Genomic DNA, 54,914 nt, shown 5'->3' with positions numbered 1-54,914 from the left:
TTGATGTGCTCCGGCCAGGTGGGGTTGTGCCAGCCAGGCAGGCGTTCCATTTGGGCCAGGCGCATCGGGCCGCCTGCGGCATGGTCGAGGACGGCCGCCTTCCAGCCTCGTCCGTCGAGCGGGTCGAGATAGTCGGGTGCCGTTCCGCCCGCTTCGCGCAGCGCGGCAAGGTCGCTGCAAATGACCGGCGTGCCTACGGAGAGCGCCTCTGCCACCGGCATGCCGTAGCCTTCCGCGAAGGTAGGCATCAGCAGTGCCCGGCTTCCGCGCAGCAGAGCGGAAAGATGCGCGTCGGGACAGCCGCCAAGTTCGGTGACATGACCGACGAGGGCGGGGCACCTTTCGAGCATGTCGACGATCTGTTCGTTTTCCCAGCCCCGGCGACCGACCACGATCAGACGGGGAACGCGTTCGGGAGGCATGGTCTCAGCGAGATGGCGCCACAGATGAAGTAGCAGGAGGTGGTTCTTGCGCGGTTCTATCGTGCCCAAACAGACGAAGTATGGGCGGCCGTCCTTCGCGGCATGCGGTATAGCGGGAGGCAGCTGTTCGGTCCCCAGCAAGGCGACATGGATTGCAGTACCGGGCTTCAGCCAGGGTTTGAGTGAGCGGCCGGTCGCGGCGGAGTTGACGATGGCTGCCCCGCCCGTCGCCGCGATCGCCGAGGCTATGGTTTCGATCCGCTGCCGATGCAGTTCCGCTCCCGAAGGGCGGGCATACTCGGGAAATTCGATGGGGATGAGATCGTGTACGAGGCAGAGGAACTTCGCACGCTCGCGCGCGAGGATGCTGTGAACCTTGGCCGCTTTGGTGAGGTGATGCGGAGATGCCTGAACGTAGACCGCGCGTTGGCTCGATCCTACGCCCTGGCGCGTGGGCATGAGCGCCGCCAGCTGCGGTAGCACAGAGGCAAGCGGTCGCAGGCGCGGTGCATTGGCCTCGCTCGCCCAGCGTCGGTCAAGTTCGTCTAGATAGGCCAGCGCCGTTCGGCGCGGCAAGCGGCCGTAGCGGCCGGTGGGATGGACGGCTGCAAAAGCAAGAGCGTTTCCGTAACGGGCCAACAGTCCGCGAGCATAGGCCATTTCCACGCGATCGACACCCGAAGGGGTGGAATAGCGCAGCCGCGAGATCAGGCGCGAAATGTCAAGAATAACCGTCATCTGATCATTTTCATCAGCTTGCCCTGCCAGCGGCGCAGGGGCCCTATCCATTTCAGCCGATTGTGTGCGGTCGCCGATGCCATGCGTGAGACCAGCACTTCGGGCGGACATGGAAGTCCGGTCACCGGATCGAGGTAGCGCGGATAGAGAATCAGTACTCCCGCAACCAGCGCATCGAGCGAAAGCCTGGCCGTCCTGCGCGGGGTTGCAGGACCAAGATCGCGCGTCAGCCCCCAGCCCGCATAGAATGGCGTTCCGTGGCAGGTCACCTCGCGGCCGCGCATCAGGGCTTCGAAGCCGGTGAGCGAGGTCAGCACATGCACCGCGTCGACCGCATGGAGCAGAGGTGCCATGCCGCCACCCCGCACGATGTGGTCGGCGTGGGCGAGGATGTCTGTATCGGGTACCTTGCCCTTGCGATGGCCGGCATCGACATCGGGATGGGGGCGAAACCAGATTTGCGCATCGGGTTCGAGGTCGCGCGCGCGGCGAAGGAGTTCGAGGTTCGAAGTCAGGCCGCCGCCACCTGCGCGTACCGACATGTCGTCTTCCACCTGCCCCGGGACAAGGACAAGGCGTTTGCCTGGTATCCGTTCGGGCACGGATTGTCCCTGGTCGGCGGAATATTTGCTAATGCCTGCCCTGACGATGATTTCGCGCAGACTTCGTGCGCGGCCAAGCAACCGGGCGGACATCTGCGCATCGTTCAGGACTGCCTCCAGATCGCTCGGAGCGCCCGGGTCGAAGTGAATGCCCGAGGCGTCCACGACTATTGAGGAGGGCGGCACAAGATCGACGCCGAGGCCAGCCGACCGAACGAACCCATCTTCGACGCGAACCAGCGCGGTGCCTTGCTGCCCTGCCGCAGCAATGAGAGCGGGCGAGACGCGCGAAGGCCAGACTGCGATTGCACCGCCCTCCTTGCGGGCCACGCGCAGCGCCTGTGCCGGTGATGGCACCATCGCCAGGTGGCGTGTCGGATGCCAGAGGAAACGGCCGATTTCTTTCCGTTTCCACCAGGCCATCCCGCATGTCGAGACAATTGGACGGTTTAGATCCAGAGTGTGACGCCATAGCGCCAGCAGATCCACCACTGCCTCGATCGTCGAAGAGCCCCCTGTGAAAGGGTCGCGCCAATCTTGGTTCGCAAGCAATTCGGCAACGCGCCCGTCGAGGGTGGCGGCATCGTCCCCGGGGGCGCCGAACCCGCCCGTCGAGAGCACGTCCACCTTGATCCCGGCAATGCGCGCGAGCGCGATCCATTCGTCATCGCCATGGGCCAGCAAGCGCGAAGCACCCGGTAGAACCGACCATGGATCGACATCGATGCACCATGTCCTGCCACGAAGCGCATGTGTCCAGCGCGGGGTCCCGACGGGCGGAATCCAGATCGTATCGGGCCGCTCGGTACCCTCGACTTCAGAAGGTTCTCCCGGCCGTATCACGGTTGCGGCCAAGCGTTTCACACCTGCATCATCGGCCCAGAAGTCTCCGCCCACGCGGGCTTGACGTATGGCCGCGAACAGCGTGTCCCGGTCATGGAGCACGGGCTTCGACGTACGGGAAGGGGCAGGCTGGGTTATGGCTGCGTCGTGCCAGGGAAATGGCGGCGCCCGCAGGAGGGACAATGGTGGGGCTGAGGGCGGGGTCATGGACGCCTGCCCCATTCGGTGAGTGTCATCGTCATTCCCTCGTCCCGATGGATGACCCCATAGCCTCCGGTGGGAAGTTTCATGCTCGAACCGGCACTCAGCCCCGCGGCGACGAGCGCGAAGCGTGCCGCGCCGTTGCTGGTGACCAGCAAGGCCGGACCCCGGGTGGACAGGAAATGATCCCGCCATGCCGCGATCCTCGCCTTGCCGTCGACCCGCCAGCCCGGCGGGGGAACTGCGTGTTCATCCCAGGCTGCAAGCGCTTCGGTCCCGATACGTGCGAGCACCACGTCCTCGGTGGCGTTTTCATCGGGGCCATGGTCGATCTCGCGCAGCCACTCGGCGACTTGCGCTTCAGGCGCCTGTGGCATGTGGTCAAGGATTTCCGCAGCGGTCTGGCACGTGCGGGTCAGGGGCGAGACGAGAACCTGTTCGAAAGCAAGTCCTTGCGCCGCGAAATGAGCACCCAGCGCCCGTGCCTGCGCCAGCCCTGCGGCAGTAAGCGGCAAGTCGGTGCGCGCGCCGACGCGGCGGGATGGCTCGCCGTTTTCGAAGGTATTGCCGTGGCGGACGATGACGAACATGACGGTTACGCTAATGAGCCGCGAACGGATCGCCCAGTCGTGCGATCGTTTCTTCCGCCAGTTTGAGGTCCTGGGGGGTGTCGATTCCCGACATGGCGTGGCTGGGCGGCTCGACCTCGACCGTGGCGATGGTGTGACCCGCCTCGAGGAAGCGCAGTTGTTCAAGCCCTTCGATGGTCTCGTAATCCCCTTGAGCGGTCGCGGCGAACCATTCCAGCGCGGCCATCCGATAGCCGTACAGACCCAGGTGTTGCCACACCGGCGAAAATGAGCCCGCTTCGCGCAATCTCGTCTCATCACGGATCGCGGGTAGGATGGTCTTTGAAAACCACAAGGCCCGTCCGTCTGTCGCGCGCACGCAAGTGGTGCCGCTGAACGGAGCAGTCCGCTTGTGCGCGCGCAGCCGATCAAGCCTTGCCCAGTCTAGACGATACACCGGCGTGGCCACGTCGGCCCGGCCTTCGCGCAGAGTGTGGACCAGCCCCGCGACGACGGCAGGCGGCACGAACGGAGCATCGCCCTGGAGGTTGATGACGAGTTCGGGTTTTGCCGCCCGTGTCTGCGCCGCAAGGCAAGCGCGCGAAGAGCCGGAATCGCAGGAATCCGGCGTCATCACCGCCTCGGTGCCGATCGCGGTGGCATGGTCGGCTATGCGCTCATCGTCCGTGGCGACCACCACCTCGCAATCTCCCACCAGCGCGGCAGTTGTGCGGGCCACGGAAACGACGCGTTCAAGCAAGGTGCGCCCGGCGATCGCCAGCAGCGGCTTGCCCGGAAGGCGAGTGGACCCGAAGCGTGCGGGAACCACGATGAGAGCAGGCATAGATGTCATCCGAAGACTAGGACATAAGCTCATAAATGGCAGCATCGAGACGCCCGATATGTTCGCCATTCGGGCGTCCGGAGGATTTGACCAGCATGGCCCAGCGCCGCGTCAGCAGGACTTGAAGTATCGACATATTCCTTCGCCCTGCTTCCTTGCGCTGCGCCATTTTGCCTCGAACCTCGATGATGCCGTTTATGAGTTTACGCCTTAGTGCCCCTGTCAGACGGCTTCGACAAGCAGCGCCAAAGCGTGCTCGACAGCGGAGGCTTGCGCGATCCGGGCCGGGGGAGGGGCTGCGCTATTCAGGGCTTTCGAGGCGTAAGGACATCGTCCGAGCCCGGCGGATCGGCGGGAAGTCCTTCAGGCCACGCCGGTGCGTACGATGTCGTGGATATGGACGATCCCGACGAGCTTTCCCTGATCCTCGACGAAGAGCACTGAAATGGCATTCCCGTTGAGGATGCGCAAAGCCTCGGAAGACAGCGTGTCGGGCTGTACGCTTAGGGGATTGATCGACATGTGCAGGCCAATGTTGTCCGATAAGTCGTGCACGGCGATGCAACGCCGCAGGTCGCCATCGGTAAACGCTCCCACGAGGCGGTCGTCTTCATCCACAACGGCGGTGCAGCCGTAGCGTTTTCGGCTCATTTCGAGCGTTGCGCTGGTGAGCGAGGCATCGCGGCCGACCCGGGGGATGGCTTCGCCCACACCCATTATCTCCCCCACGGTGCTCAACTGCGCGCCCAGCTTTCCGCCTGGATGGAAGACGCGGAAGTCGGACGAGGTGAAGCCCCGCGCTTCGATCAACGCGACCGCCAGCGCATCGCCCAGTACCAGTTGCAGCGTCGTCGAGGAGGTGGGCGCCAACGCGTTGGGGCAGGCTTCGCGCACCGGAGGCATTGTCAGGCAGATGTCTGCTGCGCGGCCGGCCGTGCTGTCGGCATGCGAAGTTGCGACGATCAGAGTTACGCCGTAGAAGTTGCAGTAGTGGAGGATATCGCCCAGTTCGGCGGTTTCCCCCGACCAGGTAATGGCAAGGACCACGTCCTTCTTGGTGATGACGCCAAGGTCGCCATGGCTTGCCTCGCCGGGATGGAGATAGAGCGCCGAGGTGCCGGTAGATCTCATGGTCGCGGCGATCTTGCGCGCGATGTGGCCGCTCTTGCCCATGCCGGTGACGATCACGCGCCCGCGCGTGGATGCCAGGGCCTTGATCGCGCGATCGACTGCGGCGCCCAGGTCCGGAGACTGCAGCGACGCCTTCAGCGCCCCAAGTGCCTCGAGCTCTATGTCCAGCGTCTTGAGTGCAGATGCGGCATACTGCGTTTGGAGGAGTGCGCTCTTCATACCGCCCTTAAATTGTTCATCTTTTTAACAACCTGCCGGCACCGAGATGCGCCGCCAGGACATGAATGCGTGGCCATCGCTATTCCACTACGGAAGGGATTGCCAGCCCGTTCCTTACCGGCCAAGCAAAAGTCTTGACCCTATGGCGCTGCTGTGGAGTCACAGGAAGTTGGAAGACCACCCTGTTTCTAAATTTTAACCCACAACTCGCAGGACGAGGCTGCACCCATGATCCTTTGCGGACGTTCGATTCACCAAAAGACTCCCTTATTCGCCATTGCCGGGCCATGCGTCATTGAAAGCGAGGAAATGACGCTTTTTGTCGCCGAGACGCTCGCCGGGGTGGCTGAACGGCTGGGCATTCTGCTCATTTTCAAGAGTTCGTTTGACAAAGCCAACCGCAGTTCCGACCAGTCATTCCGCGGGTTGGGCATGGATGAAGGATTGCGCATCCTCGAGAAAGTGCGTGCTGAAACCGGCTTGCCGGTCATTACCGATGTTCACGAATCCGCGCAGGTCTCCGCAGTGGCGCAAGTGGTCGACGTGCTGCAGACCCCGGCGTTTCTGGCCCGGCAAACCGATTTCATCGCTGCGGTAGCCGCTTCGGGCAAGCCCGTGAACATCAAGAAGGCGCAGTTCATGGCACCTGCCGACATGAAACAGGTTGTCGCGAAAGCGCGCAATGCAGCTACGGCGGCAGGGCATGATCCTGATGCCTTCCTGCTGTGCGAGCGCGGCACCTCTTTCGGTTACAACACCCTAGTGTCCGACATGCGAGGGCTGGCGATCATGGCCGATACCGGTTGCCCGGTGGTGTTCGACGCGACGCATTCGGTTCAACAGCCAGGTGGTCTGGGCGAACGATCGGGTGGCCAGCGCGAGTACGTGCCGCTGCTGGCGCGCGCCGCCGTCGCAGCCGGTGTCGCAGGCGTGTTCACGGAAACTCATCCGGACCCGGATGCGGCCTTGTCCGACGGCCCGAATGCTCTTCCCCTCGATCAGTTCGAAGAAGTATGGACCCGGCTGCTGGCGATCGATGCGGTCGTGAAAGGATAAGCATCTTTCGGGTTGCATCCCCGCGCGGGTTGGCGCAACCCCGCGCGGGATGGCCGTAAACGACCGAAATATGACGATCGGCAAAGCGCTGATGAGCCCCATCTGGGCTTTGCAATTGCTGACGGGGGCCAAGAGCTTTCTTGATAACCCGATTATCGGATCGCGCCGTCTCAACGCGCGTGGACTGCATCTGGTACGAGTGAAACTGGCGGCGGGTCTGTGTGCATGGCGCAGGCGCCGCCTGGCATCCGGGGTTCGGCCCGAGTGGCGCGAGGCGTTCGATCGCGACGGATTCGTGGTCATTCCCGACATTGTGCCACCAGCCGAATTCCCTGCTTTGCGGGACGCCCTGCTAACGTTTAAGGGACCCGCGCGAGAGATGCGTCAGGGTGACGCCGTAACGCGCAGGCTGGCGATCGACCCGGCGATGCTCTCGGCGATCCCGGCGCTGCGAGCGCTGCTGACCCGCAAGGAGGTGGTGGCATTGTTTCATTACGTGGCGAGCTACCGCACGACTCCGTTGCACTACATTCAAACCATCGTCAGCCACTCGGCGGGCAATGAGCCCGACCCCCAGGAAACCTTGCATGCCGATAGCTTCCATTCGTCGCTCAAGGCCTGGCTGTTTCTAAACCCGGTGTCTGCAGAAGAAGGCCCGTTCACGTATGTACGCGGCTCGCACCGGTTCACGCCGGCGCGTCTCGCCTGGGAGCAGCGCCGCTCGCAGACGGACCCGCACGCGATCGACCGGCTGTCGGCGCGAGGGTCGCCTCGCATCTCGGAGGCGGAGCGCGTTGCGATGAACCTGCCTGAGCCCGAAGGGCTGACAGTGGCCGGCAATACACTGGTCCTCGCCGACACCGTGGGCTTTCATGCCCGCGGTCGCTCGGTGCGGCGAGGTGAGCGGGTGGAAATCTGGTCCTATGCGCGGCGTAATCCGTTCTTGCCGTGGCTGGGCGGTGATCTGTTTAGCCTGCCCGGTCTGGCCGAACGCCGCGTGAAGTGGGTATGGCGCGCGCGCGACAGGCTGGAGAAACACATCGGCCAGCCTTGGCGCGCGGTGGGTACGCGCACTGCGATGGATGATTGAGGGACGGGAATCGTGAGCAAGCGTTGAAGTGCTGGTTTTTCCCCTAGCGGCCGGATGTACAAGCCAGTGGGCAAATCGCGAGGGCGGTCGGGTTCAAATCCCGGTGGAGATTCGAACCCGCTTCCTCTCAGGCTTGTTTTATGTTTTCCGCCCGGTTCAAGCTGGCTGGATGCCCATGCAAAGGTATTTCACCTCCATGTAGTCATCGAGGCCGTAGTGCGATCCGTCGCGGCCGAGGCCCGACTGTTTGACGCCGCTGAAGGGGGCGACCTCGGTGGAAATCAGTCCGGTGTTGATGGCGGCCATGCCCCCTTCCAGCGCTTCGGCCACGCGCGAAACTCGCGAGAGGTAAAAATAGCAGGCAAGGTCGAACTCGGTGTCGTTGGTCATGCGGATGGCGTCGGCCTCGCTGGTGAAGCGGATAACGCCTGCGAGCGGCTCGAAGGATTGCTCGCGCGCGAGCTTCATGTCGGGCTTCACGCCAGCCACCACGGTCGGGTTGCAGAAGCGGATTGCGCTGGCCGGCTGCGACTATCTTCGTGCCGCCGTCGACCGGCTCCTTCGGGAAATCTTCATCGACTTCCTTTCTTCCGACTTCTGCTGGCTCTGGCCTTGGCACGCAGAACGCGATTACCGCGAGTCCGATGATTCATCGCGATCGTCCAGGAATGCCCTTGGGAGTATTGCGGATGACAGCCGTGCCGCGACCGGGGATGATGCTGCGGGTTTCCATGTCGAGGAGGGGATTCGTCGATGCTGCGTCGTTCGTCTGGCCTGGCCGCGTTGCTGTTCGCTACACAGGCGATGGGCCAGTCGATGCCGGTTCCGAAAGAGATTTATGGCAGGTATGCACCGGGTGGCGATTGTTCCCGGCAGCCGCGAGTGGTTGCGAGCGTGGCGGGTGTCTTCCTCGAAACCGTGGCAGGTAAGGCAGGGCCGCTGCCGGTCGATGTCTGTTTCAGCTGCGCGGGTGGTGCGCGCTACGAGGGCATCCAGGTCTGGGTCATGGTCAAGTACGGCAAGGACAAGTGGGGCGGGGACAACTTCCCCGTCACCATGATGTTCAACGACGGCGAACGGCGTGGTGCGCTGCAGGTCGCGCATGACAATACGCTGCGCACCCCGATCGGCATACCGATGATACAGGTGGTTCAGGCGCGCATGTTCAGCTTGTGCAGGAAGCCCAAGGCTTGATCCCTCGACAAGCTCAGGATGAGCGGGGGTAGCATAAGCCGCCGCTCAGGCTGAGCCTGTCGAAGCCCTTGGGTCAGGCCGGCTTGATGCCCATGCAGAGGTACTTGACCTCCATGTAGTCATCGAGTCCGTAGTGCGAGCCTTCGCGGCCGAGGCCCGACTGCTTGACGCCGCCGAACGGAGCAACTTCGGTGGAGATCAGGCCGGTGTTGATGCCGACCATGCCCGCTTCCAGCGCCTCGGCCACACGCCATACGCGGCTCAGGTCGCTGGCGTAGAAGTAGCTGGCGAGGCCGAACTCGGTATCGTTGGCCATGCGGATGGCGTCGGCCTCGTCGGTGAAGCGGATCACGCCGGCGAGCGGCCCGAAGGTCTCCTCGCGGGCCAGCTTCATGTCGGGCTTCACGCCCGCCACCACGGTGGGGTTGAAGAAGCTGCCGCCGAGCGGATTGCGCTGGCCGCCTGCGAGCACCTTCGCGCCGCCATCGACCGCGTCCTTCAGGTGTTCCTCGACCTTCTCTACCGCCTTCTCGTCGATCAGAGGGCCAACTTCGGTGCCGGCATCAAGGCCGTAGCCGACCTTCATGCCGCTGACACGCGCAGCCAGTTTCTCGACGAACTCGTCGTAGACACCGTCCTGCACGTAAAAGCGATTGGTGCACACGCAGGTCTGGCCGCCGTTGCGGAATTTGGAGATCATCGCGCCTTCGATCGCGGCATCCACATCGGCATCGTCGAAGACCAGGAACGGGGCGTTGCCGCCCAGTTCCATCGAGCACTTCTTGATCGTCTCGGCGCATTCGCGCAGCAGGTCGCGGCCGATCTCGGTCGAGCCCGTGAAAGTCAGCTTGGCGACCTTGGGGCTGGCGGTCAGGGTCGAGCCGATCTGCCCTGCACTGCCGGTGACGACGTTGACGACGCCCTTGGGGATGCCCGCCATCTCGCACAACTGCGCGATCGCCAGCGCCGAATAGGGCGTGGCTGAAGCGGGCTTGATAACGATGGTGCAGCCCGCCGCAAGCGCCGGGCCTAGCTTGCGGGTGATCATCGCATTGGGGAAGTTCCACGGCGTGATCGCGGCGACGACGCCGACGCCCTGCTTGATCACAACGATGCGGCGGTCGGCGGCATGGCCGGGGATGACGTCGCCGTAAGCGCGCTTGCCCTCTTCGGCGAACCACTCGATGAAGCTGGCGCCATAGGCGATCTCGCCCTTGCCCTCGGCCAGCGGCTTGCCCTGTTCGCGGCTGAGCAGTTCGCCGAGGTCGTCCTGGTGCTGGAGCATCAGTTCGAACAGCTTGCGCATCAGCTTCGCGCGCTCACCGGCGGTCTTGGCGCGCCATGCAGGGAGGGCGGCCTCGGCGGCGTCGATCGCGCGGGCGGTTTCGTCGGCGCCCATCTTCGGAACGGTGCCCAGCACCTTGCCGGTGCCGGGGTCGGTGACCTCGAAGGAAGCACCCGAATCCGCTTCGACCCACGCGCCGTCGATGTAGCACTGCTGCTTCAGGAAATCGGTGTAGGCCATTTCGTGCGGGTTCCTCAGTTGTTGCCGGTGGAGCGTCTCGAACGGACACTCGCGGGTTCCGGCATGGTCTAGGGACGAGCCCTAGCGGTTACAAGTCGTCCGCGCCTCCTGCGACAAGCGCGAGGGTGGCGCGATTGACGCCTCTCCGCGTGTCGGCTAGTCTATGATGTGAACAATAATTCGCCAATGCGAATAAGTTCAGGAGAGCGGGCTTGGAATACGCAGGGTATATCGGCGGCAGCTTCGTGCGCGGCGAAGGCGAGCGGTTCGAGGTGCAGAACCCGTCCGACGAATCGGTGGTGGCCGAAGTGGTCGGCGTTTCGGCAGCGCAGGCCGACGCGGCGATCGGCGCCGCGCGGCAGGCCTTCGATTCCGGCGCATGGTCGGGCCTGTCGATGAAGGAGCGCGCAAAAATCATGGCGCGCTTCGGGGAGGCGATGCGCAAACGGGCGGATTTCCTAAAGAAATGCGCAATCGAGGAAGCAGGATGCCCGGTCTCGGCGACGGTCATGGGCGCGCAGGTCCACGTGCCGCTGCGCATGACCGACGAGATCATCGACCTGTTCCTGCGCCTTCCGCAGCAGGAGGAAAACCCTCTGCCGATCCACGAGCGGGTCAATCCGCACTTCGTCGTGCAGAGCCTCAAGCGCTGGTCGCCGCTCGGCGTGGTCTCGGCGATTTCGGCCTACAACGTGCCGTTCTATACCGCGTTTTGGAAAGTCGTTCCCGCGCTCATGGCGGGTAACACGGTGGTCCTGCGGCCCAATCCGCTGACTCCCATCTCATCCATGATTTTCGCCGAAGCGGCCGAAGAAGCGGGCCTTCCGCCCGGGGTCATGAACGTGATCGTCGAGCCGGGCCTCGCGGGAGGCCTTGCGATGACCACCGATCCGCGCGTCGATATGGTCTCGTTCACCGGCTCGTGTTCTGTGGGGGCCAAGGTGGCGGAGCAGGCAGCGCCGACGCTCAAGCGGCTGGTGCTGGAGCTGGGAGGCAAGTCGGCGCAAATCTACCTGCCCGACGCGGTTGCGCGTGCACCCTCTGCCGCGCTCTCGGTCTGCACTTCGCACGCGGGACAGGGCTGTGTGCTGGGGACGCGGGTTTTCGTGCCGCAGGAGACCAAGGCCGAAGTCCTCGACGCCATGGCCAAATTGCTTGCGGACGTGAAGATCGGGCCGGCGAGCGATCCGGCAACCCAGCTCGGCCCGGTCATCAGCGCCGCCCAGCGCGACCGCTGCACGCACTTCACCCAGGCTGCGGTGGAAGCGGGCGGCCGCGTGGTGTGCGGCGGCAAGCGGCCGGAGGGTATCGCCAAGGGCTTCTACTGGGAGCCCACGGTGCTCGACCTGCCGGACAATTCCAACCCCGCCGCGCAGGAGGAGATCTTCGGACCGGTGGTCGGCGTGATCGGCTACCGTGATCTCGATCACGCGGTGGAGATGGCCAACGACAGCCGCTTCGGCCTCTCCGGCTGGGTCCACGGGACGGACAAGGTCAAGGCGCTGGAGGTCGGGCTGAAAATCCGTAGCGGGGCGGTCAACGTCAACGGCGCGGTGATGTCGAGCTACGCCAGCGGCGGCGGCATCAAAATGAGCGGCCTCGGCCGCGAACGCGGGGTCGAGGGCCTGCGCGAATTCCAGATGATGACCACCTTGAACATCGGTGGCTGAGGGAACGGGAGCAAGGACGATGGAAGGACTGGTCCAAGGTAAGGTCGCCCTCATCACAGGCGCGGGCTCGGGTCTCGGCCGCGCGGCAGTGCTGCTGTTCTGCGAGCATGGCGCGAAGGTCGTCGCCGCCGACATCGACGGCGACAACGCCGAGGAAACCGCGGCGCTTGCGAAAGCGGCGGGCGGCGAGGCGCTGGCGGTCACCTGCAATGTCGCCGATCCGGCCAGCGTCGATGCCGCCGTGGCGCAGGCCGTGGAGCGCTTCGGGCGGCTCGACATCATCTACAACAACGCCGGCATCACCATCAGCCCGGTCCCCGGCAAGGGCCTGCGCTCACTCGTCGAATGCGAACCCGAGGAAATGAAGCGGGTCGAGGACGTCAACATCAACGGCGTGGTCTACGGCTGTCAGGCGGCGATTCGGCAGTTCGAGAAGCAGGCCGGGGAAGGACTAGGGAGCGGCGGCGCGATCGTCTCCACCGCATCGGTCGCGGGGCTGATGGGCTACGGCGGCGTGCTCTACGGCGCGACCAAGGGCGCGGTCGTGCAGCTCACGCGCGCTCTCGCCATCGAGGTCGCGGACAAGGGTATTCGCGTCAACGCCGTCTGCCCCGCCGGGATGCTCACGCACTACGCCGGGATGGATCCCGACAGCGACAACCGTGAGCGCATCCTGCAAGGCATGGGCAAGGCGCACCCGCTGGGCAAGGCGATCGACCCGCGCGATACAGCCAGCGCCGCGCTGTTTCTCGCCTCCGATCTTGCGGGCAATATCACCGGCGTCAACCTTCCGGTCGATGGCGGGCTCTCCGCCGGTCGCAAGACGGGAGGCTGAGATGGCCGCGACGATGAAGCAGGTTGTCCTTGCCGCTTATGCGCAGGGCAATCCGAAGCCCGGCGACTTTCGCATCGAGGAAGTGCCCGTGCCGGAGGCCGGCGAGTGCGAGATCCTGCTGAAGACGCTCTACATCGCCGTCGATCCCCTGCTGCGCTTCTCGGTGGACGAGACGGTGCTGACCGGCGCGGGGCGCATGGAACTGGGCCAGCCCATGGTTGGGCCGGTGGTCAGCGAGGTCATCGCCTCCAGCCATCCCGATTACGCGGTGGGCGACGTGGTCGAAGGGCGTTCAGGCTGGCAGGAATATGCCGTGCTCGCGCCGGACCTCAGCGACTATCGCGGCCCGCCGCGCAAATTGGACAGGTCGCTGGCGCCGGTCTCTACCGCGCTTGGCGTGCTCGGCGGGCCGGGGCAGACCGCGTACGAGGGCATCGTCAAGGTCGGCCGGGTCAAGGCGGGCGAGACGGTGGTGATCTCGGCGGCGGCGGGCGCGGTGGGCTCGATCGCCGGGCAGATCGTCAAGGTGCTCGGCGGGCGGGCGGTCGGTATTGCGGGCGGTGCGGCCAAGTGCGCGGCGCTGCTCGATCTCGGCTTCGATGCGGCGGCCGATTACAAGGCGCCGGATTTTGCCGACCAGCTCAGGGCCGCGATGCCCGATGGGGCGGAGGTCTATCTCGACAATGTCGGCGGCGAGGTGACGATGACCGTCCTGCCGCTCCTCAAGCGCGGTGCACGCATGGCGATGTGCGGGTTCATCGCCTATTACGGGGTGGGCATGGAAGGTCCGGGGCCGGATCGCCTGCCCGGTTTCTATCGGCTGATCATGAACAAGGGACTCGAGATCCGGGGCTTTGCCGGAATGCTGGCCGGGCAGCAGGGGCTGGAGGATATCGCCCGGTGGATGAAGGAAGGCCGCATCCGTTTCGCCGAGTCCGTCGTCGAAGGCATCGAGGCGGCGCCTGCGGCCTTTTCCAGCGTGTTTTCGGGCCATGACCACGTCGGCAAGCTGCTGGTGCGGGTTGCCGCGCAGGGTTGATCGATGGGACCGGAGGGTGCAGCGTCATTTGTCATGGTCACGAGCACGCTTCCGCCGCCGCCGCGCAGCACCGCCAATCCCGCCCCGCAGCGCACGGCGGGCTCGGTCCGCCGCACGACCAGCATCGACGTTTCCTGGCCCGACGGCCTCGACGGCCAGCGCCGCTTCGTGGGCGCCGCGCGCGACTTGTGGACGCCGCTGGCGGGCGAGGACGGCCTGACCCTTGCCGAGGCGCGCTACGAGGCGCGCATGAGCGAGGACAAGACGATCACCGCAATCGCGGCGCAGCCGGACTGCGAGGCGATCGCCCATCTCGTCGGCGCGCGCGCGGGCGGTCACCTGCGCGGCCTGCTGCGCGAGGTCATGCCGGACATGGTCGCCGCCGCCCACCCGCTTTACATCGTGCTCGACGACTTGTCCGGCACGGCATTGGTCAGTTCCTTCGCGTGGTCGCAGTGGCATCCCGACTGGGCTGACCGGTTGCGTGAAAAGCTCGGCGAGGCGCAGCACGCGCAGATGATGGCCCAGCGCGTCAACGTGTGCTGGGGGCTGCAGGAGGGGAACAGCGGCGTGTCCGGCGATGTCGATCCGGAAAAGGTCGCGAGCGCGGACGCGGGCGATCTGCGCAACCCTGCCGACCCGCTGGGGTGGCACGATCTTGCCGAAGATGATGGCCCGGGCTTTCGCCGCGCGCGCCGGATCGATGTGACGCGGGACGCGGAAGCAGGGGTGATCCTCATCGATTCCGCTTTCCAGGACAGCGCAAAGCGCCGCGACGGCGGCCGCGTGGCGATCCACGAATACCGCCTTACCGCCCGCGTCGATGCGCAGACGCTGGAAGTGCTCTCACTCGAGCCCGAGGCGCGGATACTGCCGTTCTCCGAATGCCCGGGGGCGACCGCGAATACGCAGCGGCTGGTCGGCTGCAACCTTGCCGAGATTCGCGAGGACGTGCTGGCGCAGCTGCGCGGGCCGGAAGGCTGCACGCACCTCAACGACGCGCTGCGGGCGCTGGCCGACGTACCGGCGTTGGCAGCGCGGATCGAGGGTTCGGTGTCAGGCTGACGGATTACCGCGTACGCGTTGCGGTTCGCTCGGCCTCGGCCTCGGATTGTGGTTCGGCGATCACGCCCTCGATCGCTTCGCGCATCGCGGTGTAGAAGGCGCTGATACGGGCGAAGCGGTCGGCAACGGGGGCGCTAATGTCGCGCTCACGCTGCCCGGCGAACAGGCGCACCTGCCGATCGAGCAACTGCGCCTTTTCGAAGAATGGGCCACTGAACTCGGACGGCACTGAGTAGTAGATGCGGCGACTCCCCGGCTCTCCCTGCCTGCGGGCGTTGCCGCAATGCTCGAGCGTGCGGGCGGCCACGCTGGCGTTGCTTTTGCTCATGCCGAGGTCGGCTGCGATCTCGTCGAGAGTCGCCGGTTCCTCGCGCAGGAGCAGGTAGGCGTAGATGCGCCCGACCGGCCGGGGCCAGCCCCAGGGGGCCATCAACATCGCCATGGCGTCAAGAAAGGCTTCGTCCTGCTGTGATGGCTTGAAGTTCGACATATTCTGGATTTACTGAATTTGAGTGTCGGGTGCCAGCGCAAATGCAAGCGCCGGATTCGATGAGCGTGCGTGCGGCGTGCAGGCGATGGCCGTCCGTTACCCGAGGGAGACGATGACATGGAGCAGCAGGCGTTCACCACGCGATACGGCCCCTGGGCGCTGATCGCCGGAGCATCCGAAGGGACCGGCGCGGCCTTTGCGCGCCAGCTTGCGCAGATGGGGGTGAACCTCATCCTCGTCGCCCGCCGCGAGGGGCCGTTGGAGGCGCTGGCCGCAGAACTGCGCAGCAAGGTGGAATGCGTGACTGCATCGATCGATCTGGCTGCAATGGATGCGACCGAACAGTTGCAGGATGCCGCCGCCGGGCGCGAGGTCGGGTTGCTGATCCTCAACGCCGGCGCCGATCCCAACGGGGCGATGTTCCTCGATACCGAGGTTTTCAACTGGGACGCGCTTGTCGCCCGCAATGTGGTGACGGTGACCCGCGCGCTCCATGCCTTCGCCGCGCCGATGCGCGCACGCGGGCGGGGCGGGCTGATGGTGGTGGGCTCGGGGGCCTGCTACGGCGGGCTTCCGGGCATCAACGTCTACGCGGCGACCAAGGCGTTCGATCTCGTGCTGTGCGAGGCGCTCTGGGCCGAACTGGAACCGCACGGCGTCGACGTGCTCAGCTTCGTGCTCGGCCGGACCGACACGCCCGCGCACCGAGAACTGATGGCGGCGCGGGGTATCGCGGTGCCTGACGGCCTTGCCGATGCCGAAGAGGTCGCCCGGCTCGGCCTGGCCCGTCTGCCGTTCGGCCCCGTCTGCAATTGGGGTGAGGCGGACGACGAGGCGGTGATGTCCGCGTCCTCGGCCGCGCAGCGCCGCGAGCGAATTCGCCGGATCGCGGCCATCTCCGCTGCTTATGCGAAAGGGTGAAGCGATGACCGAACTGGCAGACAAACAGGCCATCACCGAGCAGCTCTATCGTTACTGCCGCAGCGTCGACCGTCTCGACATCGCGCTCGGCCACGGGGTGTTTCATGAGGACGCGGCGGTCGATTACGGAGAGCGCGGCTTCAAGGGCAGCGGGCGCGCGGCGATCGACTGGATTTGCGCCGCGCACGGCGGGCTGCTGGCGCATTCGCACCAGATCTCCAACGTGTTGATCGAGGTGGATGGTGACCGGGCCGGAAGCGAGGCCTACGTCACCGCGACGCTGCGGATGGAGCGCGAAGGCAGGCTTGTGCAGATGGAAGTGTGGTCGCGCTATTGCGACCGCTGGTCGCGGCGCGATGGGACCTGGCGCATCGACCGCCGCGACACCGTCACCGACTACGATTGCGTGCGCGACGTCACCGAGATGTACCGCCATGACCGCGCGCGCCGGGACGGGTCCGACCCTTCCTACGCGGCGCTCGCCCATGGCCTGCAGGGAGAGGCGTGATGAAGGACTTCACGATTTCGGTGTCGTTCGACATGCGCTCGCCGCAATGGGCGAGCCCGACGCCGCAGCTTTACCGCGCCGCGATCGAGATGGCCGCCTTTGCCGACGAGATCGGCGCCGACCAGATCGGCCTGATGCAGCATCACGGCTCGCAGGACGGCTACCTGCCGCAGCCTTTCGTCCTCGCGGGCGGCATGGCGGCGGTGACCAGGCGCATCCGTTTCCTGCTGGGCGCGGTGATCCTGCCGCTGCACGATCCGCTCGAACTGGCCGAGCAGATCGCGGTGCTCGACAACATGGCGAACGGGCGGCTGGGGGTGATCTTCGGCGCGGGCTACGTGCCGTACGAATTCGCGATGTTCCGCCAGTCGCTCAAGGACCGGGCGAAGCGGATGGACGAGGGGCTGGAGATCATCCTGCGCGCGCTCAGGGGCGAGCGCTTCGAGCATGACGACGGAAGCGGCGCGCGGCCGATCTTCGTGCGCCCGCTGCCGGTGCAGGAGCCGGAGGACATCATCCTCGTCGGCGGCGGCGTGCCGGCGTCCGCGAAGCGCGCGGCGAAGTTCGGGGTCGGGTTCGGGCCGATGAAGGGCGAACTCGTCGAGATCTACCTCGCCGAATGCGCGCGGCTCGGCCATGCACCGCGCCGGTATTTCCGCCCGCGTCCCGGCATGCCGATGGCGATCCACTTGTGTGAGGACCCGGACCAGGGCTGGGACGCCATCGCGCCGCATGCCGTTCACGTGATCACCGAATACGCGAAGTGGGCCGAAGCCGAGGGCGACGGCTCCAACTCGCCCTTCAAGGGTCTCACCGATCCCGCCAAGCTGCGGCACGCCGGGCTCTTCGCGGCGTGGACGCCGCAGATGCTGCTCGACAAGGTGGGCGCGGCAGAAGGGGGCAACATCGGCTTCCAGCCCCTGCTTGGCGGCCTCGCGCCTGAGGAGGGGTGGAAGAACCTGAGGCTGCTTGCCGCGACGATGCCGGCGCTGCGCGAGGCGATTGCGGCATGAAGGCGGCCTGTATCGAGAACGGCGCGGTGCATGTGCGCGAATTGCCCGACCCGGAACCGCGTCGGGGGCAGGCGCTGGTGCGCACGCATTCCTGCGGATTGTGCGCATCGGACGCCCACTTCCTGACCGGTGGTCGTCACGTCATCGAGCTGTCGCGCCGCATGGGCGGGCCTTATGCGGGTCTCGACGAGACGCGTCCCTTCGTGCCGGGCCACGAGTTCGTCGGCGAGGTCATCGACTACGGTGCCGGTAGCCGCCGCCCGGTCGCGCCCGGACGGCGGGTGACGTCGGTGCCGATCATGCGGCAGGGTGGAGCGCACGCCGTCGTCGGTTTCAGCCACGATTGTCCGGGCGGGTGCGGAGAACTGATGTTGCTCGACGAGGACTTCCTGCTCGAAGTGCCCGAGGGTCTGCCGGATGATCATGCGGCCCTGATCGAACCGCTTGCCGTGGGCCTCGAACATGCGCGGCGCGGCCGCCCCGGCAAGGACGACGTAGCGCTGGTGCTGGGCTGCGGGGCGATAGGCCTGGGCGTTGTCGCGGGTCTGGCTCTGGCGGGAGCGGTGCCGATCGTCGCGGCCGACTTCCACGCCGACCGGCGCGAACTGGCGCTGAAGGCGGGCGCGCACATCGCCATCGACCCGCGCGAAGTCGATCCCTACGGGCCGCTGCCCGATCTCGGCGGGCGGCGCGTCAATCTCGTCTACGAGAACGTCGGCGTGCCCGGCATGTTGCAGCGGATCATCGAGAGCATGCCGTTCGACGGCCGCCTCGTCATGGGCGGCTACTGCATGGAGCCCGAGCCGCTCTACGTCTTCGCCGCGCAGAACAAGCGGCTCAACATCCAGTTCGCCGGCGGCGAGGAGCCGCAGGACATGGACCTCGCGATGCGCAGTATAGCCGAGGGCCGGATCGACGTGGCGCCGTGGCTTGGCGAGCGTATCGGGCTCGGCTCCGTGGCCGCAGCTATCGCCAATCTCTCCGGCCCTGGAACGTCGGTACGGACTGTCGTCGATCCGCGCCTACAGCTTTCGTAGAGGAGCTTGGCAGAGCTTTTTGGCAAGGTGGCGTATCCGGCGGTACAGCCCAAAGGTGGTGGTCTGTGCCGTGCGGCAGACGGTCGACAGCTGGCGATCAGATTGACCTCCTCAGATCAGTTGTGCCGTAATGGGCTCTGACCATCGCAATGAGCGGGCTTGCTCTGCCTTGTTCCACGCATGCCGCTCCGGCGTGCAGCAGTCCGATCTCGCGCACAAGTTTGAAATCGCGCACCGGCACGAAGCGCTCGGGACCCGCGGCGAAGCTTTCGGGCATCATGCCGATCCCGGCACCGCTACGCACAACGGCCAGCACTCGCTCGTCGCTTGTGGTCTTGAGGACGAAACGCGGTCTCACGCCGCGCTCCACGAAGAAGCGGTTGATCTCGGGCAGGGCCTCGCAGTGGCGGCGCAGGGCCATGCGATCGCGGGCGAGCTGTTCGGCCTGCACTTCACTCTCGTTCGCTAGCGGATGATCGGGCGGCAGGACCATCATGTAGCGTTCGCGGGCAAGCACTTCGGGTGCGAATCGGGGATGGTGTGGGCGGATCACGCTTAGCGCCAGGTCGATGCGGCCGCGCTCTAGCCGCTCGGCGATGTCGCGCTCAGACCCGTCGAGTATCTCTAGCGTCTCGCCTGAACCTAGCGCGCGGTGCGCGGTGAGCCAGCGTTCAACGAGGCGCGTGGGAATCGTGTTGAGCACGCCAACGCGCAGCAAGGTGGGATCGGTGACTTCACTGAGTTCGACAAGAGCATGCTCGTATTCGGCGGCGATGCGGCGGGCGCGTACGAGAAAGCGGCTGCCGGCGGGGGTCAGGGCCACGCGCTGGCGGTCGCGGTCAAACAGCCTCGCCCCCAGTTCGCGCTCCAGCTTGGCGATCCCTACAGACAAGGTAGGCTGAGTCACGCTCACGCGCCTGGCCGCGCGGCTGAAGTTGCCGGTCTCTGCCACGGCCAGGAAGTAGCGCAGGAGATACTGATCAATCATAGATACTGTCTATGACGAGGTGCGGAAACTTTCAATTTCCGCTTTTCATTACTGCTGTCTAGATAGATGCGGCAAATCGACAAGGCAGGCCCAAGGCAAACTGGCGCCGCCCGCACGGAAGGAAGAGGCATGAGCGCGCCGGTCCTGCAGACCACCCTGAATCTCGACAGCCCTGAAGCCCGGGCACGCGACGCGCACAACCGCGCGCTCGCCGCCGAGTTGCACGAACGGGTGGCGAAAGCGGCACTTGGGGGGGACGCAAGGGCACGTGAGCGGCACATAGGCAGGGGCAAGCTGCTGCCGCGCGACCGTGTCGAGCGGCTCCTCGATCCCGGCTCGCCCTTTCTCGAAATCGGCCAGCTTGCCGCCAATGGTCTCTATGGGGACGAGGTGCCCGGCGCCGGGATCATTGCCGGAATCGGCCGTGTGTCGGGACGGCAATGCATGATCTTCGCCAACGACGCGACGGTGAAAGGCGGCACCTACTTTCCGCTGACCGTCAAGAAGCACATCCGCGCGCAGGAGATCGCGGCGACCAATCGTCTGCCCTGCATTTACCTCGTCGACAGCGGCGGCGCCAACCTGCCCAACCAGGCCGAGGTCTTCCCCGACCGCGACCACTTCGGGCGCTTCTTCTTCAACCAGGCGCAGATGAGCGCGCGGGGCATCCCGCAGATCGCCAGCGTCATGGGCAGTTGCACGGCAGGCGGCGCCTATGTTCCGGCCATGAGTGACGAAAGCGTGATCGTGAAGGATCAGGGCACGATCTTCCTCGCCGGGCCGCCGCTGGTGCAGGCCGCGACCGGAGAAGTCATCAGCGCCGAGGATCTGGGCGGCGGCGATCTCCATTCGCGCAAGTCGGGCGTCACCGATCATCTGGCGCAGGATGACGAGCATGCGCTGACCATCGTGCGCGACATCGTCAGCCACCTTGGCCCTGCGCATCGCCATCGCCTTGCGGTGCAGGACCCCCGGCCGCCCAGATACGCGGCCGAGGAACTCTATTCGATCGTCCCCGAGGACGTGCGCGCGCCTTACGATGTCCACGAGGTTATCGCCCGCATCGTCGACGGGTCCGAGTTCCACGAGTTCAAGGCGCTCTACGGCTCCACGCTGGTCTGCGGTTTCGCGCACATCCACGGGCTGCCCGTGGCGATCCTCGCCAACAACGGCGTGCTTTTCTCCGAGAGCGCGCAGAAGGGCGCGCATTTCATCGAACTGGCCTGCCAGCGCGGCATCCCGCTGCTGTTCCTGCAGAACATCTCGGGCTTCATGGTCGGCGGCAAGTACGAGGCGGAGGGCATCGCCAAGCACGGCGCCAAGCTGGTCACCGCTGTCGCCACCGCGCAAGTGCCTAAGCTGACGGTCTTGATCGGCGGCTCGTTCGGTGCGGGCAATTACGGGATGTGCGGGCGCGCCTACGACCCGCGCTTCATGTTCACCTGGCCCAATGCGCGCATCTCGGTGATGGGCGGCGAGCAGGCGGCGTCGGTACTGGCGACGGTCCATCGCGATGCCGCCAACTGGAGCCCCGAGGATGCCGAAGCCTTCAAGGCCCCGATCCGCCAGAAGTACGAGGACGAGGGCAACCCCTACTACGCCACCGCGCGGCTGTGGGACGACGGGGTGATCGACCCCGTGCAGACCCGCGACGTGCTGGGTCTGGCACTCTCCGCGTGCCTCGAAGCCCCGATCGAGGAGGCGCCCCGCTTCGGGGTGTTCCGGATGTGAGCAAGGATACTCTGTTCGTGCTCGACTTCGACTGGCCGGACCCGGCCTACGAAGGGCGCCATTTCTACTGCAAGGACAGTGTCACGGTGGAGGGCCTGCTTGCGCTGTTCCCCGATCGCGCCGCGAATATCGAGGTCGTGCGCGTCGGATGGCCGCGCCCCCGCAGCGAAGTCGTCGCGGTACTGGGCAAAGACAACCAGAACCTGCCTGCGCTGGCCTTTGCCGAAGGCGGCTTCGTCAACGCAATCGAGCCGCTGTTGGCAGCGCTCCATACCCGCCACGGCTTCCCGGAGCGTCATCCATGATCACTTCTCTGCTCATCGCCAATCGCGGCGAGATCGCCTGCCGCATCATCCGTACCGCGCGGGCCATGGGCATCCGCACCATCGCGGTCTTTTCCGACGCCGATGCACAGGCCCTCCACGTTCGCGAGGCCGACGAGGCCGTCCACATCGGCCCCTCGCCCACGCGCGAGAGCTACCTTGTGGGCGAGAAAATTCTCGCCGCCGCGAAGGCGACCGGGGCCGAGGCCATTCACCCGGGTTACGGCTTCCTGTCCGAGAACGCCGAGTTCGCGCAGGCCGTCATCGACGCGGGGCTGGTCTGGGTCGGTCCGAACCCGTCCTCGATCACGGCAATGGGTCTGAAGGACGCCGCCAAGACGCTCATGGCTGAGGCCGGAGTTCCGGTGACGCCGGGCTACATGGGCGCGAACCAGGAACCCGACTTGCTACGCCAGGAGGCCGACAAGGTCGGCTACCCGGTGCTCATCAAGGCCGTCGCGGGCGGCGGCGGCAAAGGCATGCGCCTCGTCGAGAGTGCCGACGCCTTCGCCGACGCGCTCGCCTCCTGCAAGCGCGAGGCGGCCGCTTCGTTCGGCAACGACCACGTGCTGATCGAGAAGTACATAGCCTCTCCCCGCCACATCGAGGTGCAGGTCTTCGGCGACCGGCACGGCAACGTCGTCCACTTGTTCGAGCGCGACTGCTCGCTTCAGCGCCGCCACCAGAAGGTCATCGAGGAAGCCCCCGCGCCGGGCATGGACTTGGCCACGCGCGAGGCGCTGTGCGCCGCCGCCGTGCGCGCCGCAAAGGCCGTGGACTATGTCGGCGCCGGGACCATCGAGTTCATCGCCGACGGCTCTGGCGCACTCTCCGCCGATCGCATCTGGTTCATGGAGATGAACACCCGCCTGCAGGTGGAGCACCCGGTCACCGAGGCGATCACCGGGGTCGATCTCGTCGAATGGCAGCTGCGCGTTGCCAGCGGCGAGCCGCTGCCTCTGGCGCAGCACGACCTGAGCATCGACGGCTGGGCGATGGAGGCGCGCCTCTATGCCGAAGACCCGGCGAAGGGCTTCCTTCCCAGCATCGGCCGCCTAGAACTGCTGCAGTTCGGCGAATCCGAGGGCGCCAAGGAAACAGGGCGCATCGACACCGGCGTCACGCAAGGCGCCGAAGTCTCGCCCTTCTACGATCCCATGATCGCCAAGATCATCGCCTGGGGCGACGACCGCGACGAGGCGCGGGAACGGCTCGGCGCGATGCTCGAGGACACCGCCGTCTGGCCGGTACGTACCAATGCCTCGTTCCTCGTCAAAGCGCTGCAGCACCCCGACTTCGCGGCAGGCAAAGTCGATACCGGTCTGATCGGGCGCGACGGCGAGGCTCTGGCGCAGCCGCCGGTGCCTTCGGCCGATACCCTTCGTGCGGGCGCTTCGTCACTCGTTCCGGCCGGCATCGCGCCGGGCCTGCGGCTGAACGCGCCGCCGCGGCGAACCGCGTGGTTCCTGCTCGAAGGCGAGAAGATCGAGCTCGAGATTGACGATGGGAGCGACGAGCCTGCCAGCAGCGTCCTCGTCACCGAACAGGGGCAGGCCTGGCTGCTGGCGCCATGGCGACGCGACGGCGCGCATGGCGCGGCAGACAGTTCCGGCGCGATCGTTGCACCCATGCCGGGCAAGGTCATCGCCGTCGAGGTGAAACAGGGCGAGACGGTGACCAAGGGACAGAAACTCCTGACCCTCGAAGCCATGAAGATGGAGCACACCTTGACCGCGCCGTTCGATGGCACCGTCAGGGCGCTCGCGGCGACCCCCGGCCAGCAGGTGCAGGTCGATGCCCTACTCGTGCAGATCGAGGAGACCGACTAGGATGCCCGGACGTTTTTTCGATGAATGGCAGGTCGGTGACCGCCTGACGCATCAGCCGAGCCGTACCGTCACCGAGACCGACAACCTGCTGTTCTCGGCGATGACCCACAACATGCAGCCCCTGCACCTCGACGCTGAGGCCGCGAAAGCCAGCGAGTTCGGGCAGATCCTGGTCAATTCGACCTTCACCTTCAGCCTGGCGGTGGGCCTGTCGATCGCGGACACGACAGTCGGCACGCTCGTCGCCAACCTCGGCTTCGACAAAGTGATTACGCCCAAGCCGACCTTCATCGGCGATACCCTGACCTGCGCGAGCGAAGTGGTCGAGATGCGCGAGAGCAGGTCGCGGCCCGGACAAGGGATCGTCGTGTTCCGGCACGAGTTGACCAACCAGCGCGGGGAAGTGGCTCTATCGATGCTCCGGACCGTGCTGCTGAAGAAAGGGGTGTGATTGCGAAGCAAACCTGAGGATGTGCGAGCTCTCCGTCCGCGACGTCACGGACTCGGGCAAGAAGTTTACTGGTCGGGGTAGCCGAAGCAAGGTTTGCGCGCCTCATGAACGGTTCAAGCGTTGGTATCGTGCCTATCAGGCAAGCACTTCACCGATAAAGAAAAGTCGTTGGCTATCCGGGGGCGGCGTCGTCGGGCAAGGCACCATCGCCGATCAAGTGGGCGAGGCGCGTTCCGGAAGTGTCGTGTCCGAACCGGGACGACAGAATCATTGCTCCCGTAAAAGCTTGCCTGGTTGAACGTCGCTGGCACAGGTTCGGCAAAACCTGATGCAAAAATCGTGCGATGCCATGCGGCCTCGACACTACGGGAACGCGCCGGGGCACGGCAAACACGGACATTTCACCAGTCTCGCCAAATATGCTTGCTGCAGTGCGGTCGCAGGAAGCCTTAACCTCTTTAACGAAGTCCGTGATAACGTCTTTAACCGTTGCTGACGCTGCGGTTTCTTGGTGAACCCGCAAGCCGCCTTTGCGCGCGACTCCGAGCCCGGTTGCCATGTTGCGTTGCAAAATTGCCGCGCCATTTTTCGCAACGCGCTGTGCGGTTCATTGCTGTTGAATGACAGCGCTGGTCAGCTTATCGGCCCCCCATCCCAAAACATGGCTACCTCAGGGGGTAATTTTGAATTCTGCTCGTTTGCGCCGTTTTACGGCGGTTTCGGTCCTCGCGATTTCCGCTTCGTTCGCCGCGCCTGCCCTTGCGCAGAGCGGCGCTCCGGTGGCCGAAGAGGGAGACAACGCAATCGTCGTGACCGCGCTGCGCCGCGAAGAGCGTGCGCTGGACGTGCCGGTCGCGGTTTCGACGCTTTCGGGCGAGAAGCTGGCCGTGCTGAACTCCAGCGGCCAGGACATCCGCTTCCTTGCCGCGCGCGTGCCCAGCCTGCAGATCGAATCCTCGTTCGGCCGCACCTTTCCGCGCTTCTACATCCGCGGCCTTGGCAACACCGACTTCAGCGCTGACGCGGCGCAGCCGGTTTCGGTGGTGTACGACAACGTTGCGCTCGAAAGCCCGATGCTCAAGGCTTTCCCGGCCTTCGACCTCGAGAACGTCGAAGTTCTGAAGGGACCGCAGGGCACGCTGTTCGGCCGCAACACGCCGGCAGGCGTGGTCAAGTTGACCTCCAAGCGTCCGACCGAGGAAGTGGACGGTCACGTCAGCGCTTCGTGGGCGACCTACAACACCGTCAACCTGGAAGCCGCCGTCGGCGCGCCGCTGACCGACAAGCTGCGCTTCCGCGTCGCGGGCCTCGTCCAGCGCCGTGACGACTGGGTCAAGAACGACTACGCCGCGACCATTAACGAGAAGAAGTTCGAAGGCTACCAGGACTACGCCGGTCGCTTCCAGCTGGAGTACGAGGACGGTCCGCTCGACATCCTCGTCAACGCGCACGCCCGCTCGCTGAAGGGCACCGCGCGCCTGTTCCGTGCGAACGCGATCCAGAAGGGCACCAACGACCTCGTCGCCGGCTACGACATCGAGCATACGGCGCAGAACGGCTCGAACCCGCAGACCCTGGAAAGCTGGGGCGCCAACATCCAGACCAGCTATGAGTTCGACGGCGCCGGTTCGCTCTACTCGATCACCGCATGGGAGCGCGCCAGCGTCTTCTCGCGCGGCGACATCGACGGCGGCTACGTCGGCAACGTCCCGTTCCAGGTCCAGACCGGCGGCGACACCACGCCGAAGGAGTTCAGCCAGGAACTGCGCTTCGCTTCGAAGAAGTTCGGCGACGTCAGCTTCCAGGCGGGCGCATACTACTTCAACCAGAACCTCGAGAGCGCGAGCGGTTCGTGGTCCAACACCAACGCCTATTCGCCCACCAGCGTCTCGCACCTCGACAACGAGACGTATGCGGCCTTCGGCTCGGTCGAGTACACGCCGGTGGATTCGCTGATCCTGCGTGGCGGCCTGCGCTGGTCGCATGACAAGCGCTATGGCGTCCTCGTCAGTGGCGCCGACATCGATTCGACGACCGCCGCGCGTTCCACCGGCCGCGCCAACGGTTCGAAGCTGTCTTGGGACGGCAGCGCGACGTTCAAGCTCTCCTCGTCGAGCAGCATCTACGCCCGCGTGGCATCGGGCTACCTCGGCGCGGCGCTCAAGAACGACACCGCCGCCGGTGTCGCGACGATGGCCAAGCCGCAGACGACGACCTCCTACGAAGTCGGCTTCAAGACCGAGCAGCCCGGACTGTTCAACTTCTCGGTCGATGGTTACTACTTCGACACCAAGAACATCCAGCTGACCGCCGTTGGCGGTGGTTCGAACGTCACGCAGCTGATGAACGCGAAGAAGGCGATCGGCTACGGCGTCGAGGCGGAATTCTCGGCCACCCCGGTCGAAAACCTCGTGCTGACGCTGGGCGGCAGCTACAACTACACCGAACTGAAGGACAAGGACCTCTACGTCGCGCCTTGCGGCGGCGGCTGCACCGTGACCGATCCGCTGGTGACCGTGAACGGCACTACGCTGGCCGCGATCGACGGCAACCGTCTGCCGCAGGCTCCGCGCTGGATCGGCAACGCGACGCTGCGCTACGCCGTGCCGCTGGGCAACGACAACGAGATCTTCGCCTACACCGACTGGTCGTACCGCTCGAAGATCAACCTGTTCCTGTACGACTCGATCGAGTTCACGGGTAAGGCCTACCTCGAGGGCGGCGCGCGCGTCGGCTACCGCGACAACAAGCGCGGCTACGAGGTTGCGGCGTTCGCCCGCAACATCACCAACCAGATCCGCGTCGTCGGCGCGATCGACTTCAACAACCTGACGGCGATGCTCAACGAACCGCGCATCATCGGCGGCGAAGTCCGCTTCAACTTCTGATGAAGCGAAGGGCGCCGGGTCAAACCGGCGCCCTTTTCGTATGGTCTGCCAACAAGGATAACCGATGCCCCCCCTGAATGCCGTGATCCGCGCTGTCTCCTCGCTGCTGACGGCGGCGGCGGTCTGTTTCGCCCTGCCTGTGCGGGCCGAGGACAAGCCCGCCCCGCAGAAAGTCATCATCGATGACGAGGGCTTCTCGCTCATGCACATGATGTTGCTCAATTCGCCGCAGATCGACGTGGTGGGCGTGACCAGCGTAACCGGCAACTGGTGGGCACCGCGCGGCGCGGCGCTGCAGCTTCGGGGGCTAGAACTGATGGGGCGCACTGACGTCCCGGTGGCGCAGGGCGCGGTCTATCCCCTCATGAACACCGAAAAGGCGACCGAGCGCTGGGAAGCGCTTTACGGCAAGCTGACATGGAAGGGCGCGTGGATGAAGCAGTGGGTCGAGCCCACGCAGCAGTCGACGCCGCCTTATTACACCCCCTACGACCTTTCGAACCTGCCCTGGGGCGCGCCGACCACCAAGGTCGCCTCGAAGATGGCCGCCGTCTTCATGATCGAGATGGTCCGCAAGTACCCCGGCCAGATCACCATCGTCGAGGGTGGTCCGATGACCAACCTTGCGCTGGCGCAGCGTCTCGATCCAGAATTTGCGAGCCTTGCCAAAGGCTTGATCTACATGGGCGGCAGCTTCAACCCGCACCGCGTGCTCGATGACCGCTCGGCCGTCGAGTTCGCGCGCGAGTTCGCCAATTCGCCGCGCCGCGAATTCAACATCCGCCTCGACCCCGAGGCCGCCAGCATCGTCAGCCGCGCGCCGTGGAAGCAGATCACCGTGATCCCGGTCGATCCCTCGACCGCGACGCAGCTGAGCCGCAAGCTGCTCGACCGCGCCGCGAAGGGCGCGAAGCCGGAACTGGGCAAGGTGATCGCGGGCTTCGAGCCGGGCTTCCCGCTGTGGGACGAGATCGTCGCCGCCGTGCTGCTCGATCCCTCGGTGGTGACCGGGGCGGAGGACCTCTACGTCGATTACGACGCGGCGTTCGGCGCGACTTACGGCGATACGCTCAGCTGGCGCGAGCATTACCAGCCCGGCCTCGGCGAGCAGAAGGCGCGCGTGGTGATGTCGGTCGATCCGCGCAAGCTGGACGAGGTGATCGTGAAGGCGGTGGCGGCGAAGTGATCCTTCGACAGGCTCAGGATGAGTGGGGAGGGAAGGGCGGCAGGCCCACCCCGTCCGGCTGATTCGCTGCGCTCATAAGCCTTCCGGCCCTCCCGCAGGCGGGAGGGCGAGGCGCATGTTTCCCCTCCCGTTCATCCTGAGCTTGTCGAAGGAGGGAGGGGAGCGAGACTTGGACCGCAGGTCCTAGTCGCAGCGGGGTGGGCCTCTCCGCGCCGCCCCGCTCTCGCCACCCCATAAAGAAAGGCCGGGGCGGCGAACCGTCCCGGCCTTTCGAAATGGTCCCCTCCCGCAAGCGGAAGGGGCCTGGCGCCGTCCTTAGCGGAACAGCGACAGGAGCGTCTGCGGCGACTGGTTGGCGATCGACAGGGCCTGCACGCCCAGCTGCTGCTGGACCTGGAGAGCCTGAAGGTTCGCCGACTCCTTGGCGAGGTCCGCATCGACAAGGCTGCCGATGCCGGTCGTGATCACGTCGCTCAGGTTGCTGTTGAAGCTGAGCTGACCTTCGATCTGACGCGAACCGGCGCCGAGGTCGGAGAGGCTGGTCTTGACCGTGTCGAACATGGTGTCGAGCTTGGTCAGGAGCGCATCTGCCGCACCCGAGCCGGTCGTTGCCGTACCGTCATCGACGACGCCGACATTGGTGATGTCGGTGTCGGTCGAGGAATCGCCGAACGCGGTGGTCGCCGCTTCGCTCAGTGCCTGGTTGGCGACCGTCAGCGTATCGCCGTTGATCGACTGCAGTGCACTGACCTTGCCGTCCGTTGCCACGGTGGCCGCAGTGCCCTTGAGCAGGTTCGTGCCGTTGAAGCTCGAACCTTCGATCACCGTGTTGATCTGCTTCTTGAGGGTCAGCAGATCGTTGGAGATCGCCTTGCGGCTTTCGTTGTCGAGACCGGCATCCGATGCTTCGAGAGCCTTCGACTTCATCTGGTTGACGAGGTCGGAGATCTGTTCCGCACCGGCGACGGCGACGTCCGTGACGGACTTGGCGTTGTTGAGCGAGGTGGTGACCGCGCCCAGCTTGCCAAGATCGCCGCGGAGCGTCTGGGCGACCGTGTACTTCGCCGAGTCGTCCTTGGTCGAGGCAACGTTCAGACCCGTGGTGATACGGCTCTGGGTGGTTTCCATCGACTTGTTCGTCGCGTTGAGGCTCTGGAGAGCTGCCATCGCGCCGCTGTTGGTGTTGACCGAAAACGCCATTTCAATTTTCCCTTCTAGGTTACCGGCCGATTCTGCGGCCTCTCGCAATCCCGAAAGATACGGGTGCGACTTTATTCTAGGAGGAGTCGTTAAAGGATGGTTGCGGCCTGTGGAAAAACTATAGGAATGCTTTCCCGGGCTCTCCGACAAAAGCCCGTCATCCCAGCGAAGGCTGGGACCGCTATCGGTCTTTAGACGCGAGCTTGCCGAGGAGCCCTTCAGCGCGAGGGGGCTGTACACGGCCAGCGGTCCCAGCCTTCGCTGGGATGACGGGTGCTGTGCTTCGACGCCGCTCCGGCACCCCTTGTGTACCGGTTAGCCCCTCCTTAAACCCCCGTTGGGTGCCGTTAGGTACCCCTCAGAACGGGAACAGCGCGTCGTAGATCTGCTGGCCCCAGCGGGCCTGCTGCGCGTCGGTCAGCTGGCCGCGGCCGCCGTAGCTGATGCGCGCCTCGGCGATCTGGCTGTGGCGGATCGAGTTGTCGCGGGCGATGTCTTCGGGCCGGATCACGCCGGAAACCACCAGTTCGCGCAGTTCGAAGTTGACGCGCACTTCCTGCTTGCCGCGAATGGCGAGGTTGCCGTTGGGCAGGACGCCGATCACGGTGGCGGCCACGGTCATGTTGATCTGCTCGGACCGGGTGGTGTTGCCGACGCCGACCGCGCTCGACTTCGAATTGGTGCTGACGAGGTTGCCCGGGTCCGGGTTGCCGGGAAGGACTTTGCCGATCTGGCTCTCGAGGCCCAGAAGTGCCGCAATTCCGCCGCCTTCGCTGCCGTTGCGGGTGCGCGTGGTGCTGTTGGCGACCTGGGCGTTGTCGGCGATGTTGATGCGGATCGTGACGATGTCGCCGACGCGCGAGGCGCGCTGGTCGCGGAAGAACGCGCCGCCGCCGGTGCGGAAGAGGGAGGCGCCGCGATCGGCCTCGGCGACCTTGGGATCGCTGCCGTCGGGCGCGCGATCGCCGCTCGCGTGGTTGCCCAGAGAGGGTTCGATGCGCGGGGCCACGGGGGCGCCGGGATCGCTCATTTTCGGCGCTTTTCCGACGTTCTTGAGGCGGCCGACCGAGCCGCAGCCCGCCAGCAGGCTGGCCGAGAGAAGGGCGCAGGTGAGGGCGGCGAGACGCTTGTTCATGAGGGTTCCTACGGAAGCGCGATGCGCACTTCGCCCGTCGCGGCGGCGGTGCCTTCGAGCGTGCGGTTGGTGGCGAGATTGAGGACGCGCACCGGCTCGCCGCGCCCGGCATCGGCAAGCGCGCGGCCGGGCGAGGTGATGCGCAAGGCTCCGGAAACGAGCGCGATCGTCACGTTTTCCCCCCGCCGCACGAGGCGCGGCGCGGCGACGTCGGCAGCGCGGACGGCGGAGCCCGCCATGATGCGGCGGGTCGCTTCCTGCCCGGCGGCGTCGGCCGGGGAGAGGGCGCCGCGCGCGACGGCGGCGGGGACGCGCTGCGTCTCGAAATCGGCGCGCGCCAGCACCTCCCCGCGCTCCACCGTGCGGGCGAGCACCGGCGTGGGTTCCCCCGCGGGCGCGGCGGCGACGGCGAGGACGAGCAACGCCGACAGCATCAGACGGTCTGCGTCGAGGTCTGGAGCATCTCGTCGGCGGTCTTGAGCACGCGGCTGTTCATCTCGTAGGCGCGCTGGGCGGTGATCAGCGCGGTGATTTCCGAGACCGGGTTGACGTTCGAGGCTTCGATGAAGCCCTGGCTCAGCGTGCCGTAGCCGGGCTGGCCGGGGGTCGAGACGATGGGCTGGCCCGATGCGCCGGTTTCCTGGAACAGGCTGTCGCCGATGGCTTCGAGGCCCGCCTGATTGATGAAGGTGGCCAGTTCGAGCTGGCCCACGGTCTGCATCTGCGCCTGCCCGTCGAGCTTCACCTGCACCTCGCCGGTCTTGGAGACCGAGACCGCCACCGCGCCCTGCGGGATGGTGATGTCGGGCTGCACGCGGTAGCCGTCGGTGGTCACCAGCTCGCCCTGATCGGACAGCTGGAACGAGCCCGCGCGGGTATAGGCGAGGTCGCCCGAAGGCAGCATGACCTGGAAATAGCCCTCGCCGTCGATGGCCATGTCGTACTGGTTGCCGGTGCTGGTCAGTGCGCCCTGCTCGGTGATGCGATAGACGCCGCCGGTCTTCACGCCCGCGCCGATCTGGATGCCGGTAGGCACCTTGGTCCCGTCCGAGCTGGTCGAGGCGCCGGGGCGGGTTTCCTGCTGGTAGAGCAGATCCTGGAATTCCGCCCGCTGCCGCTTGAAGCCGGTGGTGTTCATGTTGGCGATGTTGTTCGAGATGACGTCGACGTTGGTTTGCTGGGCCAGCATGCCGGTCGAGGCGATGGAGAGCGAACGCATGGGCGGTTTCCTTCGGACTTAGAGCGGCGCGGTCGGGCTGGAATGACGGACAGGGTTTTGCGCGGGCAGTGGCATCGATCAGCCGATCCTGCTGAGGCGGTCGATGGCCTTGCGGCGCATGTCGGAAAGGTCGGCCGAAAGGCGCTGGCTGACCTGATAGGAGCGCAGCACCTCGACCATGCGGGTGGTCTCGGAAATCGGCTCGACGTTGGAGGCCTCGACGCCGCCGCTGCGCAAGCGGGTCTGGGCGGCGGTCATCACGGTGCCGCCGCTGCCGGTGAGGACGCCGTCGCCGCGCGCCTCGAGCATGTTCTCGTCGGCGAAGCCCGTCACCGCGAGGCGGCCGACCGGGTCCTGGCCCGCCATGACGGTGCCGTCGGCGGTGATTGAGACTTGCGCCAGCTGGTCGGCGGGAATGGCGATCGGGCGGCCGTTCTCGTCGAGCAGGCGCTGGCCGCCGGAGGTCGCCAGCTCGCCGCTTTCCAGCACTTTCACGAAGCCCGCGCGGGTGTAGCCGGTGGAGCCGTCGGGCATCTCGACGTTGAGATAGCCCCGCCCCTCGATCATCACGTCGAGCGGGTTGCCGGTGGACTGGAACGCGCCCTGGGCGATGTCGTGGACCTGCCCGTAATCGAGCACGTAGGAGGTTTTCCGCGCGTCCTGCACCGGGGCTTCCTGCGCGTTCTCGACATATTCGTGGAACACCGCCTGCTCGCGCTTGTATCCCGCGGTCGAAACGTTCGCCATGTTGTTCGCGGCCACGTCCAGCTGGCGGCGCAGGGCCTGCTCGTGGCTGAGGAGGACGAAGGAAGAAACGTCCATCGGCGGACCTTTTCGCAAAAATCTTGGGCGAACCCGGAAAGGGCTCTTAATCCCCTATATAGGATTGAAACCGCGCGCGCGGACGCACATGGACAAGCAAGCGGGAATTTTCGAACGGGGTACGCGGAACGTGAGCGACGAAAAGACCGACGATACGTCGGTCGAAAAGGCGGGGGTCGATGAGGCCGGAGCGAAGAAGGGCGGCAAGGTCCGCCTGATCGCGATCGCCGTCGTCGCGGTCGGCATGCTGGCGGGCGCGGGCGGCGTCTACTGGTACATGCAGAAGGGCAGCCCCGATCACGCCGAGGAGAAGCAGGCCGAGGCGGCGCCGGAAGAAGGCGGGGAGGGCGGTCACTCGGCCGACGCCGATCCGTCCGCCTCGTACATCGAAGTCGCGCCGATGATGGTGAACCTGCGTGGCGGCGGGGCTCAGGCCAAGTTCGTCAAGCTGCGCTTCGTCGTCGTCGCCGCAGACGGCAAGACCGACGCGGTCAAGGCGCGCCTGCCGGTGATCCTCGATGCGCTGCAGCCTTTCCTGCGCGAACTGCGGCCCGAGGACCTCAACGGTTCGGCCGCCGTGTTCCGCATAAAGGAGGAGATGATCCGCCGCTCCACCGAGGCGCTCGGCAAGGGCATGGTGCGCGACATCCTCATTCAGGACCTGATCCAGCAGTGAGCGACGACCCCATCAGGCTCGCCGCCGTCGATGGCGAGGCGGTTCCGCGCAAGGGCCTGAAGGCAGTCCTTGAATCCAACGTCATCAACCACGAGCGACTGCCGATGCTCGAGGTGGTGTGCGAGCGCATGGTGCGGATCTTCGCAACCTCGATGCGCAACCTCACCTCCGACGCGATCGAAGTGAACCTGGAGCGGATCACCTCGGTCCGCTTCGGCGATTTCATGGACAACATCGCGCTGCCCGCGATGTTCGGCGTGTTCCAGGTCAAGCCCTGGGAAAGCTACGGCGTCGTCACGGTGGACGCTGGGTTGATCTACGGCATCGTCGATGCGCTGCTCGGCGGGCGGGGCGGCACGCGCTCGCTGCCGCCGGAGGGGCGGACCTTTACGACCATCGAATCCAGCCTCGTCTCGCGCGTGGTGCAGATGGCGCTGGACGACTTCGCCAGCGCCTTCGAGGAGATCGCACCGGTCGCCATGGGGCTGGAGCGCATGGAACTGAGCCCGCGCTTCGCCGCCATCGCCGAGCCGAGCAACGTCGCCGCCGTCGCGACTTATTCGGTCAACATGGAAGGGCGCGGCGGGGTGTTCTCGGTGCTGCTGCCCTATGCCACGCTGGAGCCGGTGCGCGAGAAGCTGCTGCAGCGCTTCATGGGCGAGAAGGCGGGCCGCGACCGCATCTGGGCCGACCACATGGCGAGCGAACTCTACAACACGCAAGTCGTCGTCGACGTGGTGCTGGGCGAGAAGATGATGCCCCTGCGCGACGTGCGGGGGCTGAAGGTGGGCGATACCATCTCGCTCAGCAACAGCCCGGACGACGCGCTGCAGGTCCATTGCGGCGGGGTGCCGCTGGGCCGCGCGCACATCGGCCAGCGTTCCAGCAACATCGCCATCCGCATGGCCACCGACATCGCCAAGGGGTATCCGAAATGACGCTTGCTACCGGGATCAACCTCGCTCTCGTGCTGATGTGCCTTGTGGTCATGGTGCAGGCGATCCGCATGGACCGCCGCATCCGGGCGCTGCGCGACGGCCACCTCGATCAGGCGGTGGAGAAGCTGGACAACGCCACGCATCAGGCGCGTCTGGTGCTGGCGGAGCTGAAGCGCGTGCTCTCCACCGACGCGGCGGCGCAGGGCGAGATTCTGCAAGCCTCGCGCGAGTTGCGTGACGAGCTTTCGGTAATGGTCGGCGTGGGCAACTCGGTGGCGGAGCGCATCGTCGATGCCGCTGACAAGGCGCGCGCGGCCGAGGCGGGCGTGCGTCGTCGTACCGCGCGCTGGCGCGACGAGGCCGACGCGGTGCTGCGTGCCGAGGCGGAGACGCGGCCCGCAGCGCCTGCGCCCGCGCCGGTGGCGGACGAGGCGCGCGAACTCAGCCGCATCGTGTTCGACCTGACCTCGAAGCGCGGCAATCGGGTAGCATGACTGGGCGCGTGGCATGATCAGGGCTTTGACCAAGCCAACCCGGTTGATGCTGGGCGTCGCGGCGGCGGCGGCGGTGGCGAATGCCATCGCCTTTGCCGCTTCGGCGGACATTGCCGGCGGCGCGCCGACGAGCCGCCTCGGGGCCTCGCTGCAGGATTCGGCAGCGCGGCGGGACAGCACTTCGGCCGCCGAGAAGCGCAGGCTGGAAATGCGCGAGCAGGCGGTGAAGGCCAGCGAGGCGCGGCTTGCGGGACAGGTGCGCCAGCAGCAGGAACAACAGGCCGCCGCCGCGAAGGCTGGGGCCCAAGGCGGTGCAGGGGGCGGAGCAGGGGCGCCCTCGGTGCCTTACGACAACCTCGCGCGGATCTACCAGACGATGAAGCCGAACCGGGCCGGGCCGATCTTCGAGAAGCTCGATATCGAGGTCCAGCGCGAAGTTGCCACCCGCATGCGCGAACGCGCGACGGCGCAGATCATGGCGAACATGTCGCCGCAGGGCGCCGTGGCGCTGTCGATGGCGCTGGCCGGGCGCAAGGTGGTGCCTGCGGTGGCGAAGGCGGGGAAGTAACCCCACCCCTCGTCATTGCGAGCGCAGCGAAGCAATCCAGGGCGATTTGCGCGGCCCTGAATTGCTTCGCTGCGCTCGCAATGACGAATGGGGCAGTAGCGGTTCCCGACCTCACCGCTCCGTCGCGGAAACCTTCACGATCAGGACCTTGTCGATGGCCGGGTCCACCTGCTTCACTGACGGCGCGATCATCCCCGCCAGACGTTCCACATCCACCGGCGCGAAGCGCGAGGCGCGCAGGCGGGCGAACTCGATCGCGGCGGGGAGCGCTGCGGCACGCAGTTCCGGCATCCGCTTGCCGAGCGCGGCGGCATCGTCGGCGGTCTTCGCCTGCAGCGTGATCGAGACGTGGAGCACCCCGTCCACCCGGCCGCCATCGACGATCGGCGCGTCGATCTGCTCCATCGCCAGGAACGTGGGATCGGGCGGCGGCAGTTCCACCGCCTTGCGCGGATCGGTGTTCGCGGCGAACGCCGGTGCCGCGCAGAGCAGCAGGGCCGGAACAAAGAAACGGAAGCGGGGCATGCGAACTCCGGTGGGCGGGCGACGCCTCTATAATAGGATGAAATTCGAGGAGTCCCGTTGAGATGAGCAGCGATCGGCGTCCAGCCAAGGTCCGCGTGGTATCCGCGAACCAGGGCGAGGGTGCGTCCGCACAGGAAAATCCCGGCGTTAATCCGGGGCGCCGTCGCGGCGATCGGCCGGATGAGGACGCCGAGGCGGTGGCTGCCGCTGTGCTCGCGGCTCCGACCCGGCAGGGCGGGAGCCTCTTGTGGGTGTTCGGCGCGCTGGTGCTGTTCCTCGTCGGCTGTGCGATCGGCGGGGCCTTGCTGGTGATCTCGGGCATTGCATCGGCGGAATCGCTGTGAGGCGCATGCGGCTGCTGCCGGGCGCGGCGCTGGTGCTGGGCGCCTCGCTGTTGTGCGGTACGACCGGCGCGCCGCCGCTGCCCTACGGTACGCTCGACCCCGGCGTGGGTGCGCGGCTGCCGGGCTTCGCGGCCGAACTGGCGCAGCGCCCGCCGCTTACCGGTGTCGGTGCCTGGACCCCGCTGGCCGAGGCCGAGGCATGGCGCCGCCTCTCCACCGCGCCGAACCCGCAGCGGCAGGCGGTGCGCTGGGACTATGCTCGAAGCCTGATCGCCGCCGAGCGCGGGCCGGAAGCGCTGGGCGTACTGGAAGTCATGCGGCAGGACGACCCCGACCTCGGCATGGTCGATGCGTGGAGGCTGGCCCACGGCGCGGCGTTGACGCAGCTCGGCCGCTCCGAGGATGCGATGGCCGAACTCGACATGCCGGGCCTTCGCGCCAATCCCGAGGCATGCCTGTGGCGCCTGCGCGCGCTGGCGCAGGAGGGCCTTGCCGAGCAGGCGCTGGCGCAGCTGGACTGCGCCGGACCCGCACTCGCCAGCCCACGCGGCGCGCCGTTCGTCCTCGCCGCCGCGCGCGCGGGTGTGGAGGGCGGTGCGCCGGACAAGGCGCTGCACTGGCTTTCCTGGCTCCCCGACCGCGAACCCGCCGCCAACCTGCTGCGCGCCCGTGCGCAGCAGGCGCTGGGCCACGCCGACGAAGCCCGCCTGCGCTTCGCCCGCGTCGTGCAGTCCGGCGACCCGGTCGAGCGCATGGACGCCCGCCTCAGCAAGCTGGAGGGCGACGTTGCCCGGGGCGCGATCCGCCCCGGGGCGGCGCTGAAGGAAGTCGACGCCATCCGTTATTCCTGGCGCGGCGACGGTATCGAGGAACGCGCGCTGCGCCTGTCCTACCGCCTTGCCGACGCGCGCGGCGACTTGTCCGGGACGCTGTCCGCCGGAGCGGCGCTGGTGCGCTTCCACGATGTCGCCGACCTCGGGCCGGAGTTCCTGCCCGGCCTGCGCGCGAAGCTGACGGCCGCGCTTGACCCCGCCCGCAAGCTGCCGCTGGATAAGGCGGCCGGGCTCTACTGGGATTATCGCGACCTCGCCCCGAACGGCGCCGAGGGCGACCTCATGGCGAGCCAGCTTGCCGCGCGGCTGCAGCAGGCGGGCCTCTACGAGCGTGCGGCGGACCTCCTTTCCTACCAGCTGACGCAGCGTGCCGGAGACCTTGCCCGCGGGCCGCTTTCGGCGCGGGTGGCGGGGCTCTACATCCTTGCCGGCAGGCCCGGGCGGGCTTTGCGCACCTTGCGCGAAACCGACGATCCCGGCCTGCCCGACGCGATGATCGCCGAACGCAAGCGCGTCGAGGCGGCTGCCCTCACGCAAGTCGGCCGTGCCGACGAGGCTCTGGCAGTGCTGCAGGACTTGCCCGGAACCTCGGCGCTGCAGGCGGAAATCCTTTGGCAGCGGCGCGACTGGGCACGCTATGCGGCGTTCTCGGCGGGCGCTCTACCGAAGGGGCGTGTTCTCGATCCGGTGGCGCAGGCGCAAGTGCTGCGCCATGCGATCTCGCAGGCGATGCTGGGGCGGGAGGACGCGCTTTCCGGACTCCACGCGCGCTATGCGGGGGCGTTCAAGGGGCTGTCGTCGGCGCCGGTGTTCGAGATGCTGACCGGGACTGCCGGGGCGGTCGATCCGGGGAAGCTGGCGCAGGCCATGGCGGCTATTCCCTCGGCCAGTCCGGCAGGGGATTTTGCGGATTTGCTGGAAGCGGGGAAGAAGTGAGTCCTAGGGACCCAGAGAGCTTTGGCGCCCCAGACCCCCGTACTGCCGTCGTTGCGCGTGCAGCAGGTTCAATCCTACATTGCGCCGCAGGCCTCCATCGTCATCCCCGCCTTCGCGGGGATGACGAAAAGTAATATATATTAAGCAGCTACCTCGCCAAGTGCGCCTGACGAAGCTGCGCGCGTGATCTCGACGGTATACCGGGTGCAGGGGTGGTAAACCCCTGCGAAAATCAACCGAGGAAGTTCACCAACGACATCGAGTTCAATTGCGAGAACACCGAATAACTCGCCTGCAGGATCGTCTGCCGCTGCGAGATGTCGATCGCCACCTGCCCGAGGTCTGCGTCCTCCACCGAACCGATCACGTTCGTCAGCAGCGTCACGCGGTCGTCGGCGCGGGTGCTCAGGGTCTCGACCTTGGCCTGCATCCGGCCGTTGCGCGCGTTGGCCGACTGGACTTGCGTGATCCCCTTGTCGAGCAGGCCGAGCGCGTCGTTGATCGCCTGTGTCTGTTCCCCGGTCAGCGTGTCGCCGAAGGGACCGGCGGCTGCGAGGGCCTGGAAGGCGGGGATCAGCGAGCTGCCGATGTCGCTGGCGCCGATGCCGTAGTCCACGTCGAGCCCGTCGCCCGCGCGGGTGGAGAGGCGCACGGAATCGTTGGTGAAGGCTGTGGTGGGATCGTAGTTCGCCAGATCGTCGAGCGAAGTCGGTGCGAACGGCGTGCTCGCGGTCTGCGATCCGGCGAACAGCGGCACGCCCGCCTCCTTGGCGTTGAGCGCGTTGCGCAAGTCGCCGAAGGCGTCCTTGATGATGTCCTGCAGGCCCGGCGAATTGCCGGTGCCGACGGCGCTGAACAGTTCGTCGCGCAGGCTGCTCATGGAGCTGTCCACTGCCTCGATGTTCGCCTGATAGAGCGAGAGCGTGGTGGAGACGCGGCTGATGTTGGTCTTGTAGGTCTCCTGCGTCGCCAGCATCGACTTGGCCGACAGCGTGCGAACCGCATCGAGGCCGAGCCCGGCGTAGTCGTTGACCTTCTTCTCGGTGGCCAGTTGCAGCTGGCTGGTGGCGAGGCTCTGCTGGGAGCGCTGGATGGCGCTGGAGAGGGTCTGCTGGAGGGGAATGGTGGCTACGCGGGTCATCGGATCACACCATGTTGAGCAGGGCGTCGTACATCTGCGAGGCGGTGCTAATCACCCGCGCGGCGGCGGAATAGCTGTTCTGCAGCACGACCATTTGCGCCAGTTCCTCGTCGATATTGACGCCGGAGTAGGAATCGCGCCGCGTCGCAGCATCGGTCAGGCGGGCGGAGGCGTCGTCGTAAGTGGTCTTCGCCAGAGCGGCCTGCGCGCCGACGTTGCCCAGCAGGCGGTTGGCGAAGGCGGTGACGGTGGCCTTGCCGTCCTTGCCGAAATTCGCCGACCCCGCGAGGGCATCGACGAAGGCGGTGGCATTGCGGATGTCGCCCGCGCCGATTGCCTTCTCGCCCACTGCCGCGCCCGTCTGCAGCTGGGCCAGCGGTACGCGCGAGGTGTCGTTCAGCATGTCGGCCGAGACTTGCGCGGTGGACAGCCCGCTCGCTGCGCCGGTCAGGCCCGAAAGTGCCGAGAACGACAAGCCGGTGCCGTAGCGGTCGGTGCTGTCCACCGGCACTTCGATCGTCGCGCCGGAATTGCCGACCTTGGGTGTGAAGGCGACACGGCCGGTGTCGTCGAGCGCGAAGCTGCCGTATTTCGCCAGATCGCCGCCGTTGAGCTGGGAGATGACGTCGCCCCAGGTGTCGCCATCAGCAGCGGTCAGGGTCTGGCTGGTGAGGATCTTGCCCGAGGAATCGCGCAGGACCAGCCTGGTCGTTTCGCCTGCAGTGAAGCCGGTCGGGTCGCTGGCGGTGAAGCCCGAAGGAACGAGCCCGCTGGTGCCCGAGCGAACAAGGTTGTTGAGCCCGAAAAACTGCGAGAACCCGACGCCCGCGCGGTCGCTAGGCGCTTCTGCGTCCTGTGCGATGGCCACGCCGTTGGCGCTGGAAGCGGCGCTGATCGACAGCACGCCGTCCTTGAAGCTGGCGGTGGCGGCAGGCGAGAGCCCGGCGTTGATCGCGGCGACCGCGTCGTCCACCGTAGCGTTTGCGGGAAGCGCGCCGAAGTCCACGGTGGTCTTGGCCACCATCGTCCCGTCGCTCGACACGACCGCGAACGTCGCCTTGCCGGTGAAGCCGAGGCGGTCGGAGCCGACAAGGCCGTTGGCCTGCCCGGTCAGGGTCTGAGGCGCGGGCAGGGTGGTGCCCGCGTTCGACACCGCGTTCAATGTCTGGGCAAGACCGGTGAACAGCTGGCCGAGCTGCTCGGAAAAGCCCGGCAGCACGCGGTCGCGCATGTCGAGCAGGCCGCCGAGCTTGCCGCCGACGGCGGTGGATGCGATCGTCTCGCCGGTGGACGCCTGCATCGTGCCGTTGTCGCTGGCGAAGCGGATATCGATGGCCGAATAGCTGGTCTGCGCCGTGGTGGCGCCCTGGTCCGCATAGCTCAGCTGGCGCAGACGCTTGTCGAGCAGGACCTGCCCCGATGCGGTGTCGATCGTGACACGCCCATCGGGCTGTTCGCGCACGCTCACTTCGACGAGGCCGCTCAGTTCCTGCAGCGCGCTCATCCGCTCGTCTGCCGGGCCGGAAGTGCTGAGGCCGAGGCCCTGCAGGCGCGAGACGTCGGCGTTGAGGCCGTGGATCTTCTGCAGCAGCACGTTCACGCGGTCGACGGTGTCGGAGACCTCGCTTTCCACGTCGGCGCGCAAGTTGGTGACGTCGGACTGGAGGCCCTGCAGGGTGTCGATCGTGTCATCGACGTTGCCGGTGAACAGCGCGACGGACTCCGCCGAGCCCTGCAGACCGGTGACCTGCGAGACCGAGCTGGCGATCGCCGAAAGCCGCGCGGTCAGTCCGCTGGCCGAACTGGGCGAGCCCAGCAGCGATTGCAGCCGGTCGAGGTAATTGGCCGCCGCTTCCGCCCGCCCGGCGGTGCCCGCGCGCTTGTAGACCGCGTTCTCGAGGAACTTGTCGGCCACGCGCGAAGGCTCGCCCACCACCACGCCATTGACCTGGCCCGCCGCCACCGATGCGCTCTGCGACACCGTCTGGCGCGCATAGCCGACGGTGCCGACATTGGCGATGTTGGTCGAGACGACCTGCATCCCCGCCTGCGAGGCGGAGAGCCCCGAGATCGCGGAGCTGAGGATCGAGTTGATGGACACGGGCTAGCCGGACAGCGAGGGCGTCAGCGCTTCAGGTTGCTCACTTCCTGCAGCATGTCGTCGACCGTGGTGATGATCTTGGACGAGGCGCTGTAGGCGCGCTGGAACAGGATCATGTTCGAGAACTCCGCCGCCAGATCGACGTTGGACGCTTCGAGCATGCTGGCCGACAGGGTGCCGCCGCCCACGGTGCCCGGCTCGTTGATCGCCGCGTTGCCCGACTGCTGCGAGACGATGTAGGCATTGCCGCTGATGCGGGTCAGGCCGTCCGGGTTCTGGAAGGTGGCGATCGGCAGCTGGTAGATCGGGCGCGAGGTGCCGTCGTCGAACACTGCGCTGACGACGCCGGTGTCCGAGATGCTCACCGACGACACCGTGCCCAGCATACCGCCGTCGATGGTCGAGGAGAGCAGGGCGGACGTGCTGCCGAACTGGGTCAGGCCGTTGAGCTGCCCGTTCGCGCCGAGGTCGAGCGTGATCGGCTCGGAATCGGCCTGGTTGCGCCACTGGATGTCGAGCGGTTGGAACAGCGGGTCCGGGGTGGTCTGGCCATCGCGCGTCGTCAGCTTGAGGCTGCCGTCGGCGTTGAAGCTGACGGTGGCGCTGGCGAGCAGGACCTGCGATCCTTCGGCGCCGTCGGCCGGGGCGGTGATGTCGGTGCCGTTGAATTTGCCGATGTCGGCGGAATTGCCGGTGATCTCGGCTTGCCAGGTGTTCGCGCCGGTCTTGACGAAGTTCATCGTCAGGGTGTGTGCGGTGCCCTGCGAATCGTAGACCTGGATCGAGCGGGCGAACTGCGGCGTCGTCGTGCCGTTCGCCATGCTGCCCGAGACGTAGCCGGTCACTGCCTCGGCCGTGGAATCGAGGTTCGCGCGCAGCTGGATCGACGTCGTCGGCGCTGCAGCGCCGGTCAGCGCGGTCGGACGGATCGGCTGCAGCGAGTCCATGCTGCCGTTGTTGACGTAGTTGCCCGAGGTATCGAGCGGCCAGCCCATCAGGTAGTAGCCTGCGGTGTTGCGCAGATAGCCCGAGCTGTCGGTGGTGAACGACCCGGCGCGGGTATAGGCGATCGCGCCGTTCGCGTCGGCGCTGGAGCGCACGACGAAGAAGCCCGAGCCGTCGATGCCGATGTCGGTGAGGCTCGACGAGGCCTGCAGCAGGCCCTGCTTGGAGATCAGCGCCTTGGGCGTCGCCGCGACGCCGCCGGCCGAATAGCTGGAGGTCAGGCTGCCGCCGGTGACGAGCGACTGGAATTGCGCCGAAGTGCCCTTGTAACCGATGGTGTTCACGTTGGTGATGTTGTCCGCGACGGTCGCCATCGCGCTCGACTGCGCGCTGAGGCCCGAAACGCCGGCATAGAGAGCGGAATAGAGGCTCATTGCATGTCTCCTGTGCCGTCCATGCGGCAATATTGGCGTCGCGGGGCTGCGCACCCACGCACCGGACACAGGCATTGTAGGATGAATTGGGGAGGAGTGGTTTTGGGCGCGGGAAAAATTCGCGGATGCTCGAAACGGCGCCCACCCCGTCCGGCTAGTTCGCTTCGCTCTCAAGCCTCCCGGCCCTTCCGCAAGCGGGCGGGCTGACATGGTTTGCCCCGCCCGCTTGTGGGAGGGGCAGCGAGACTTGGGCCGCAGGCCCTAGTCGCAGCGCGGTGGGCATGCGCGACCCCGGCAAAAATTGCCTGCCATGACCGGATCACCCCCAAACCATCCTATAATGGCGGTCTAACTGGGACATTCTGGGACATGACGCTTCGTATTTCGCTTCGCAACGGCGAGCCGGTCATCGTGAACGGCGCGGTTCTGCGCGCGGTCGGTCGCACCGATCTCGTGCTGGAAAACGACGCCACGATCCTGCGCGGGCGCGACGTCATGAAGCCGCAGGATGCGACCTCGCCGGCTAAGCAGCTCTATTTCGCGTGCATGATGGCCTATATCGACCCGGCCGATCTCGAACGCCACCAGCAGACCTTGCTGGAGAAGCTCGAAGTCCTGCTCGGCGCGCTGCAGGCGCCGGAGGCGAAGGCGGTCTGTGTCGCCTTCGCCAACAAGGTCTCGGTCGGCCAGTTCTACCAGGCGCTTTCCGACTGCCGCTGGCTGATCGCCTACGAAGCCGAGGCGCTGGCCCGCTTGGCGCCCGCAGCCGACTGAGCGCGCAATGCCACCCCCAACCTCGTCATTGCGAGCGCAGCGAAGCAATCCAGGGCAGCTTAACACCGCCCTGGATTGCTTCGCTGCGCTCGCAATGACGAACGGAGGGAAGGTTGATGGTCGGGGCACGGTCTTGAGGCCATGCCCCTAGCCGCCGCCGCTTCCGGCCTGCGCATGCTTGCGCCCGACCAGCGGTATGGCCGGGTCGTCGCGGTGCGCGGTGCGCTGATCGAGGTGGACGGGCTGGCCGGGGCCGCGCGGATCGGCTCGCGGATAACCTTGCGCTCTCCCGTGGGGGCGATCGAGGCGGAAGTGGTGGGCCTCGACCACGGCATCGCCCACTGCATGCCCTTCAACGAGCCAGAGGGCATCGCTTCCGGATCGCGTGCGGACTTGTCCGCCGGGCAACTGGGCCTGCGTGTCTCCTCGGGCTGGCTGGGCCGGGTGGTGGACGGGCTCGGCCGCCCGGTGGACGGCAAGGGTCCGCTGCCGCAAGGACGCGAGCAGCGCCGCATAAAGTCCGCGCCGCCGCCCGCATCCGCGCGCGCCCGCGTCGGTGCGCGGATCGAGACCGGGGTGCGCGCGCTGGACCTTTTCGCGCCGTTGTGCCGGGGCCAGCGCCTCGGCCTTTTCGCGGGCTCGGGCGTGGGCAAGTCCACGCTCCTGTCCATGCTGGCGCGCTGGACCGAGTGCGACGTCGCCGTCATCGGCCTCATCGGCGAGCGCGGCCGCGAAGTGCAGGAATTCATCCAGGATGACCTTGGCGAGGAGGGGCTGGCGCGCAGCGTCGTCGTCGTCGCCACCTCGGACGAGCCCGCGCTGCTGCGCCGGCAGGCCGCCTGGACCACGCTCGCCGTCGCCGAGCATTTCCGCGACGAAGGGCTCGACGTGCTGTGCCTGATGGACTCGGTCACCCGCTTCGCCATGGCCCAGCGCGAGATCGGCCTTGCGGCAGGCGAGCCGCCCGCGACCAAGGGCTATACCCCCACCGTCTTCGCCGAACTTCCGCGCCTGCTGGAGCGCGCCGGGCCGGGAACTCCGGGGCAGGGGGCGATCACGGGGCTGTTCACCGTACTGGTCGACGGCGACGACCACAACGAGCCGGTCGCCGACGCGGTGCGCGGCATCCTCGACGGCCACGTCGTCATCACCCGCAAGATTGCCGAGCGCGGGCGCTATCCCGCCATCGATGTGCTGCGTTCGGTCTCGCGCACTTTGCCGCAGTGTCTGGAACCGCAGGACAACGCCACCCGCCTTGCCGCGCGCGCCGAACTGGCGACGTGGAAGGACATGGAGGAGATGGTGCGCCTCGGCGCCTATCGCGCCGGGGCCAATGCCGAAGTGGACCGCGCCGTCGCTCTCGCCCCGCGCATCGAGGCGCTGCTCAACCAGGACAAGCGCATCCGCAGCTTCGCCGCCGAGGACTTCGCGGCGCTCTTGGGTATTCTGGAGGAAATTCATGAAAACGCCCTATGACGCCGCATTGCGCGTGCGGCAGCGCGAACTGGACGAAGTGAGCAGCGCCATCCGCACCGAGGCGGGCGCCTTGGGCGCGGTCGAGCAGGAGCGGATGCGCGTCGCCGCTGCGCTGGTGCGCGAGGCGGACCTTGCCGCCACCGATCTCACCCTCGTCTCGCCGGGCTGGCAGCGGCGCATGCGCGGCGAGCGGCAGGCGCTTTCGGCCCGCGAGACGCAGCTGCAGGCGCGCCTCGATGCCCTGCGCGAAGTCGCCGTGGACGCCTACGGCGTCCTGCGCGGGATCGAGAATGCCGCCGACGATTACCGCGCCGAAGCCCTGCGCAGCGAGGCTGCGGCCGAGCAGTCCGCCACCGACGACATCAGCGCCGCCGCCTTCCTGCGGACCCTGCGCGCGCGATGATCGACAAGACCGCCTCTTCGAACCTGACGGCAGCGAATCTGTCGGCGTCGCAGAAGGCGCGGTTGATCTATGACACGGCGCGTTCGGAGATGTCCGGCCGTCTGTGGCGCGCGGCGCTGGGCTCGACGGAAGAGACGGAAGGCGAGGGCAAGTCCTCCATTACCGCCATCAGCCAGAGCGATCCGATCGGGCTCGACCGGTTGCTGGCGATCCTCGATCCGGACTCGAAGGCGGCGCTGGACACGGCCGCTGTGCCGCAGGCCGAGGCTCCGGCCGAGACGAGCGGCGATGCGGTGTCCGCCATGGGCGGCGGCCCGAATGCGCGCTATGCCGGGATGCTCGATGCGGCGGCGGAGCGGACCGGGCTTCCGGCCTCCGCGCTGGCGGCGATCGTCGATGCCGAGGCGGCCAAGGGCGCGGGCGGGACTTGGCAGCCCTATTCGCGTAACCCGCGTTCGAGCGCGGCGGGGCTCGGCCAGTTCCTCAACGGGACGTGGGAAGGCGAGGCGGAGCGCTCCGGCACCTGGCTCAACAGCACGGCCGAGGCCAACGGCTGGCTCGACGCACGCGGGCAGGTCAAGGCCGAGAGCCGGGGCGCGCTGCTGGCGCTGCGCTACGATCCGCGCGCCTCGATCGAGGCGGTCGCCGACTATGCCAGCGCCAATGTCGCGGCGCTGCGCCGCTCGGGCGCGACGATCGGTGCGGGCACCACCGAGGTCGCGCAGGCGGCGTACCTTGGCCATCACCTCGGCGTCGGCGATGCGAAGCGGTTTCTTGCGGGCGGCCTCTCACCCGACCGCGCGCGCAAGTTGCTGGGCGCGCAAGTCGGTTCGGCGGCGGCGGAACGGCGGATCGCACAGGCCGGAAGTGCGGTCGCGGCGCACCGTTCGTGGCTGATGGACTATGTCGGCAAACATGTCCGGCCGGAAAGATTTGCCTGATCCTATATCAATTGCTTCGTCCCGGACTTGATCCGGGACCGGTGGCTGTCTTTAGGCGAGGCCGGGCTGCGCGCGCGGCAAGATAGGCCGTTCTCGGCCAGCTGTGCCGGATCAAGTCCGGGACGACGACTAGGAAAATCGCTCCATCTGCGCGGCAAAATTTGCCGCATCAGTGGATAACTCTCGTATAGGATTGTTGGTTCCCAATTTATAGGAATAGATTCCGAGCCCATGGATGCGTTGCAAGGGGCTGCGCGTGCCATCGGGGTTCGCCATGTCGAAGATCACTGTCGCGCTTGAGGCTGCGGTTGCTGCGGTCAGCGCCAATACGCCGCCGGAAGGCACCGAGCAGACCCGGCGGCAGCGGGCCGAGGTGGACCGCGCTTTCGCCTGCATCCTCAAGCTGATCGCGCCGCGCATTCGCCATTTCATCCGCCAGTATGGCCTCGTCGGCCACTGGGACGATGCGGAGCAGTGCTGCGCGATCGCCGTCCACCGCGCGATCCTGGCTTACGAGCCGGAGAAGGCGCAGTTCACCACGTTCGTGAACTGGCAGATCCGCGGCGAACTGCAGAGCCTGCGCTTCCGCGTCATGACCGACCAGCGCCCCTCCGCGCGCAAGGTGGAAGCCACCACCGTCTCGCTCGACGCCATCACCGGGGGCGAGGACGGGGAGGGGCTGTCGATCCTGGCGGCTATCGCCGACGAGGATGCGCTCGGCCGCACCGAGGCCGGGGCCAGCGACTACCTCGCCCATTCGGCGATGAGCGCGCTGACCGACAGCTATGTCGAGCACATGCGCAATTCCGGGCTCGACCGCATCCGCCGCCGCGCCCAGCCCCGCAAGCTGACTCGCGCCGAGCGCGCCGCCGGGGCGGTGGCGCAGCGCCGTCCGGTGCTCGATACCGGAGAGGTCGGAGAGCTGGAACAGCGCCTCCAGCACAACCGCCAGGTCGTTGAGGGCCGCCTGTTCGAGACTTCGGCGCTCGATGGTTGCGAGGACGAGACTGCCCGCGAACGCATGCGCCAGATCGCCAAGCGCGCCGCCAAGACGATGGGCGACCTCGCCGTCGCCGACCCGCGCTTCGCGCTCATGGCCGAATACCGCGAGGCGATGGTCGCAGCGCACTGAGCGTCACGATGCCGGCGAAGGCACCTGACTCCATCATCGTCATTCCCGCAAAAGCGAGAGCCTATCTCCCGAAGGTGCCTGTTGCACCGGCATCAGTTGGGTCCCCGCCTTCGCGGGGATGACTTCACAGGGATTGAGGGGGACGTATTTCAATCGGGCGCATCGTGCTCACACGCTACGTCCTCACCCCACCGGCACCGCGCCGTTCTCGTTCGCCAGCCCGGCCATCACGGTGCGGTTGACGGTGATCAGTTCGTCCACGCTCTCGCGCCCGGTGATGACCTGCGAGGTGTACTTGTCCACCCACAGGCTCAGCGAGATGATCCCGGCGCGCAATTCGTCGGGCAGGGCGTTGGCGGAATCGATGCACAGCGTGCGGAAGGCGCCCCAGACCTCGCGGTTGCGGTGAAGCGCGGGAGCCAGTTGCACGCCCGAAAACCCGGCATCGCGCGCGGCGATCATCTGCGCGGTGATCTCGGTCATCAGCCGGAATTCGGTGCTGCGGGGCGTCTCGGCGACCTTGCGGGCGCGGACGTAGGCGTTAACGGACATCGGGGCTCCCGGGCGGGGTGGGGCAAATAGCGTCGCCCGAGTCATATAGGACGCCCGGCCGTCGCCCGGTCGCGCCTGCGAAAAATGCGCGAGCCACCACCGCGATGCAGCACGGCGTCCTATAATTCAGCAAAGGTCCCGTCTCTCGCGGGCATAGCTTTCTCGGAAATTTCCATGCTCAATATCGTCGGCCTCGTCGTCATTCTGGTGTGCGTCTTCGGCAGCTTCCTGATGTCGGGCGGCAGCATGGGCGTCATCTTCCACGCCCTGCCGCATGAGATGATGGCGATCGGCGGAGCCGCGCTGGGCGCATTCGCGCTGGGCAATTCGATGACCACGCTGAAGAAGGCGGGCAAGGGCATCGCCCGCGTGTTCAAGGGCGAGCGCTGGAAGGAGGCGGACTACCGCGACCTCCTCGCACTGCTGTTCGCGCTGCTCGCCACTTTCCGCAAGGGCGGCGCCAACGCCATCGAACCGCATCTCGACCGGCCGGAGGAAAGCGCGCTGTTCTCCCGCTATCCGCGCCTGCTGGCGGACCACGAGCTGATCGAGTTCATCTGCGACTACCTGCGCATGATGACCGTCAACTTCGAGGACCCGCACCAGCTGGCCGAGGCGATGGAGGGCGACATGGAGCGCCATCACCACGAGGAACTCGGCCCCCAGCACGCGATCCAGATGATGGCCGACGGCCTGCCCGCGATCGGCATCGTCGCGGCGGTTCTGGGCGTGATCAAGACTATGAGCTCGATCGACCAGCCCACCGAGATCCTCGGCGCGATGATCGGCGGCGCGCTGGTCGGCACGTTCCTCGGCGTTCTGCTCGCCTACTGCCTCGTCGGCCCGATCGCGCAGAAGCTGCAGCAGATCATCGACGCTGATTTCAAGCCCTACACGCTGGTCAAGACCGCCATCGTCGGCCACGCGCAGGAGCAGCCCACCGAGATCGCCATCGAACTGGCCCGCCGCATGACGCCGTCGAACTACGCTCCCAGCTTCCAGGAGATGGAGACGGCGCTGGAGGCGGTGAAGGAACAGCTCAATGCCGCTCCGGCCTAAGGCGCGCTGACCCATGGCCACCAAGGGCAACGACAAGCGCCCCATCGTCATCCGCAAGGTCAAGAAGGTGGTCGGCGGCGGCCACCATGGCGGCGCATGGAAGGTCGCCTATGCCGACTTCGTGACCGCGATGATGGCCTTCTTCATGCTGCTGTGGCTGCTCGCCAATCCGGACGAAGTGCAGCTCAAGGGCCTTGCCGAATACTTCTCCGCCGATTCCGAGAAGGCCAACCCCGCGACCACGCTGACCAAGGACCCCGGCATGCAGCCGGGATCGGGCGGCCACGGGCGCAACAATCAGGGCGACAAGGAAGAGCCTGAAGGGCAGCCCGCATCGGAGGCCGGGACCGTGGGCACCGCGCGCGGGGGCACGGCCGAAGTGCCCGCGGCTTCGCTGCGCGTCATGGCGCAAGAGATGCAGGTCGCGCTGCAGCCGCCGATGGACAGCCAGGGCCGCGCCAATGTCGACGTGCGGCCGAGCCGCGAGGGGATGCGTATCCACCTCGTCGACAATGCGCAGCGTTCGATGTTCAAGGGCAGCACCGCGCAGCTCAACGAATTCGCGCGGGCGCTGCTGACGCGGGCGGCGAAGCAGCTTGCCGGGATCGACGCGCGCATCGCCATCGAGGGCCATACCGATGGCGCGGGCGGGAACAGCGACGCAAACTGGCAGCTTTCGGCTGATCGCGCCCTTGCCGCGCGGGCGGCGCTGGTGGCGGCGGGGCTGCCGGCTGACCGCTTTGCGGAGGTCGTCGGCAAGGCGGGCACCGAGCCGGTCTATCCCGACCAGCCCGATCGCCCCGAGAACCGCCGCATCACCATCGTCGTCATGGCCGAGGCGGGCGCGCTGCCGCATGACGCCAGCTTCAAGTTCTGAGCGGAGGGCGGCATGATCAAGCGCATCGTGATGGGCCTGTTCGCCACCGTGGCGGGGCTCGGCGTCGGCGGGGCGGGGGCCTGGGGCGTGCTCCACTTCGCGCCGCAACTGGTGACGGGCCATGCGAAGAAGCCCGGCAAAGGCCCGACCGAGTTCGTGCCGCCGGTGGAAGTGCTGGCGCCGCTGGTCTTCGCCGACGGGCGGCTTTCGGGCTACGAAACCTTCGAGATCCAGCTTGAGGTGCCGCAGGGCACGACCGAGGAAGTGGGCGCGAAGCTGCCGCTATTGATGAACGCGGTGAACCTGCGGACCTATCGCACGCCGATGGCCAGCGGGCCGGACGGGATGCTGCCGGGGCTCGATGCCTTCCGCAAGGTGGTGATGGACGCCGCGCTGGAGGTTTACGGCAAGGACGCGGTACGCTCCGTGGCGGTGACGAAGGCGTCGCCGGGGTAGGGGCTGCGCTGGAACCCCATCCTTCGACAAGCTCAGGATGAGCGGAGTGTGGGGCGCGCGCAGGGAGACAAACGCCCTCAACCCGCTCAGGCTGAGCTTGTCGAAGCCCCTTGCGGCAAGGCGCTACCCGAAACTCTTCACCAGAGACCCCGCGACCAGCGCCCAGCCATCGACCAGCACGAAGAAGATGATCTTCATCGGCAGCGAGACCGTCGCGGGCGGCAGCATCATCATGCCCATGGCCATCAGCACCGCCGCCACCGCAAGATCGATCACCAGGAACGGCAGCAGCAGCAGGAAGCCGATCTCGAAGGCGCGGCGCAGTTCGGAGATCATGAAGGCGGGCATCAGCGTCGTCATCGGCAGTTCCGCGCGGCTCTTCGGGACTTTGCCCGAGAGGCTGACGAACAGCTTCACGTCGTCGTCGCGCACTTGCTTCAGCATGAAGGTGTGGAACGGCTTGCTGGCGCGGGACAGGGCCTCGGTTTCGTTGATCTGCCCGGCGTTGTAGGGCCCCATCCCCTGCTTCCACGCTGCGTCGAACGTCGGCGCCATGACGAAGAAGCTAAGGAACAGCGCCAGCGAAATGACGATCGGATTGGGCGGCACGCCCTGCACGCCCATCCCCGAGCGCAGCAGCGAGAGCGCCACGACGATGCGGGTGAACGAGGTAATCGTCATCAGGATGCCTGGCGCCAGGCTGAGCACCGTCAGCACCATCACCAGCTGCAGCACCCGGCCCGACATCGTGCCGCCGCCGGTCAGGGCGCTCGCTGCGCCTGCGGCGCCAGCACTCTGGGCCATCGCCGCGACGGGCAGGGCGAGCACCACCAGAACCGCGAGAACGGCCAGAATGCGCCGAAGCACGGTTTCCCCGGGGAAACCGGCAGGGGTGGCAGGGGCGCTCATCAGTGCAGTTCCGTCTTCACGTCCTGCGTGAACCAGACGTCCGGGAGCACTGGAATGCGGGCCGCGAAGGAGGCTTTCTGTGCTTCCGGTTCCTTATCAAATATCTGATTTTCATCATTTTGTTTGACAATCTCGACCACCTTCGGAGCGACCGCGCTGTCCAGCACCGTCACCCCTTCCGGGCCGATCAGGACGCTGAATTCGGTATCGTCACGGCGCAGCAGCACCAGCGAGCGGCGCTGGTCCACGGCAAGCCGCTCGACCACCTGCAAACGCTTGTCAGAACCAGTATTACCCAGCTTTTCCAGCCACTTGCGCGGCATGGTCAGGTCGTAGCGCTTGACCGCCCACAAAGCGCAGACAAGGGCACCCAACACGACCATAAGGGCACCCAGCATGCGCACAAGCGAGAACAGGTCCACCTTTCAGCGCTCGGCCTGGACCACACGGGTGATTTCAAGCGACATGGCCTCGCCGTTGACGAGGATGCGGCCCTCGGCGACGAGGCGGTCGTTGACGTAGAGGCGCGTCGGATCGTCCTGCCCGCAGTCGAGCTGGATCATCGCGCCGCGGCTCATCTTGAGCACCTGGCGGACCGGGATGCTGGTGGAGCCCAGCACGATCTGCAGGTCGATGGGAATGCCTTCGAGGACGGACACCGCGCGTCTCCTTTCACTGGCAGCTTTATAGGGGAAAAGTTTATAGGAGTAGTGCGACACTAGGAAAAAGTTGCCTATAAGGTGGTTAAGGGCATCTGGGGACCACGTGTGGCGGAACTGGGCAATTCGATCGACGTCTCGGCATCGGGCCTGCGCGCGCAGGCGCTGCGGATGCGCGTCATCGCCGAGAACCTCGCCAATTCGGACTCCATCGCCACGACGGCCGAGGGCGATCCCTATCGCCGCCGCGTCGCCAGTTTCGCAGCGGAGGTCGATCGGAATACCGGCGCCACGCAAGTTACCGTGAAGTCTATCGAAGCGGACAAGAGTGCCTTCGGTCGCATCTATCAGCCCGGCAATCCCGTCGCCGACGCGCAAGGGTATGTCGAGCAGCCCAACGTCAATCCGCTGATCGAGGCCGCCGACATGAAGGCGGCGCAGCGGTCCTACGAGGCCAACCTCAACGCCATCGAGGCGGCGCGCGGCATGACCATGCGCACCGTCGATCTGCTGAAGTAAGGGCGAGGCAATGTCGATCGGCTCCCTCGACGGGCTTTCCGCTTACGCCCGGGCGGCCCGGGCCACCAATCCGCTGTCCGATACCGGACAGAAGAGTGGCGGCCTTGCGCCCTCCGGCGGTCTCGCGCCGAGCGGCGGTGGGTTCGGCTCGATGGTCGAGAGCATGGTCTCGCAGACCGGCGACGCGCTGCGCAATGCCGAGACGCAGAGCATCAAGCAGATCGGCGGCAAGGGCGACCTGATCGACGTCGTCACCGCCATCGGCGCGGCGGAAACCGCGCTCGATACGGTAGTGGCGGTGCGCGACCGGGTGGTCTCGGCCTACTCCGACATCATGAAGATGCAGATCTAGGGATGAGCGGGTGTTGCGCCCTGTCCGGGGGGCTTCGATGCTTCGACAAGCTCAGCACTCAGCTTGAGCGGGGTCGGGGGGCTTTGGCCCTTTACTCGGAACCCTTTTGCCTATCCTCCGCTCACTCCGCTCATCCTGAGCTTGTCGAAGGATGGGAGGCCCACACAGCCCCATGATCATGGCCCCATGACCCCCGACGCCGCCATAGAACTCGCCCGCGCCGCGCTGGTGCTGATGCTGACCATCTGCGGGCCGATGCTGATCGCCGCGCTGATCGTCGGCGTGCTCATCGGTCTGCTGCAGGCGCTGACGCAAGTGCAGGAAATGACGCTGACTTTCGTGCCCAAGCTGCTGGTGCTGGGCGTGGTGATGCTGCTCAGCCTGCCGATGATCGGCCATGCCCTGAGCAATTTCATGGACCGCGTGGCCGACGCCATCGTCGCGCATTAGGCCGCAGATCGTGCTTGATCGAAGCCCGCATAGGCGAGAGCTGGGGCATCAAAATCCGATCCGTCATCCCCGCGAAGGCGGGGACCCAACTGATGCCGGTGCAACACGCAATGTCACCAGCTGGGTTCCCGCCTTCGCGGGAATGACCAGTTGGGTGTACCGCGCGGGCACGACCGCATGAACGCCATCGACCTCGCGACCCTGCTGCGCCTGCCGATCGATACGGCGGCGTTCCTGCTGCTGTTCTGCCGCGTCGGCAGCGTCATCATGCTGCTGCCCGCCTTCTCTGACGACGGATTGCCGATGCAGATCCGCCTCGTCATGGCGCTGGCCTTCACCTTCGGGATGTACGGCATGCTGGAGCCGCACGTGACGCCTGCGCTGCAGTCCGGCCTGTCGATGCCGCTGCTGGTGATCGGCGAGGTCATGATCGGCCTTGCGCTCGGCATGATCGTGCGCATCCTGTTCAGCGCCGCCGCCATTGCCGGAGCGCTGGCCTCGCAGCAGGTGGGGTTGTCCTCCGCGCTGGTGGTCGATGCGGCGATGGGCGGGCAGGTGCCGCTGCTGGCGCGGTTCGTCGGTGTCGCGGCGATCGTGGTGTGCCTCTCGACGGGCGTGCATCACTTGTGGATCGCCTCGATCTTCAAGTCCTACGCCAGCTTCCCGGTCGGCGGGATGCCCCCGGCGGCCGACTTTGCGCACCTTGCCGTCGCGGTCATGGGGCAGGCGACGGCGCTGGGGCTGAGCCTGTGCGCGCCGCTGATCCTCTACGGCATGCTGTTCAATCTGGGGCAGGGGTTGGCGGCGCGGGTGGCGCCCTCGATCCAGGTGTTCTTCATCATGCAGCCGGCGAACCTGCTGCTCGGCCTCTCGGTGCTGGCGATGACGCTGGGGGCGATGCTCACCGCTTTCGCCAACGCCATGGCCACGTTCATGCAGAGCGGGTGGACCCTCTGACATGGCCGATGACGCCCTCGACAAGGACCAGCGCACACACGAGCCTACGCAGAAGAAGCTCGACGACGCCCGCAAACGCGGCGAAGTCGCCATTGCGCCAGAGGTCCGCCACGCCACCATGATGGCCGGCGCGCTGGCGGTGACGGGCTGGCTCGGCCTCTCGGCGATCGAGAGTCTGGGCACCATGCTCAAGCGGCTCTGGGGCGATGCCGAGGATTTCAGCCTCGATCCGGACGGCGCGCAGGGGCTCGCAACCGGGGTCGCGTGGCATACCATGGTGTCGCTGCTGCCGGTCTTCGCGGTGCTGATGGCCGCGGCGGTGAGCACGATATTCCTGCAGGGCCGCGCGGTCATGAGCTGGTCGCGTCTTTCGCCCAAATGGTCCAAGCTCTCGCCCGCCAGCGGTTTCTCGCGCCTGTTCGGCACCCGCGCGCTGGTGGAATTCGCCAAGACGTTGGCCAAGATGAGCGCTATCGGCCTCGTGGTGTGGATGGTGCTGGCGCCGCGTCTGCAGGGCGTAGACGGGCTGGTCGGCCGCTCTCCCGCCGCAGTCGGCGCGGCGGCGGGGGGGCTCGCGTTCGAGGCCCTGCGCGCGGTGGCGATGCTGGTCGCGGGGCTCGCGCTGTTCGACTTCCTGTGGCAGCGGCGCAGCTTCATGCAGCGCATGCGCATGACCCTT

The 54,914-nt window shown here is 66.6% G+C and carries 57 protein-coding genes and 1 pseudogene (2 of these 58 cut by a window edge); 36 read left to right on the top strand and 22 right to left on the bottom strand.

The features are described from left to right. The 5 genes from BES08_RS12470 to BES08_RS12450 form a co-directional block, all read right to left on the bottom strand. On the bottom strand, window positions 1-1,160 hold the 5' portion of the coding sequence (locus BES08_RS12470; RefSeq protein ID WP_069708487.1) for a glycosyltransferase family 4 protein. It extends 31 nt beyond the left edge of the window; only the first 1,160 of its 1,191 coding nucleotides appear in the window; it begins with the start codon at window positions 1,158-1,160; its stop codon lies off the left edge, out of view. After that, window positions 1,157-2,626 (bottom strand): capsular polysaccharide export protein, LipB/KpsS family, encoded by a 1,470-nt coding sequence (locus BES08_RS12465; protein WP_338043839.1) that lies wholly within the window; start codon window positions 2,624-2,626, stop codon window positions 1,157-1,159. The genes BES08_RS12470 and BES08_RS12465 overlap by 4 nt, the downstream gene beginning before the upstream one ends. A 182-nt stretch (window positions 2,627-2,808) precedes the next feature. After that, entirely contained in the window at window positions 2,809-3,396 is a 588-nt protein-coding gene (locus tag BES08_RS12460) for a histidine phosphatase family protein (RefSeq protein ID WP_069708485.1), read from the bottom strand. A 10-nt stretch (window positions 3,397-3,406) separates the two neighbouring features. Then, a complete protein-coding gene (locus BES08_RS12455) occupies window positions 3,407-4,219 on the bottom strand; it encodes a 3-deoxy-manno-octulosonate cytidylyltransferase (RefSeq protein WP_069708484.1) in 813 nt (270 codons plus the stop codon). Between the two features lie 363 nt (window positions 4,220-4,582). Beyond that, entirely contained in the window at window positions 4,583-5,569 is a 987-nt protein-coding gene (locus BES08_RS12450; protein ID WP_069708483.1) for a KpsF/GutQ family sugar-phosphate isomerase, read from the bottom strand. Between the two features lie 228 nt (window positions 5,570-5,797). On the opposite strand from BES08_RS12450, the gene kdsA reads away from it, so the two are divergent. Both kdsA and BES08_RS12440 read left to right on the top strand, forming a co-directional pair. Further along, a complete protein-coding gene (gene kdsA / locus BES08_RS12445) occupies window positions 5,798-6,625 on the top strand; it encodes a 3-deoxy-8-phosphooctulonate synthase (protein ID WP_069708482.1) in 828 nt (275 codons plus the stop codon). Window positions 6,626-6,695: 70 nt separating this feature from the next. Beyond that, complete coding sequence (locus BES08_RS12440; RefSeq protein ID WP_231957993.1) at window positions 6,696-7,715, top strand: phytanoyl-CoA dioxygenase family protein; 1,020 nt, start codon at window positions 6,696-6,698, stop codon at window positions 7,713-7,715. Window positions 7,716-7,871: 156 nt separating this feature from the next. Here the strand turns inward: BES08_RS12440 and BES08_RS12435 are convergent. Next, window positions 7,872-8,244: pseudogene (locus BES08_RS12435) on the bottom strand (aldehyde dehydrogenase family protein); the annotation flags it as partial. Window positions 8,245-8,468: 224 nt separating this feature from the next. Between BES08_RS12435 and BES08_RS12430 the strand changes: the two are divergent. Continuing rightward, complete coding sequence (locus tag BES08_RS12430; protein WP_156799857.1) at window positions 8,469-8,909, top strand: hypothetical protein; 441 nt, start codon at window positions 8,469-8,471, stop codon at window positions 8,907-8,909. 73 nt (window positions 8,910-8,982) lie between these two features. Here the strand turns inward: BES08_RS12430 and BES08_RS12425 are convergent, their stop codons facing one another. After that, window positions 8,983-10,434, bottom strand: coding sequence for an NAD-dependent succinate-semialdehyde dehydrogenase (locus tag BES08_RS12425; RefSeq protein ID WP_069708478.1), 1,452 nt, complete (start codon window positions 10,432-10,434; stop codon window positions 8,983-8,985). 212 nt (window positions 10,435-10,646) lie between these two features. On the opposite strand from BES08_RS12425, the gene BES08_RS12420 reads away from it, so the two are divergent. Genes BES08_RS12420 through BES08_RS12405 form a run of 4 tightly spaced genes read left to right on the top strand, consistent with a single transcriptional unit; the run spans window position 10,647 to window position 15,043 of the window. Continuing rightward, window positions 10,647-12,104: an aldehyde dehydrogenase family protein gene (locus tag BES08_RS12420; protein WP_069708477.1), complete on the top strand. Its 1,458-nt coding sequence runs from the start codon at window positions 10,647-10,649 to the stop codon at window positions 12,102-12,104. A gap of 19 nt (window positions 12,105-12,123) precedes the next feature. Next, complete coding sequence (locus BES08_RS12415) at window positions 12,124-12,939, top strand: SDR family NAD(P)-dependent oxidoreductase (protein WP_069708476.1); 816 nt, start codon at window positions 12,124-12,126, stop codon at window positions 12,937-12,939. Window position 12,940: 1 nt separating this feature from the next. After that, a complete protein-coding gene (locus BES08_RS12410) occupies window positions 12,941-13,978 on the top strand; it encodes an NADP-dependent oxidoreductase (protein WP_069708475.1) in 1,038 nt (345 codons plus the stop codon). Between the two features lie 33 nt (window positions 13,979-14,011). Next, a complete protein-coding gene (locus tag BES08_RS12405) occupies window positions 14,012-15,043 on the top strand; it encodes a DUF2889 domain-containing protein (RefSeq protein WP_069708474.1) in 1,032 nt (343 codons plus the stop codon). A gap of 4 nt (window positions 15,044-15,047) precedes the next feature. Here the strand turns inward: BES08_RS12405 and BES08_RS12400 are convergent, their stop codons facing one another. After that, on the bottom strand, window positions 15,048-15,533 hold the full coding sequence (locus BES08_RS12400) for a GbsR/MarR family transcriptional regulator (protein ID WP_069708473.1): 486 nt from the start codon (window positions 15,531-15,533) through the stop codon (window positions 15,048-15,050). 117 nt (window positions 15,534-15,650) lie between these two features. Here BES08_RS12400 and BES08_RS12395 point away from each other — a divergent pair, with 117 nt between their 5' ends. From BES08_RS12395 to BES08_RS12380, 4 genes are read left to right on the top strand one after another with little or no spacing between them, the layout of a single operon-like run. After that, the gene (locus tag BES08_RS12395; RefSeq protein WP_069708472.1) at window positions 15,651-16,454 is read left to right on the top strand and encodes an SDR family NAD(P)-dependent oxidoreductase; all 804 of its coding nucleotides are present in this window, start codon (window positions 15,651-15,653) and stop codon (window positions 16,452-16,454) included. Between the two features lie 4 nt (window positions 16,455-16,458). Continuing rightward, entirely contained in the window at window positions 16,459-16,962 is a 504-nt protein-coding gene (locus BES08_RS12390) for a nuclear transport factor 2 family protein (protein ID WP_083274757.1), read from the top strand. After that, window positions 16,962-17,975 carry an LLM class flavin-dependent oxidoreductase gene (locus BES08_RS12385; RefSeq protein WP_069708470.1) on the top strand — a complete coding sequence of 338 codons (1,014 nt, stop codon included), beginning with the start codon at window positions 16,962-16,964 and terminating at the stop codon, window positions 17,973-17,975. The genes BES08_RS12390 and BES08_RS12385 overlap by 1 nt, the downstream gene beginning before the upstream one ends. Then, on the top strand, window positions 17,972-19,012 hold the full coding sequence (locus BES08_RS12380) for a zinc-binding dehydrogenase (protein ID WP_069708469.1): 1,041 nt from the start codon (window positions 17,972-17,974) through the stop codon (window positions 19,010-19,012). The genes BES08_RS12385 and BES08_RS12380 overlap by 4 nt, the downstream gene beginning before the upstream one ends. 97 nt (window positions 19,013-19,109) lie before the next feature. Here BES08_RS12380 and BES08_RS12375 read toward each other — a convergent pair whose 3' ends face one another. Continuing rightward, the gene (locus BES08_RS12375) at window positions 19,110-20,000 is read right to left on the bottom strand and encodes a LysR family transcriptional regulator (protein ID WP_008833139.1); all 891 of its coding nucleotides are present in this window, start codon (window positions 19,998-20,000) and stop codon (window positions 19,110-19,112) included. 129 nt (window positions 20,001-20,129) lie between these two features. On the opposite strand from BES08_RS12375, the gene BES08_RS12370 reads away from it, so the two are divergent. From BES08_RS12370 to BES08_RS12345, 6 genes are all read left to right on the top strand, one after another. After that, window positions 20,130-21,731 carry a carboxyl transferase domain-containing protein gene (locus BES08_RS12370; protein WP_069708468.1) on the top strand — a complete coding sequence of 534 codons (1,602 nt, stop codon included), beginning with the start codon at window positions 20,130-20,132 and terminating at the stop codon, window positions 21,729-21,731. Continuing rightward, window positions 21,728-22,036, top strand: coding sequence for a DUF3088 family protein (locus BES08_RS12365; RefSeq protein ID WP_069708467.1), 309 nt, complete (start codon window positions 21,728-21,730; stop codon window positions 22,034-22,036). Before BES08_RS12370 ends, BES08_RS12365 begins: the two co-directional genes overlap by 4 nt. Continuing rightward, complete coding sequence (locus BES08_RS12360) at window positions 22,033-23,883, top strand: acetyl/propionyl/methylcrotonyl-CoA carboxylase subunit alpha (protein ID WP_069708466.1); 1,851 nt, start codon at window positions 22,033-22,035, stop codon at window positions 23,881-23,883. Before BES08_RS12365 ends, BES08_RS12360 begins: the two co-directional genes overlap by 4 nt. Window position 23,884: 1 nt before the next feature. Beyond that, the gene (locus BES08_RS12355) at window positions 23,885-24,334 is read left to right on the top strand and encodes a MaoC family dehydratase (RefSeq protein WP_008832042.1); all 450 of its coding nucleotides are present in this window, start codon (window positions 23,885-23,887) and stop codon (window positions 24,332-24,334) included. Window positions 24,335-25,017: 683 nt separating this feature from the next. Further along, entirely contained in the window at window positions 25,018-27,222 is a 2,205-nt protein-coding gene (locus tag BES08_RS12350) for a TonB-dependent receptor (protein WP_037520952.1), read from the top strand. 64 nt (window positions 27,223-27,286) lie between these two features. After that, window positions 27,287-28,408 (top strand): nucleoside hydrolase, encoded by a 1,122-nt coding sequence (locus BES08_RS12345; protein WP_069708465.1) that lies wholly within the window; start codon window positions 27,287-27,289, stop codon window positions 28,406-28,408. Between the two features lie 315 nt (window positions 28,409-28,723). On the opposite strand, the gene BES08_RS12340 is transcribed toward BES08_RS12345, so the two are convergent. The 5 genes from BES08_RS12340 to BES08_RS12320 all read right to left on the bottom strand — a co-directional run bounded on the left by BES08_RS12340 (window position 28,724) and on the right by BES08_RS12320 (window position 32,784). Beyond that, window positions 28,724-29,608, bottom strand: a complete 885-nt coding sequence (locus BES08_RS12340; RefSeq protein ID WP_008830471.1) for a flagellin — start codon at window positions 29,606-29,608, stop codon at window positions 28,724-28,726. Window positions 29,609-29,966: 358 nt separating this feature from the next. Then, the gene (gene flgH, locus BES08_RS12335) at window positions 29,967-30,743 is read right to left on the bottom strand and encodes a flagellar basal body L-ring protein FlgH (RefSeq protein WP_008830470.1); all 777 of its coding nucleotides are present in this window, start codon (window positions 30,741-30,743) and stop codon (window positions 29,967-29,969) included. Between the two features lie 8 nt (window positions 30,744-30,751). Next, window positions 30,752-31,177 carry a flagellar basal body P-ring formation chaperone FlgA gene (gene flgA, locus BES08_RS12330; RefSeq protein ID WP_069708464.1) on the bottom strand — a complete coding sequence of 142 codons (426 nt, stop codon included), beginning with the start codon at window positions 31,175-31,177 and terminating at the stop codon, window positions 30,752-30,754. Continuing rightward, complete coding sequence (gene flgG, locus BES08_RS12325; RefSeq protein ID WP_069708463.1) at window positions 31,177-31,962, bottom strand: flagellar basal-body rod protein FlgG; 786 nt, start codon at window positions 31,960-31,962, stop codon at window positions 31,177-31,179. Before flgG ends, flgA begins: the two co-directional genes overlap by 1 nt. Before the next feature lie 78 nt (window positions 31,963-32,040). After that, window positions 32,041-32,784, bottom strand: coding sequence for a flagellar hook-basal body protein (locus tag BES08_RS12320; RefSeq protein ID WP_008830467.1), 744 nt, complete (start codon window positions 32,782-32,784; stop codon window positions 32,041-32,043). A 130-nt stretch (window positions 32,785-32,914) separates the two neighbouring features. Between BES08_RS12320 and BES08_RS12315 the strand changes: the two genes are divergently transcribed. The 4 genes from BES08_RS12315 to BES08_RS12300 are packed head-to-tail and all read left to right on the top strand — an operon-like array spanning window position 32,915 to window position 35,460. Continuing rightward, window positions 32,915-33,460, top strand: a complete 546-nt coding sequence (locus BES08_RS12315) for a flagellar basal body-associated FliL family protein (RefSeq protein ID WP_037519534.1) — start codon at window positions 32,915-32,917, stop codon at window positions 33,458-33,460. Further along, window positions 33,457-34,398: a flagellar motor switch protein FliM gene (fliM, locus tag BES08_RS12310; RefSeq protein WP_069708462.1), complete on the top strand. Its 942-nt coding sequence runs from the start codon at window positions 33,457-33,459 to the stop codon at window positions 34,396-34,398. The genes BES08_RS12315 and fliM overlap by 4 nt, the downstream gene beginning before the upstream one ends. After that, the gene (locus BES08_RS12305) at window positions 34,395-34,892 is read left to right on the top strand and encodes a DUF6468 domain-containing protein (protein WP_008830464.1); all 498 of its coding nucleotides are present in this window, start codon (window positions 34,395-34,397) and stop codon (window positions 34,890-34,892) included. Before fliM ends, BES08_RS12305 begins: the two co-directional genes overlap by 4 nt. A gap of 25 nt (window positions 34,893-34,917) precedes the next feature. Continuing rightward, window positions 34,918-35,460: a MotE family protein gene (locus BES08_RS12300; protein ID WP_231957992.1), complete on the top strand. Its 543-nt coding sequence runs from the start codon at window positions 34,918-34,920 to the stop codon at window positions 35,458-35,460. 111 nt (window positions 35,461-35,571) lie between these two features. On the opposite strand, the gene BES08_RS12295 is transcribed toward BES08_RS12300, so the two are convergent. Continuing rightward, window positions 35,572-35,985 (bottom strand): flagellar basal body-associated FliL family protein, encoded by a 414-nt coding sequence (locus BES08_RS12295; RefSeq protein ID WP_069708461.1) that lies wholly within the window; start codon window positions 35,983-35,985, stop codon window positions 35,572-35,574. 62 nt (window positions 35,986-36,047) lie between these two features. On the opposite strand from BES08_RS12295, the gene BES08_RS12290 reads away from it, so the two are divergent. Together BES08_RS12290 and BES08_RS12285 are read left to right on the top strand one after the other, a co-directional pair. Further along, window positions 36,048-36,329, top strand: a complete 282-nt coding sequence (locus BES08_RS12290) for a hypothetical protein (protein WP_008830461.1) — start codon at window positions 36,048-36,050, stop codon at window positions 36,327-36,329. 5 nt (window positions 36,330-36,334) lie between these two features. Then, on the top strand, window positions 36,335-38,098 hold the full coding sequence (locus tag BES08_RS12285) for a hypothetical protein (protein WP_069708460.1): 1,764 nt from the start codon (window positions 36,335-36,337) through the stop codon (window positions 38,096-38,098). Window positions 38,099-38,330: 232 nt separating this feature from the next. Here the strand turns inward: BES08_RS12285 and BES08_RS12280 are convergent, their stop codons facing one another. The 3 genes from BES08_RS12280 to flgE are packed head-to-tail and all read right to left on the bottom strand — an operon-like array spanning window position 38,331 to window position 42,719. Next, window positions 38,331-39,239: a flagellin gene (locus tag BES08_RS12280; RefSeq protein ID WP_008830459.1), complete on the bottom strand. Its 909-nt coding sequence runs from the start codon at window positions 39,237-39,239 to the stop codon at window positions 38,331-38,333. A 4-nt stretch (window positions 39,240-39,243) separates the two neighbouring features. Next, window positions 39,244-41,340 carry a flagellar hook-associated protein FlgK gene (gene flgK / locus BES08_RS12275; protein WP_069708459.1) on the bottom strand — a complete coding sequence of 699 codons (2,097 nt, stop codon included), beginning with the start codon at window positions 41,338-41,340 and terminating at the stop codon, window positions 39,244-39,246. A gap of 23 nt (window positions 41,341-41,363) precedes the next feature. Further along, complete coding sequence (gene flgE / locus BES08_RS12270; RefSeq protein WP_069708458.1) at window positions 41,364-42,719, bottom strand: flagellar hook protein FlgE; 1,356 nt, start codon at window positions 42,717-42,719, stop codon at window positions 41,364-41,366. A 369-nt stretch (window positions 42,720-43,088) separates the two neighbouring features. Here flgE and BES08_RS12265 point away from each other — a divergent pair, with 369 nt between their 5' ends. The 5 genes from BES08_RS12265 (at window position 43,089) to BES08_RS12245 (ending at window position 47,445) form a co-directional block, all read left to right on the top strand. Then, entirely contained in the window at window positions 43,089-43,493 is a 405-nt protein-coding gene (locus BES08_RS12265; protein WP_069708457.1) for a flagellar biosynthesis repressor FlbT, read from the top strand. Between the two features lie 141 nt (window positions 43,494-43,634). Beyond that, the gene (gene fliI / locus BES08_RS12260) at window positions 43,635-44,969 is read left to right on the top strand and encodes a flagellar protein export ATPase FliI (RefSeq protein WP_069708456.1); all 1,335 of its coding nucleotides are present in this window, start codon (window positions 43,635-43,637) and stop codon (window positions 44,967-44,969) included. Next, on the top strand, window positions 44,953-45,372 hold the full coding sequence (locus BES08_RS12255; protein ID WP_008832799.1) for a hypothetical protein: 420 nt from the start codon (window positions 44,953-44,955) through the stop codon (window positions 45,370-45,372). The genes fliI and BES08_RS12255 overlap by 17 nt, the downstream gene beginning before the upstream one ends. Further along, window positions 45,369-46,313: a peptidoglycan-binding protein gene (locus BES08_RS12250; RefSeq protein ID WP_069708455.1), complete on the top strand. Its 945-nt coding sequence runs from the start codon at window positions 45,369-45,371 to the stop codon at window positions 46,311-46,313. Before BES08_RS12255 ends, BES08_RS12250 begins: the two co-directional genes overlap by 4 nt. 274 nt (window positions 46,314-46,587) lie before the next feature. Continuing rightward, entirely contained in the window at window positions 46,588-47,445 is an 858-nt protein-coding gene (locus BES08_RS12245; RefSeq protein WP_037521533.1) for a hypothetical protein, read from the top strand. A 183-nt stretch (window positions 47,446-47,628) separates the two neighbouring features. On the opposite strand, the gene flaF is transcribed toward BES08_RS12245, so the two are convergent. Further along, window positions 47,629-47,997 (bottom strand): flagellar biosynthesis regulator FlaF, encoded by a 369-nt coding sequence (flaF, locus tag BES08_RS12240; protein ID WP_008832796.1) that lies wholly within the window; start codon window positions 47,995-47,997, stop codon window positions 47,629-47,631. A 174-nt stretch (window positions 47,998-48,171) separates the two neighbouring features. Here flaF and motA point away from each other — a divergent pair, with 174 nt between their 5' ends. The 3 genes from motA to BES08_RS12225 are packed head-to-tail and all read left to right on the top strand — an operon-like array spanning window position 48,172 to window position 50,389. Next, a complete protein-coding gene (gene motA / locus BES08_RS12235) occupies window positions 48,172-49,056 on the top strand; it encodes a flagellar motor stator protein MotA (protein WP_008832795.1) in 885 nt (294 codons plus the stop codon). Between the two features lie 13 nt (window positions 49,057-49,069). Beyond that, complete coding sequence (locus BES08_RS12230; RefSeq protein WP_069708454.1) at window positions 49,070-49,933, top strand: flagellar motor protein MotB; 864 nt, start codon at window positions 49,070-49,072, stop codon at window positions 49,931-49,933. Between the two features lie 12 nt (window positions 49,934-49,945). After that, window positions 49,946-50,389, top strand: coding sequence for a hypothetical protein (locus tag BES08_RS12225; protein ID WP_083274666.1), 444 nt, complete (start codon window positions 49,946-49,948; stop codon window positions 50,387-50,389). Window positions 50,390-50,512: 123 nt separating this feature from the next. Here BES08_RS12225 and fliP read toward each other — a convergent pair whose 3' ends face one another. The 3 genes from fliP to BES08_RS12210 are packed head-to-tail and all read right to left on the bottom strand — an operon-like array spanning window position 50,513 to window position 51,957. Then, a complete protein-coding gene (fliP, locus tag BES08_RS12220) occupies window positions 50,513-51,298 on the bottom strand; it encodes a flagellar type III secretion system pore protein FliP (protein WP_069708453.1) in 786 nt (261 codons plus the stop codon). Next, window positions 51,298-51,720, bottom strand: coding sequence for a FliO/MopB family protein (locus BES08_RS12215; RefSeq protein ID WP_069708452.1), 423 nt, complete (start codon window positions 51,718-51,720; stop codon window positions 51,298-51,300). Before BES08_RS12215 ends, fliP begins: the two co-directional genes overlap by 1 nt. 3 nt (window positions 51,721-51,723) lie before the next feature. Further along, the gene (locus BES08_RS12210) at window positions 51,724-51,957 is read right to left on the bottom strand and encodes a FliM/FliN family flagellar motor switch protein (protein WP_008832790.1); all 234 of its coding nucleotides are present in this window, start codon (window positions 51,955-51,957) and stop codon (window positions 51,724-51,726) included. 108 nt (window positions 51,958-52,065) lie between these two features. Here BES08_RS12210 and flgC point away from each other — a divergent pair, with 108 nt between their 5' ends. The 5 genes from flgC to flhB form a co-directional block, all read left to right on the top strand. Next, on the top strand, window positions 52,066-52,476 hold the full coding sequence (gene flgC / locus BES08_RS12205) for a flagellar basal body rod protein FlgC (protein ID WP_008832789.1): 411 nt from the start codon (window positions 52,066-52,068) through the stop codon (window positions 52,474-52,476). Between the two features lie 10 nt (window positions 52,477-52,486). Continuing rightward, on the top strand, window positions 52,487-52,828 hold the full coding sequence (gene fliE, locus BES08_RS12200; protein ID WP_008832788.1) for a flagellar hook-basal body complex protein FliE: 342 nt from the start codon (window positions 52,487-52,489) through the stop codon (window positions 52,826-52,828). 186 nt (window positions 52,829-53,014) lie between these two features. After that, entirely contained in the window at window positions 53,015-53,278 is a 264-nt protein-coding gene (locus BES08_RS12195) for a flagellar biosynthetic protein FliQ (RefSeq protein WP_008832787.1), read from the top strand. 177 nt (window positions 53,279-53,455) lie between these two features. Beyond that, window positions 53,456-54,235 (top strand): flagellar biosynthetic protein FliR, encoded by a 780-nt coding sequence (locus tag BES08_RS12190; protein ID WP_008832786.1) that lies wholly within the window; start codon window positions 53,456-53,458, stop codon window positions 54,233-54,235. Window position 54,236: 1 nt separating this feature from the next. After that, window positions 54,237-54,914 carry the 5' portion of a flagellar biosynthesis protein FlhB gene (gene flhB / locus BES08_RS12185; protein WP_069708451.1) on the top strand. It continues 399 nt past the right edge of the window, so 678 of the gene's 1,077 nt are visible here — the first part of the coding sequence; it begins with the start codon at window positions 54,237-54,239; its stop codon lies off the right edge, out of view.

Source organism: Novosphingobium resinovorum, from assembly GCF_001742225.1.
GTDB classification, from domain to species: Bacteria; Pseudomonadota; Alphaproteobacteria; order Sphingomonadales; family Sphingomonadaceae; genus Novosphingobium; species Novosphingobium resinovorum_A.
Note: the sequence above shows the minus strand (reverse complement) of the source record. Positions and strands in the feature narration are given on the sequence as shown.

Bases quoted from the DNA above. Each gene is read 5' to 3' on its own strand.
- fliP (WP_069708453.1), bottom strand. From the start codon at position 51,298: ATGAGCGCCCCTGCCACCCCTGCCGGTTTCCCCGGGGAAACCGTGCTT.
- BES08_RS12425 (WP_069708478.1), bottom strand. From the start codon at position 10,434: ATGGCCTACACCGATTTCCTGAAGCAGCAGTGCTACATCGACGGCGCG.
- BES08_RS12395 (WP_069708472.1), top strand. From the start codon at position 15,651: ATGGAGCAGCAGGCGTTCACCACGCGATACGGCCCCTGGGCGCTGATC.
- motA (WP_008832795.1), top strand. From the start codon at position 48,172: ATGCTCAATATCGTCGGCCTCGTCGTCATTCTGGTGTGCGTCTTCGGC.
- fliE (WP_008832788.1), top strand. From the start codon at position 52,487: ATGTCGATCGGCTCCCTCGACGGGCTTTCCGCTTACGCCCGGGCGGCC.
- BES08_RS12460 (WP_069708485.1), bottom strand. From the start codon at position 3,396: ATGTTCGTCATCGTCCGCCACGGCAATACCTTCGAAAACGGCGAGCCA.
- BES08_RS12370 (WP_069708468.1), top strand. From the start codon at position 20,130: ATGAGCGCGCCGGTCCTGCAGACCACCCTGAATCTCGACAGCCCTGAA.
- BES08_RS12345 (WP_069708465.1), top strand. From the start codon at position 27,287: ATGCCCCCCCTGAATGCCGTGATCCGCGCTGTCTCCTCGCTGCTGACG.
- flgE (WP_069708458.1), bottom strand. From the start codon at position 42,719: ATGAGCCTCTATTCCGCTCTCTATGCCGGCGTTTCGGGCCTCAGCGCG.
- BES08_RS12450 (WP_069708483.1), bottom strand. From the start codon at position 5,569: ATGAAGAGCGCACTCCTCCAAACGCAGTATGCCGCATCTGCACTCAAG.
- kdsA (WP_069708482.1), top strand. From the start codon at position 5,798: ATGATCCTTTGCGGACGTTCGATTCACCAAAAGACTCCCTTATTCGCC.
- BES08_RS12265 (WP_069708457.1), top strand. From the start codon at position 43,089: ATGACGCTTCGTATTTCGCTTCGCAACGGCGAGCCGGTCATCGTGAAC.
- BES08_RS12405 (WP_069708474.1), top strand. From the start codon at position 14,012: ATGGTCACGAGCACGCTTCCGCCGCCGCCGCGCAGCACCGCCAATCCC.
- BES08_RS12230 (WP_069708454.1), top strand. From the start codon at position 49,070: ATGGCCACCAAGGGCAACGACAAGCGCCCCATCGTCATCCGCAAGGTC.
- BES08_RS12385 (WP_069708470.1), top strand. From the start codon at position 16,962: ATGAAGGACTTCACGATTTCGGTGTCGTTCGACATGCGCTCGCCGCAA.
- BES08_RS12195 (WP_008832787.1), top strand. From the start codon at position 53,015: ATGACCCCCGACGCCGCCATAGAACTCGCCCGCGCCGCGCTGGTGCTG.
- BES08_RS12400 (WP_069708473.1), bottom strand. From the start codon at position 15,533: ATGTCGAACTTCAAGCCATCACAGCAGGACGAAGCCTTTCTTGACGCC.
- BES08_RS12410 (WP_069708475.1), top strand. From the start codon at position 12,941: ATGGCCGCGACGATGAAGCAGGTTGTCCTTGCCGCTTATGCGCAGGGC.
- BES08_RS12415 (WP_069708476.1), top strand. From the start codon at position 12,124: ATGGAAGGACTGGTCCAAGGTAAGGTCGCCCTCATCACAGGCGCGGGC.
- BES08_RS12245 (WP_037521533.1), top strand. From the start codon at position 46,588: ATGTCGAAGATCACTGTCGCGCTTGAGGCTGCGGTTGCTGCGGTCAGC.
- BES08_RS12380 (WP_069708469.1), top strand. From the start codon at position 17,972: ATGAAGGCGGCCTGTATCGAGAACGGCGCGGTGCATGTGCGCGAATTG.
- BES08_RS12295 (WP_069708461.1), bottom strand. From the start codon at position 35,985: ATGCCCCGCTTCCGTTTCTTTGTTCCGGCCCTGCTGCTCTGCGCGGCA.
- BES08_RS12320 (WP_008830467.1), bottom strand. From the start codon at position 32,784: ATGGACGTTTCTTCCTTCGTCCTCCTCAGCCACGAGCAGGCCCTGCGC.
- flgH (WP_008830470.1), bottom strand. From the start codon at position 30,743: ATGAACAAGCGTCTCGCCGCCCTCACCTGCGCCCTTCTCTCGGCCAGC.
- BES08_RS12430 (WP_156799857.1), top strand. From the start codon at position 8,469: ATGCTGCGTCGTTCGTCTGGCCTGGCCGCGTTGCTGTTCGCTACACAG.
- BES08_RS12280 (WP_008830459.1), bottom strand. From the start codon at position 39,239: ATGACCCGCGTAGCCACCATTCCCCTCCAGCAGACCCTCTCCAGCGCC.
- BES08_RS12250 (WP_069708455.1), top strand. From the start codon at position 45,369: ATGATCGACAAGACCGCCTCTTCGAACCTGACGGCAGCGAATCTGTCG.
- BES08_RS12290 (WP_008830461.1), top strand. From the start codon at position 36,048: ATGAGCAGCGATCGGCGTCCAGCCAAGGTCCGCGTGGTATCCGCGAAC.
- BES08_RS12305 (WP_008830464.1), top strand. From the start codon at position 34,395: ATGACGCTTGCTACCGGGATCAACCTCGCTCTCGTGCTGATGTGCCTT.
- BES08_RS12390 (WP_083274757.1), top strand. From the start codon at position 16,459: ATGACCGAACTGGCAGACAAACAGGCCATCACCGAGCAGCTCTATCGT.
- BES08_RS12225 (WP_083274666.1), top strand. From the start codon at position 49,946: ATGATCAAGCGCATCGTGATGGGCCTGTTCGCCACCGTGGCGGGGCTC.
- BES08_RS12255 (WP_008832799.1), top strand. From the start codon at position 44,953: ATGAAAACGCCCTATGACGCCGCATTGCGCGTGCGGCAGCGCGAACTG.
- BES08_RS12375 (WP_008833139.1), bottom strand. From the start codon at position 20,000: ATGATTGATCAGTATCTCCTGCGCTACTTCCTGGCCGTGGCAGAGACC.
- BES08_RS12340 (WP_008830471.1), bottom strand. From the start codon at position 29,608: ATGGCGTTTTCGGTCAACACCAACAGCGGCGCGATGGCAGCTCTCCAG.
- BES08_RS12190 (WP_008832786.1), top strand. From the start codon at position 53,456: ATGAACGCCATCGACCTCGCGACCCTGCTGCGCCTGCCGATCGATACG.
- BES08_RS12440 (WP_231957993.1), top strand. From the start codon at position 6,696: ATGACGATCGGCAAAGCGCTGATGAGCCCCATCTGGGCTTTGCAATTG.
- flgA (WP_069708464.1), bottom strand. From the start codon at position 31,177: ATGCTGTCGGCGTTGCTCGTCCTCGCCGTCGCCGCCGCGCCCGCGGGG.
- BES08_RS12455 (WP_069708484.1), bottom strand. From the start codon at position 4,219: ATGCCTGCTCTCATCGTGGTTCCCGCACGCTTCGGGTCCACTCGCCTT.
- BES08_RS12360 (WP_069708466.1), top strand. From the start codon at position 22,033: ATGATCACTTCTCTGCTCATCGCCAATCGCGGCGAGATCGCCTGCCGC.
- fliI (WP_069708456.1), top strand. From the start codon at position 43,635: ATGCCCCTAGCCGCCGCCGCTTCCGGCCTGCGCATGCTTGCGCCCGAC.
- flaF (WP_008832796.1), bottom strand. From the start codon at position 47,997: ATGTCCGTTAACGCCTACGTCCGCGCCCGCAAGGTCGCCGAGACGCCC.
- flgG (WP_069708463.1), bottom strand. From the start codon at position 31,962: ATGCGTTCGCTCTCCATCGCCTCGACCGGCATGCTGGCCCAGCAAACC.
- BES08_RS12285 (WP_069708460.1), top strand. From the start codon at position 36,335: ATGCGGCTGCTGCCGGGCGCGGCGCTGGTGCTGGGCGCCTCGCTGTTG.
- BES08_RS12355 (WP_008832042.1), top strand. From the start codon at position 23,885: ATGCCCGGACGTTTTTTCGATGAATGGCAGGTCGGTGACCGCCTGACG.